Annotated in this window: 57 protein-coding genes and 2 pseudogenes (1 of these 59 cut by a window edge); 50 read left to right on the top strand and 9 right to left on the bottom strand. The window is 47.6% G+C overall.

Going from position 1 to position 57,671, the window contains the following annotated elements; translation table 11 throughout:
- From FEM44_RS12545 to FEM44_RS12610, 14 genes are all read left to right on the top strand, one after another.
- Positions 1 to 218, top strand: partial view of a PFL_4669 family integrating conjugative element protein gene (locus FEM44_RS12545; RefSeq protein ID WP_135523578.1) — the 3' portion only. 532 nt of this gene lie to the left of the window's left edge; only the last 218 of its 750 coding nucleotides appear in the window; the start codon falls outside the window, past its left edge; its stop codon occupies positions 216 to 218.
- On the top strand, positions 208 to 771 hold the full coding sequence (locus FEM44_RS12550; protein ID WP_135523579.1) for a hypothetical protein: 564 nt from the start codon (positions 208 to 210) through the stop codon (positions 769 to 771). The genes FEM44_RS12545 and FEM44_RS12550 overlap by 11 nt, the downstream gene beginning before the upstream one ends.
- Positions 768 to 2,771: a DNA topoisomerase III gene (locus FEM44_RS12555; RefSeq protein WP_135523580.1), complete on the top strand. Its 2,004-nt coding sequence runs from the start codon at positions 768 to 770 to the stop codon at positions 2,769 to 2,771. Before FEM44_RS12550 ends, FEM44_RS12555 begins: the two co-directional genes overlap by 4 nt.
- A 636-nt stretch (positions 2,772 to 3,407) precedes the next feature.
- The gene (locus FEM44_RS12560; RefSeq protein WP_138159010.1) at positions 3,408 to 3,944 is read left to right on the top strand and encodes a hypothetical protein; all 537 of its coding nucleotides are present in this window, start codon (positions 3,408 to 3,410) and stop codon (positions 3,942 to 3,944) included.
- Positions 3,945 to 3,975: 31 nt separating this feature from the next.
- Positions 3,976 to 4,830 carry a 3D domain-containing protein gene (locus FEM44_RS12565; RefSeq protein WP_135523582.1) on the top strand — a complete coding sequence of 285 codons (855 nt, stop codon included), beginning with the start codon at positions 3,976 to 3,978 and terminating at the stop codon, positions 4,828 to 4,830.
- Positions 4,831 to 5,382: 552 nt separating this feature from the next.
- Positions 5,383 to 5,913, top strand: coding sequence for an STY4534 family ICE replication protein (locus FEM44_RS12570; RefSeq protein ID WP_135523583.1), 531 nt, complete (start codon positions 5,383 to 5,385; stop codon positions 5,911 to 5,913).
- Positions 5,914 to 6,068: 155 nt separating this feature from the next.
- Complete coding sequence (gene pilL2, locus FEM44_RS12575; RefSeq protein WP_135523584.1) at positions 6,069 to 6,665, top strand: PFGI-1 class ICE element type IV pilus protein PilL2; 597 nt, start codon at positions 6,069 to 6,071, stop codon at positions 6,663 to 6,665.
- A complete protein-coding gene (locus FEM44_RS12580; protein ID WP_135523585.1) occupies positions 6,662 to 7,378 on the top strand; it encodes a hypothetical protein in 717 nt (238 codons plus the stop codon). The genes pilL2 and FEM44_RS12580 overlap by 4 nt, the downstream gene beginning before the upstream one ends.
- A gap of 163 nt (positions 7,379 to 7,541) precedes the next feature.
- On the top strand, positions 7,542 to 8,153 hold the full coding sequence (locus FEM44_RS12585; protein WP_420053867.1) for a TIGR03759 family integrating conjugative element protein: 612 nt from the start codon (positions 7,542 to 7,544) through the stop codon (positions 8,151 to 8,153).
- A gap of 11 nt (positions 8,154 to 8,164) precedes the next feature.
- Complete coding sequence (locus FEM44_RS12590) at positions 8,165 to 8,701, top strand: transglycosylase SLT domain-containing protein (protein ID WP_441316617.1); 537 nt, start codon at positions 8,165 to 8,167, stop codon at positions 8,699 to 8,701.
- Positions 8,698 to 9,198 (top strand): integrating conjugative element protein, encoded by a 501-nt coding sequence (locus FEM44_RS12595; RefSeq protein ID WP_135523588.1) that lies wholly within the window; start codon positions 8,698 to 8,700, stop codon positions 9,196 to 9,198. The genes FEM44_RS12590 and FEM44_RS12595 overlap by 4 nt, the downstream gene beginning before the upstream one ends.
- 103 nt (positions 9,199 to 9,301) lie before the next feature.
- On the top strand, positions 9,302 to 11,386 hold the full coding sequence (traD, locus tag FEM44_RS12600) for a type IV conjugative transfer system coupling protein TraD (RefSeq protein WP_135523589.1): 2,085 nt from the start codon (positions 9,302 to 9,304) through the stop codon (positions 11,384 to 11,386).
- A gap of 10 nt (positions 11,387 to 11,396) precedes the next feature.
- Positions 11,397 to 11,675, top strand: a complete 279-nt coding sequence (locus FEM44_RS12605; protein ID WP_240726897.1) for a hypothetical protein — start codon at positions 11,397 to 11,399, stop codon at positions 11,673 to 11,675.
- 9 nt (positions 11,676 to 11,684) lie between these two features.
- Positions 11,685 to 12,449, top strand: a complete 765-nt coding sequence (locus FEM44_RS12610; protein ID WP_135523590.1) for a TIGR03747 family integrating conjugative element membrane protein — start codon at positions 11,685 to 11,687, stop codon at positions 12,447 to 12,449.
- Positions 12,450 to 12,592: 143 nt separating this feature from the next.
- Here the strand turns inward: FEM44_RS12610 and FEM44_RS12615 are convergent, their stop codons facing one another.
- On the bottom strand, positions 12,593 to 13,141 hold the full coding sequence (locus tag FEM44_RS12615; RefSeq protein ID WP_138159012.1) for a hypothetical protein: 549 nt from the start codon (positions 13,139 to 13,141) through the stop codon (positions 12,593 to 12,595).
- 287 nt (positions 13,142 to 13,428) lie between these two features.
- Here FEM44_RS12615 and FEM44_RS12620 point away from each other — a divergent pair, with 287 nt between their 5' ends.
- From FEM44_RS12620 to FEM44_RS12690, 15 genes are all read left to right on the top strand, one after another.
- Positions 13,429 to 13,740, top strand: a complete 312-nt coding sequence (locus FEM44_RS12620; protein ID WP_135410412.1) for an integrative conjugative element protein, RAQPRD family — start codon at positions 13,429 to 13,431, stop codon at positions 13,738 to 13,740.
- The gene (locus tag FEM44_RS12625) at positions 13,737 to 13,973 is read left to right on the top strand and encodes a TIGR03758 family integrating conjugative element protein (RefSeq protein ID WP_135490041.1); all 237 of its coding nucleotides are present in this window, start codon (positions 13,737 to 13,739) and stop codon (positions 13,971 to 13,973) included. The genes FEM44_RS12620 and FEM44_RS12625 overlap by 4 nt, the downstream gene beginning before the upstream one ends.
- Before the next feature lie 27 nt (positions 13,974 to 14,000).
- Positions 14,001 to 14,372, top strand: a complete 372-nt coding sequence (locus tag FEM44_RS12630) for a TIGR03745 family integrating conjugative element membrane protein (protein WP_135523592.1) — start codon at positions 14,001 to 14,003, stop codon at positions 14,370 to 14,372.
- A 9-nt stretch (positions 14,373 to 14,381) separates the two neighbouring features.
- Complete coding sequence (locus FEM44_RS12635; protein WP_135410409.1) at positions 14,382 to 14,762, top strand: TIGR03750 family conjugal transfer protein; 381 nt, start codon at positions 14,382 to 14,384, stop codon at positions 14,760 to 14,762.
- Entirely contained in the window at positions 14,755 to 15,411 is a 657-nt protein-coding gene (locus FEM44_RS12640; RefSeq protein WP_135523593.1) for a PFL_4703 family integrating conjugative element protein, read from the top strand. Before FEM44_RS12635 ends, FEM44_RS12640 begins: the two co-directional genes overlap by 8 nt.
- On the top strand, positions 15,411 to 16,286 hold the full coding sequence (locus FEM44_RS12645) for a TIGR03749 family integrating conjugative element protein (protein ID WP_135523594.1): 876 nt from the start codon (positions 15,411 to 15,413) through the stop codon (positions 16,284 to 16,286). Before FEM44_RS12640 ends, FEM44_RS12645 begins: the two co-directional genes overlap by 1 nt.
- Positions 16,276 to 17,742 (top strand): TIGR03752 family integrating conjugative element protein, encoded by a 1,467-nt coding sequence (locus FEM44_RS12650; RefSeq protein WP_135523595.1) that lies wholly within the window; start codon positions 16,276 to 16,278, stop codon positions 17,740 to 17,742. The genes FEM44_RS12645 and FEM44_RS12650 overlap by 11 nt, the downstream gene beginning before the upstream one ends.
- A 9-nt stretch (positions 17,743 to 17,751) precedes the next feature.
- Positions 17,752 to 18,150 carry a TIGR03751 family conjugal transfer lipoprotein gene (locus FEM44_RS12655; RefSeq protein ID WP_135487862.1) on the top strand — a complete coding sequence of 133 codons (399 nt, stop codon included), beginning with the start codon at positions 17,752 to 17,754 and terminating at the stop codon, positions 18,148 to 18,150.
- Entirely contained in the window at positions 18,147 to 20,921 is a 2,775-nt protein-coding gene (locus tag FEM44_RS12660; protein WP_171022603.1) for a conjugative transfer ATPase, read from the top strand. The genes FEM44_RS12655 and FEM44_RS12660 overlap by 4 nt, the downstream gene beginning before the upstream one ends.
- Positions 20,918 to 21,301: a hypothetical protein gene (locus tag FEM44_RS12665; protein ID WP_135490035.1), complete on the top strand. Its 384-nt coding sequence runs from the start codon at positions 20,918 to 20,920 to the stop codon at positions 21,299 to 21,301. Before FEM44_RS12660 ends, FEM44_RS12665 begins: the two co-directional genes overlap by 4 nt.
- A gap of 784 nt (positions 21,302 to 22,085) precedes the next feature.
- Positions 22,086 to 22,493 carry a TIGR03757 family integrating conjugative element protein gene (locus FEM44_RS12670; RefSeq protein ID WP_135523596.1) on the top strand — a complete coding sequence of 136 codons (408 nt, stop codon included), beginning with the start codon at positions 22,086 to 22,088 and terminating at the stop codon, positions 22,491 to 22,493.
- Complete coding sequence (locus FEM44_RS12675; RefSeq protein WP_135487866.1) at positions 22,490 to 23,476, top strand: TIGR03756 family integrating conjugative element protein; 987 nt, start codon at positions 22,490 to 22,492, stop codon at positions 23,474 to 23,476. Before FEM44_RS12670 ends, FEM44_RS12675 begins: the two co-directional genes overlap by 4 nt.
- 17 nt (positions 23,477 to 23,493) lie before the next feature.
- Complete coding sequence (locus FEM44_RS12680; protein WP_138159016.1) at positions 23,494 to 24,906, top strand: integrating conjugative element protein; 1,413 nt, start codon at positions 23,494 to 23,496, stop codon at positions 24,904 to 24,906.
- 1 nt (position 24,907) lies between these two features.
- The gene (locus tag FEM44_RS12685; RefSeq protein WP_135523597.1) at positions 24,908 to 25,240 is read left to right on the top strand and encodes a hypothetical protein; all 333 of its coding nucleotides are present in this window, start codon (positions 24,908 to 24,910) and stop codon (positions 25,238 to 25,240) included.
- Positions 25,240 to 26,769 carry a conjugal transfer protein TraG N-terminal domain-containing protein gene (locus tag FEM44_RS12690; RefSeq protein ID WP_135523598.1) on the top strand — a complete coding sequence of 510 codons (1,530 nt, stop codon included), beginning with the start codon at positions 25,240 to 25,242 and terminating at the stop codon, positions 26,767 to 26,769. Before FEM44_RS12685 ends, FEM44_RS12690 begins: the two co-directional genes overlap by 1 nt.
- 43 nt (positions 26,770 to 26,812) lie before the next feature.
- Here FEM44_RS12690 and FEM44_RS12695 read toward each other — a convergent pair whose 3' ends face one another.
- The gene (locus tag FEM44_RS12695) at positions 26,813 to 27,058 is read right to left on the bottom strand and encodes a hypothetical protein (protein WP_135523599.1); all 246 of its coding nucleotides are present in this window, start codon (positions 27,056 to 27,058) and stop codon (positions 26,813 to 26,815) included.
- Positions 27,058 to 27,510: a cold shock domain-containing protein gene (locus FEM44_RS12700; RefSeq protein WP_138159018.1), complete on the bottom strand. Its 453-nt coding sequence runs from the start codon at positions 27,508 to 27,510 to the stop codon at positions 27,058 to 27,060. Before FEM44_RS12700 ends, FEM44_RS12695 begins: the two co-directional genes overlap by 1 nt.
- Positions 27,511 to 28,541: 1,031 nt before the next feature.
- Between FEM44_RS12700 and FEM44_RS12705 the strand changes: the two genes are divergently transcribed.
- The 15 genes from FEM44_RS12705 to FEM44_RS12780 all read left to right on the top strand — a co-directional run bounded on the left by FEM44_RS12705 (position 28,542) and on the right by FEM44_RS12780 (position 41,247).
- On the top strand, positions 28,542 to 29,432 hold the full coding sequence (locus FEM44_RS12705; protein ID WP_135523601.1) for an integrase domain-containing protein: 891 nt from the start codon (positions 28,542 to 28,544) through the stop codon (positions 29,430 to 29,432).
- A gap of 314 nt (positions 29,433 to 29,746) precedes the next feature.
- The gene (locus FEM44_RS12710) at positions 29,747 to 30,028 is read left to right on the top strand and encodes a hypothetical protein (RefSeq protein ID WP_135523602.1); all 282 of its coding nucleotides are present in this window, start codon (positions 29,747 to 29,749) and stop codon (positions 30,026 to 30,028) included.
- 274 nt (positions 30,029 to 30,302) lie between these two features.
- Positions 30,303 to 30,575 carry a hypothetical protein gene (locus FEM44_RS12720; RefSeq protein WP_135523603.1) on the top strand — a complete coding sequence of 91 codons (273 nt, stop codon included), beginning with the start codon at positions 30,303 to 30,305 and terminating at the stop codon, positions 30,573 to 30,575.
- Complete coding sequence (locus FEM44_RS12725) at positions 30,568 to 30,966, top strand: antirestriction protein (RefSeq protein WP_135523604.1); 399 nt, start codon at positions 30,568 to 30,570, stop codon at positions 30,964 to 30,966. Before FEM44_RS12720 ends, FEM44_RS12725 begins: the two co-directional genes overlap by 8 nt.
- Before the next feature lie 124 nt (positions 30,967 to 31,090).
- Positions 31,091 to 31,426, top strand: a complete 336-nt coding sequence (locus FEM44_RS12730; RefSeq protein ID WP_135523605.1) for a hypothetical protein — start codon at positions 31,091 to 31,093, stop codon at positions 31,424 to 31,426.
- Positions 31,427 to 31,501: 75 nt separating this feature from the next.
- The gene (locus tag FEM44_RS12735) at positions 31,502 to 32,437 is read left to right on the top strand and encodes an ArdC family protein (protein WP_135523606.1); all 936 of its coding nucleotides are present in this window, start codon (positions 31,502 to 31,504) and stop codon (positions 32,435 to 32,437) included.
- 458 nt (positions 32,438 to 32,895) lie between these two features.
- The gene (locus FEM44_RS25530; RefSeq protein WP_240726898.1) at positions 32,896 to 33,444 is read left to right on the top strand and encodes an adhesin biosynthesis transcription regulatory family protein; all 549 of its coding nucleotides are present in this window, start codon (positions 32,896 to 32,898) and stop codon (positions 33,442 to 33,444) included.
- A 112-nt stretch (positions 33,445 to 33,556) separates the two neighbouring features.
- The gene (locus FEM44_RS12745) at positions 33,557 to 34,075 is read left to right on the top strand and encodes a fimbrial protein (RefSeq protein ID WP_135410391.1); all 519 of its coding nucleotides are present in this window, start codon (positions 33,557 to 33,559) and stop codon (positions 34,073 to 34,075) included.
- An 84-nt stretch (positions 34,076 to 34,159) separates the two neighbouring features.
- Entirely contained in the window at positions 34,160 to 36,565 is a 2,406-nt protein-coding gene (gene pefC / locus FEM44_RS12750) for a PefC/AfrB family outer membrane usher protein (RefSeq protein ID WP_135523617.1), read from the top strand.
- Positions 36,558 to 37,250 (top strand): fimbrial chaperone, encoded by a 693-nt coding sequence (locus FEM44_RS12755; RefSeq protein ID WP_138159020.1) that lies wholly within the window; start codon positions 36,558 to 36,560, stop codon positions 37,248 to 37,250. The genes pefC and FEM44_RS12755 overlap by 8 nt, the downstream gene beginning before the upstream one ends.
- Positions 37,237 to 37,767, top strand: a complete 531-nt coding sequence (locus FEM44_RS12760) for a fimbrial protein (RefSeq protein ID WP_135523607.1) — start codon at positions 37,237 to 37,239, stop codon at positions 37,765 to 37,767. The genes FEM44_RS12755 and FEM44_RS12760 overlap by 14 nt, the downstream gene beginning before the upstream one ends.
- Positions 37,768 to 37,774: 7 nt before the next feature.
- Complete coding sequence (locus FEM44_RS12765; protein ID WP_135523608.1) at positions 37,775 to 38,344, top strand: hypothetical protein; 570 nt, start codon at positions 37,775 to 37,777, stop codon at positions 38,342 to 38,344.
- A 136-nt stretch (positions 38,345 to 38,480) separates the two neighbouring features.
- Positions 38,481 to 39,440, top strand: a complete 960-nt coding sequence (locus FEM44_RS12770; protein ID WP_138159022.1) for a hypothetical protein — start codon at positions 38,481 to 38,483, stop codon at positions 39,438 to 39,440.
- 163 nt (positions 39,441 to 39,603) lie between these two features.
- Positions 39,604 to 40,413 carry an EAL domain-containing protein gene (locus FEM44_RS12775; RefSeq protein ID WP_135523609.1) on the top strand — a complete coding sequence of 270 codons (810 nt, stop codon included), beginning with the start codon at positions 39,604 to 39,606 and terminating at the stop codon, positions 40,411 to 40,413.
- A 240-nt stretch (positions 40,414 to 40,653) separates the two neighbouring features.
- Positions 40,654 to 41,247 (top strand): lipopolysaccharide core heptose(II)-phosphate phosphatase, encoded by a 594-nt coding sequence (locus tag FEM44_RS12780; RefSeq protein WP_135523610.1) that lies wholly within the window; start codon positions 40,654 to 40,656, stop codon positions 41,245 to 41,247.
- A 177-nt stretch (positions 41,248 to 41,424) separates the two neighbouring features.
- On the opposite strand, the pseudogene FEM44_RS25535 reads toward FEM44_RS12780, so the two are convergent.
- Positions 41,425 to 41,708: pseudogene (locus FEM44_RS25535) on the bottom strand (hypothetical protein); the annotation flags it as partial.
- Between the two features lie 441 nt (positions 41,709 to 42,149).
- Between FEM44_RS25535 and asrA the strand changes: the two are divergent.
- From asrA to asrC, 3 genes are read left to right on the top strand one after another with little or no spacing between them, the layout of a single operon-like run.
- Positions 42,150 to 43,193, top strand: a complete 1,044-nt coding sequence (asrA, locus tag FEM44_RS12785) for an anaerobic sulfite reductase subunit AsrA (RefSeq protein ID WP_135523611.1) — start codon at positions 42,150 to 42,152, stop codon at positions 43,191 to 43,193.
- A 3-nt stretch (positions 43,194 to 43,196) separates the two neighbouring features.
- On the top strand, positions 43,197 to 44,015 hold the full coding sequence (asrB, locus tag FEM44_RS12790; protein WP_135523612.1) for an anaerobic sulfite reductase subunit AsrB: 819 nt from the start codon (positions 43,197 to 43,199) through the stop codon (positions 44,013 to 44,015).
- Between the two features lie 10 nt (positions 44,016 to 44,025).
- Positions 44,026 to 45,039 (top strand): sulfite reductase subunit C, encoded by a 1,014-nt coding sequence (gene asrC, locus FEM44_RS12795; protein ID WP_135523618.1) that lies wholly within the window; start codon positions 44,026 to 44,028, stop codon positions 45,037 to 45,039.
- A 159-nt stretch (positions 45,040 to 45,198) separates the two neighbouring features.
- On the opposite strand, the gene FEM44_RS12800 is transcribed toward asrC, so the two are convergent.
- Together FEM44_RS12800 and FEM44_RS12805 are read right to left on the bottom strand one after the other, a co-directional pair.
- Positions 45,199 to 49,614, bottom strand: coding sequence for an AIDA repeat-containing protein (locus FEM44_RS12800; protein ID WP_138158982.1), 4,416 nt, complete (start codon positions 49,612 to 49,614; stop codon positions 45,199 to 45,201).
- Positions 49,598 to 50,827 carry an autotransporter strand-loop-strand O-heptosyltransferase gene (locus FEM44_RS12805; RefSeq protein WP_135524087.1) on the bottom strand — a complete coding sequence of 410 codons (1,230 nt, stop codon included), beginning with the start codon at positions 50,825 to 50,827 and terminating at the stop codon, positions 49,598 to 49,600. The genes FEM44_RS12800 and FEM44_RS12805 overlap by 17 nt, the downstream gene beginning before the upstream one ends.
- A gap of 561 nt (positions 50,828 to 51,388) precedes the next feature.
- Here FEM44_RS12805 and FEM44_RS12810 point away from each other — a divergent pair.
- Together FEM44_RS12810 and FEM44_RS25540 are read left to right on the top strand one after the other, a co-directional pair.
- Entirely contained in the window at positions 51,389 to 52,273 is an 885-nt protein-coding gene (locus FEM44_RS12810; protein ID WP_138159024.1) for a helix-turn-helix domain-containing protein, read from the top strand.
- 485 nt (positions 52,274 to 52,758) lie between these two features.
- Positions 52,759 to 53,157 (top strand): adhesin biosynthesis transcription regulatory family protein, encoded by a 399-nt coding sequence (locus FEM44_RS25540; RefSeq protein WP_240731788.1) that lies wholly within the window; start codon positions 52,759 to 52,761, stop codon positions 53,155 to 53,157.
- Positions 53,158 to 53,590: 433 nt separating this feature from the next.
- Here the strand turns inward: FEM44_RS25540 and FEM44_RS12820 are convergent.
- The 3 genes and pseudogenes from FEM44_RS12820 to FEM44_RS12830 form a co-directional block, all read right to left on the bottom strand.
- Positions 53,591 to 53,875, bottom strand: a pseudogene (locus FEM44_RS12820) (PerC family transcriptional regulator).
- 39 nt (positions 53,876 to 53,914) lie between these two features.
- Complete coding sequence (locus tag FEM44_RS12825; protein ID WP_138159026.1) at positions 53,915 to 54,553, bottom strand: IbrB-like domain-containing protein; 639 nt, start codon at positions 54,551 to 54,553, stop codon at positions 53,915 to 53,917.
- Positions 54,538 to 55,731, bottom strand: a complete 1,194-nt coding sequence (locus FEM44_RS12830; RefSeq protein WP_138159028.1) for a phosphoadenosine phosphosulfate reductase — start codon at positions 55,729 to 55,731, stop codon at positions 54,538 to 54,540. Before FEM44_RS12830 ends, FEM44_RS12825 begins: the two co-directional genes overlap by 16 nt.
- 568 nt (positions 55,732 to 56,299) lie before the next feature.
- Between FEM44_RS12830 and FEM44_RS12835 the strand changes: the two genes are divergently transcribed.
- Entirely contained in the window at positions 56,300 to 57,427 is a 1,128-nt protein-coding gene (locus tag FEM44_RS12835; protein ID WP_240731805.1) for an MASE4 domain-containing protein, read from the top strand.
- Positions 57,428 to 57,671 lie beyond the last annotated feature (244 nt).

Genomic DNA, 57,671 nt, shown 5'->3' on the forward strand with positions numbered 1-57,671 from the left:
ATCCCGTTACCCGCCAGGATATAGCTTCAAATAATGATGCTGCCCGACAGGCTATCGAACAATTTGGGGAACTGGACAAGCCGATCCTGCTGGGAATCCGCCGTTCCCGCTTTTCTCCACCGGTAAGTACCGAAAGTATTAAAGCGTTGAAAGCTGCCTTCAAACGCCAGTCAAGCAAAGAGAAAGCGGCAAAGCAGGAGGTGCAGGATGATCAGTAATAAAACAGCTTGTACCGGATTGTTCCTCCTGAGTTCCTGCCTGAGTGGATGTGCGAGTGTTGACAGTGTCAACAGTGCGATAAACCAGATTGGCGGTGGGATCTTCTCAGTTGGCTCTGCACCGCCAGACAGTGGTCCGGTAGTGTTATCGAAAGGTGTACCGCAGGCCAGCCACAAAATTGCGCAGGAATATCGTGTTCCCGTTGATGTTGATACGGCAGCTGGGCGAGTAAAACGCTACTACGGTTTTATCTCGGCTGAAGAAGTGGCGCAACTACGTAATAACGGTACGCAAAGCGGAGGATGGACTGCTGCTTCAGTAGCCGATGGAGCTTGGGTATGGGATGGGCAATCCGGCAGCTATTACAAAATGGGGCGCGACTGGGGAAGCGAAAATACCGATGACAGCGTTCAGGTCGAACTGGAGAAAAATGGTTCTGGTTGTCGTATGTATATCACCTTTCGTTCCGGTTTGGCCTCCCATGCCACGGCGGCGTATACCGGCAAGCTGTTTGAGAATATGAAGAGCGTGGCGGAAGGGACGATTCGATGAAGCTCTTTCTCTGTGAAAAGCCCAGCCAGGGGCGCGATATTGCCGCCGTGCTGGGTGCGACAAAAAAAATGCCGGGTTATCAAACCGGAAACGGTGTGTGCGTAACCTGGGGTTTTGGTCACCTGCTGGAGCAGGCCAGCCCGGATGCCTACGGTGAACAGTTCGGTGTTCCCTGGCGTACCGATGTGCTACCGGTATTGCCGACAACGTGGCAAATGCAGGTTAAACCGGATGCTGCGGCTCAGTTTTCCGTCATCCAGAAACTGCTGAAACAGGCGGATACGGTAGTGATTGCCACTGATGCGGATCGGGAAGGAGAGGTGATTGCCCGTGAAATCCTTGATTATTGCCATTATCAGGGAAAAGTTGAGCGGTTGTGGCTCTCGGCACTTGATGAAGCCAGCGTTCGCGCCGCACTGGCGGCGATAAAGCCCGGAAATGCGACTTTACCCTACTATTTAGCCGGTCTGGGCCGTGCCCGGGCTGACTGGCAGATCGGCATGAATATGACGCGGCTATATTCAGTCAAGGCGCGGGAGAACGGCTACGGCAGCGTGTTATCCGTGGGGCGGGTGCAGACGCCGACGCTTAACCTGATTGTGGTGCGTGATTGTGAAACTGCGCAGTTTGTCCCGAAGCCCTACTGGAATGTTGTGGTGCAGCTGGCAGCGGGAGGGATCACATTTCAGGCGCAGTGGGTACCAGCAGCGGCGTATTGTGATGAGGAAAAACGCTGTATTAATCCGACTGCGGCGCAGCAGGTGGTTCAGCTTTGCAAGAAAACCGGGCAGGCGACGGTGGCGGAGGTTGAGACCAAAAGGGAGACTGAATCCGCTCCACTGGCATTTGATCTTGGTACGCTACAACAAGCCTGTTCCCGTCGTTTTGGCTATGGCGCTCAACAGGTGCTGGATATTGCGCAGGCTTTGTATGAAACTCACAAAGCAACCACGTACCCTCGTACTGATTGCGGCTACCTGCCAACATCCATGCGTGGCGAGATCGGACAGGTGATGGCTTCGATACAGCAAAGCGATCCCGCTTTATCTGCGACCATCTCGCGGCTTGATATGCAGCATGTTTCCCGAATCTGGAATGACAAAAAGATCACCGCGCACCACGGTATTATCCCTACGAAGCCGCGCTGTGATCTTGCAAAAATGAGTGAGCAGGAGCGCAACGTTTACCAGCTTATCCGGCAGCATTATATGGCCCAGTTCCTGCCAAACCATGAAGTGGATGCCACGCGGATTTCGCTGCATTCCAGTGGGCAGTTATTTAAGACCAGCGGTAAGGTTGTGGTCGTTGCTGGCTGGAAGAGCTTGTTTGGTAAGGACGCTGAAGAAGATACAGAAAGTTCCGGTGACAAAACCCGGTTACCTGCAATGGCTAAAGGGAGTGTATGCCAGGTCACTGGGGCAGAAGCGAAACAGCAGCAAACAAAACCACCGGAGCACTATACGGAAGGTACATTGATTGCCGCGATGAAGAACGCGGCGCAGTTTGTCACCGATCCGCGCCTTAAAAAGATCCTCAAGGAGAATGCGGGGTTGGGTACAGAAGCGACCCGGGCAGGCGTGATTGAAACGTTGCTGAAGCGTGGATTTGTGGTGAAGAAAGGCAAGCACCTGCTGGCGACGCCTATTGCCGCTGACCTGATGGCGGTGTTACCTGCACAGCTCAAAGATCCCGGCATGACGGCACTATGGGAGCAGTCGTTGGATGATATTGCTGAAGGCCGGATGACGCTGGATGATTTTATGGCGAAACAGTCTGCCTGGACCAGGCAACTGGTGGAAAAAGGGCGACAGCAGACCGTCAGGATTACGTTACCGCCGTCTCCGCCGTGCCCGGTTTGTGGCGGTGCAACGCGGCAGCGCACGGGGAAGTCCGGCTCATTCTGGGGATGCGTCAACTACCCTGACTGCAACGGGATTGTGAATATCGGAGCAAAGAAACCTGCTCGGCGGCGGAAAAGTCCTGCAAAGAACAATGGTTGATTAGATTTATGTTTTTGGTTGGAAGCGTAGCGTGAATTTGCTATTTTGCTCATGGCTTTGAAGTACCCCGCGACTGCGGTAATCCGGTTATTCGTTCATACAGGCGAACGACTGGACAGTATGGCAACCCATTTTGTTACCTGGATGAGGTTGTAAGGCGTGACCCTCCGTGAGACTACACGTCGGCCAATGAAAGGCTCTGGCCCGGAGAAGTGACATTGACGATGAACCCGTGGTACAGGTTCAGAGGCTCGATACTAGGATGGGATCGGGCCTTTTTTATATGAATCGCACCAATTCTGCTATGGGAAAGCTGTTTATCTTCATGATTACCTAATCTGGTAATAGGCCAACATATCCAGCCTCGTTGAGTTCTCAATGAGGAGGCGATATTTCTATTTTTCCATAAATATCAGAAGGTTGATTTAGTTGTATCTTCAATATAAGTAGGTCGTTTATTCTGTATTAAAAGCATTTTAGAGCTTAAAAAGTGATAAGTGTTTATAACTTTCGGATATTCCACTGATTTAAATGAAATGTACAATGTAAAAATAATGAAGTGAATGTCGCATTGAAATGTTTGCAAGTGAAAAAAAGACCTATACTTATCTGTAAAATACTACTGGGTTGTATCAAGTGAAAAAACAACTTGTTGTATTAGTTTTTATATATACGCTTAATGGCTGTTTTTATGAACGAACCAAAGTACCAGACCAAATTGAATTGGTTAATTATCCAAAGCAACTAAGTACGTCTAACGATAAAGAAAAAAAAGAGTTTGCGGCTGCATGGGAGGATTTTATCTTAGCAAGTAATAGATGTCGTATTATTCATAATAATTACGAAATTGGATATAAGAATGCAGAGCAGGCTAAGTTGATTGTTGGTGGTATAGGAGGTATTGCCGGTATTACTGGTGCGATTATTGTTACCGCAGGAAGCGGAGCTATAGTTGGAGGTATCGCTGCAGGTGTTTCTGGCATGTCTAGTATGATTCTTGGTAATTCAGAGAAAGGGCCATTGGGGACGAATTATTATTTATTACAAAAGGAAGGCATCGCTAGGCAAATACAGCGTGCTTCCGTCGAAGCTCAGAGGACAGATGACCCTAAGAAAATTTATAGCATAGCGTCAAAGTTAGCTGCAGCATGCCTATCTGCAGAATTAGAATAGGATAATTAACTTTTGTAATAATGGTGATGATATGATAGTTCATTATAGCAATAATGTAGCTGTTTCAGTATTAACTATCGTTATTTTATGTTCTTTATCGCAATCGTCATTAGCTGACAATAAGCTAAATTCTCGTATTGATATAGATGAGAAAGCTACCACATCTACGCCTGATATAAATATAGACGATCGTTATCTATTTAATCTACCAGAACCATCTGCATCGCAGATTATTAAAGAAATCCCCGTTGCAGCTTCACGATTTTACGTTAAAATTGTGGCTGCAGATTCATCAAAGGATAGCATTCCATATCGAGATATATCAGGGAGTCCTATTAGCGATAAAATACTTCCTCGAAACTGGTGTTTAGGAGCAATTGAAGGATCTATTTCAACCACTTTTAATGGTAAGCCTGTAATTCTTAACTATGTTCAAACTAAAAACAATCCCAAGTTTAACGTGGATTGTTTAAAGGAAGTTCCTATTGGAAGTAGTGAGCATGATGGGAAGTCAAGATATAAATTAACTAATGCTAAATTTGGTTTAGGTGTAAAAAACTGGTTTTTAGTTCCTTATAGAACGATAGCAGTTGACCCTTCATATATACGCTATGGTACCGTTATTTATATAGCTAAAGCTCGAGGTAAACTTATTACTCTGCCTTCTGGAGAAAAGATTCATCATGATGGGTATTTTTTCGCTGGAGACAGAGGTAACTCAGAGAAAATAAAACATGAGCGTATTGATATATTCTGTGCTTTTGATGAAAAATGCTTGAGTGATGTCACTAAAAGTAATGATAAAATCAAATATCCCATGGCTGCTAAAGTAATTAATAACGATAAAATTGAAGCAATGTTTTTAAGGTTTCATGAAAAAGAATAGTAAGGTATTAAATTAAGAAATAATATCGCAACTCACATGTTATTATTTTTGTTTTATGATCTTTTTTTATTTTGTCATTTTTATAATGGCTGTTTTTGTAGTGAACGTGTTTCGCCTTCTCAATTTTAATCGACATTAATATTTAAAAATATTTTTTTTGGGATGGTAATTACCGGTGATACTGTCAACTCTCCCCTACCTACATTAATCCAAATATGTTAATTTAATTGTGGCAGAAATAATTAATGTATTGATTTCTGCCTGAATTCGTTAACAATGCCCTCTCTTACTCCGTTGTCACCGACAACAGCCAATGTCCTAGTAATCTGAGAGGGACGCCTTCGGGTGATTGCCAGCCAAAATCGTCATGGCCTGAGAGACGATGCCTTCGGGCGGTAACCTTGCTTAACCTTTGAGAGCAGGGATCGCAATAGCGATAAAGGTACACTTCAACCACAGACCGTCAGCGTCACTTTGATGTCTGACACCCCAGCGGGAAAACACCCGGCTGGGATGTTTCTCCGTTTATCGAATTTTTCCAGGAGAAACGCCATGTCTACAGCATCTAAAACCACCACCGCTAAAGCTAAAAAAAGCAGTGCCAGCAAGAAAGCTCCGACTCCAGCCCCTGCTGAATTAGCAACTCCGGTTGTGTCAGAGGCACCGGCACAGCCGAAACCACAATCCAGCTACTTTAATTTGCATATTGATGGGCTGGGTTACCTGAGCAACATTCGCGAAATTAACACCGCTACGGTGTCGTTCCTGAGCTGTACGATAAACGCGTTACATGGCTCAACTGAAAAACCTGAGTACACGCGTTTTGATGTCACGGTATCGGGTAAACAAGCCAGTTCTTTAATCAGACGCTGCCAGAATGCAGTGAATGAAGAGAAGAAGGTCCTTATCGGTTTTAAACTCAGTAATCTGACTGCCGATGTGTTTACACTGACCAAAGGCAATCATGCAGGTGAATCAAGAGCAGCACTGCGAGCGAGACTGATTAAAATCAGTTTTATCAAAGTGGGGCAAAATATGGTTTATAAAGCTGAAAAAGCTGAGTCTAACGACTCAGCGTCCTGATAATAAAAAGAGAATTTATCTCCACATCATACCCTCCTTGTGATTAACGCCAGATTTTTCTGGCGTTTTTTTTGCCCTGCAATAACAGTTGTTCATTGTGAGCATACCTTCGGTTTCGCAAAGTTGGGCCTCTTTTGCTTAACTGAGGAACCCGCATGAATCATCTAATCACCCTTGCTATTTGCCTGACGGCCAGCATCATTACTGGCTGTGCGCAAAAGCTCCAGCAACCTGATACGCAGCCACATCCTGCTGCTCTGAACGGCAATATCCAGCCAGCGCAATCGGATGTATATGCGGCTACGCCTGAAGTGGTGCGCTACGACCGCTACCTGCTGGTTGATACTTCTCCGAGTGCTGCGCAACGTGTTCCGTTGGAGCAAACAATAGATATCCGTATCCCCGCGTCATTATCGCCGACCGTGGCGGATGCCATGCGCTACGCTCTGCGCCAGTCCGGGTACTCGTTGTGCAGTACGACACCAGCGAACCGGGTGCTGTACAACCAGAGGTTGCCTGCTGTGCATAATCAACTGGGGCCAATGCGCCTGAGCCAGGCATTACAAATCCTGGCCGGGGAGTCCTGGCAGCTTGAAGTTGATTCTGTTCAACGGATCGTCTGCCATTCATTACGTGATGGCTATCGTTTGCCGCCGGAAGCAGTGAAATCTCCAATCAACTCCCTTTCAGTTCCATTAACTGCTCACCCCGTCAATATCACCGCTCCGGCTCCGCAGAGGATGCTGAAATGAACGAATCCATTAGTGTCATGGAGATTCCTGAAATGAAAGCGTCCGCAAGAGCTGCCCGTAGCAAACTCTGGGCGATAATCCGTTATGGTTTGGGCGGGCTGGTTTTGTTTACGTTGGGTGGAACGACATTTATTAGCTTGAAGCAGGTTCAGCTTCTTTCTGGGGAGGTTAGCCAGCTTAAAACTGCGTTGCAGGGTAGCCCGGATATCGAGCCACTTCAGGAACAGATGACAATGCTGCAACAGCAGTTTGAAGTGTCACGAATGCAACTTGGAGAGATGGTTGGCAAACCGGCGCTTGCGGCTTTGCAGCAGAAGATTGATGTGCTCGATAAACAACAGCGTGAGCAGTCTGCCTCGTTTTCGGCCTTTAACACAGAGTTGTCCTCCCTTCAGGAACAGGTTCGAACGTTGAAACAACGTCCAGCCAATACCGCCGTTGTTCCTGCCGTAATGCCTGATGTTGTGACAGTAAAGAAGAAGCACAAGCCAAAATCGCATCGACCAGCTACCGCTCCCTTCGTCCTTACAGGTATTGAACGACGGGGCGGGGTTGCCTTTGCTGCGATAGCACCACAGTCGGTAACACAACTCATGGATATATCGCTGATGGAGCCGGGGGAAACCCGTCAGGGCTGGACGTTAACGGCGATTACAGGGCAGCAGGCGCAGTTTCGCGTGGCAGGGAAAACCAGAATATTGACGGTGCGATAAGGAGATCGGAATGCAAAAGCTTAACGTTGTGTTGTTGTCGGGAGTGTTGACAGTGTCAACAGTTACATTTGCTGCCACGACTTCGGAAAATGATCAGATCACTACACAACAGTCTCAAAAATCAGTGGTGACTGTATCTGATGCATTAGCTTCTGCTATCCAGATGGCGGATTCCCGGCTTCAGGAACTGGAACCTATACAAATGAAAAGAAACGCACTGGAGTGGGGGCTGACAACGGAAGAATGGCAGCGTTATGAGACGCTGAAAAAAGGACGACGCGGTGTGTTGTCTCCTGGATTAGATCCGCTGACGATGCTGGGTATCGAGGCGCGAAGTGATGAAGAACGCCGTCATTTTGCTGAGCTGGCGGTGAAACAGGAGTTTCAGCGGGTTGAAGCGGAACTGGCGTTTCAGCGAGAAGTGAATAGCGCGTGGATGCGTGTCTATCCCGGCGTTCTGCCCGTTCAGGATCTACGGAGTGAAGCCAGTAACGCCCGTCAGGCGCTGTTTGTGAAAGATAATTGCCCTGCTTGCGACCGTAAACTGTCGCAACTGATGAAATCGAACCAGCCGCTGGATATCTATCTGGTTGATAGCGGTGGTAAAGATGAGGCGGTTCGAAGCTGGGCGAAGAAACATAATATCCCTGCTGAAAAGGTGAAATCCCGCCAGGTAACGCTAAATCACGATAGCGGGATGTGGCTGAAATACGGCAACGGGCTGATGCCAGTGGTGTTACAGCAGGGGGCGCAGGGATGGCAGCGAGTAAACTGATCTGGCTGGTAATGTTCATTGTGCTACCAGAGTGTCTGGCTGCGCAGTCTGTTCCTGAAGGATACCATCGGGTCGCGCAGGCGGAGAATGTTCCTGCTGAGGCGTTGTACAGTTTGGCGTTAACGGAATCATCCCGCAAACTGGCGCATGGTGTTCGCCCGTGGCCCTGGACAATTAATGTCGCCGGGAAGGGATATCGCTACGCCTCCCGGAACGAAGCTTATCAGGCACTGCTGGACTTTATGCGGCGCTATCCGCTCAAACGTATCGATGTTGGTATCGCGCAGGTCAATCTGGGCTGGAATGGACATCATTTCGTATCTACCTGGGACGCATTTGATCCCTATATAAATCTTCACGCTGCGGCCCGTATTTTGCGAGCCTGTTACGAACGTAGCCCCGGGAGCTGGATATCGGCTGCGGGGTGCTATCACCATCCTGCGGGTGGCAAACCTGCTCAAATCTACAAGGCCATCGTGTCGCGTCATTTGGGCACATTGCAGCTGTCTGCACAGACGCTGGCATTCAATCAGGGAGGAACACAATGATGAGACGTTTTCCGCTGGTTCTCGCACTGCTGTTTTCGGGTATAAGTCAGGCAGAGCTGACCGTTGTCGCTGATCTGGGTGGTCAGTCAACGGCTGAATACTTTGTCGGTATTAACAATCAGGGAGAGGAATCATCCGCTCCACAAGTGTTGACACTGTCAACACCTGATAAAGCATCGGTATTACCCATTCGTACTCCTGAGCTTTCGCCAGGGGAGCTGGAAGCGCGTTCTCTCTCTATGCCCGGAATGCGATCAATTTTTCTGATTGGTGACGACGAGCTTTCCCGACGCTGGCTGGCATTGCGACGTGACCAACTTATTCAGCTTAATGCCGTGGGCTATGTGGTGAATGTCGCCAGTGAATCCGCCTGGAATGATTTACAGTCTCAGGCTAACGGGCTTGAGTTGCTACCGGTTTCTGGGAGCGATCTGGCCGTTCGGCTGGGTATTTCTCACTATCCGGTACTGATTAGCGAGAAGGGACTGGAACAATGAGGGTGGGATTACCACTGGATGAAATCAGTCTTTTGATTGGCTTGGCCGCAATGAATTTTCTCATCTGGTTAATTTTTCTTGCCGGACATGACGGGAGGAAAAAATGAGTGACCGCTATGTTATTGAAGCCATGCTACGACCTGCGGTGGAGCTGAACACCGCAGTTGTTGCCGCCTGCGCCAGCTATATATGCGTGACGGCTCCGTGGGCAGTAGCACTGGCACCGTCTGTCAGCTACGTTACGGCGGCAGGATTTGCAGTGTTATCGATAAAACGCATTCAGCAGGGGCTTAAGGTTTTACGTTACCGGCGCAATATCCGCCGTCTGCCGCGTTATATTGTTACCAGCGCAGAGGTGCCAGTGAGTAACCAGCGGCTATTTTTGGGTAAAGGGTTTATGTGGGAGCAAAAGCATACCCAGAGGTTGCTGGATACACTGCGCCCGGAGGTGGCGGGTTACGTTAATCCACCGGCGTTATACCAGGCAGCTCGTCGTTTTGAACAGCACTACGAACATCGCTTTCCCGCTTTGTGCAAACTGCTGGCGCGTGATTCGGCACTGAATCCCGTCCGGCCATTGCCTCCGGTTGGCGGTCATCCGGCGCTTCATGGCATTGAGCCGGATGAGGTCAATGTTTCTATGAGCTTGGGAGAGCGAGTCGGGCATATGCTGGTTCTGGGTACCACGCGCGTCGGCAAAACTCGCCTCGCCGAGCTGCTGATCACCCAGGATATTCGTCGCGGTAACGTCACCATTGTTTTCGACCCGAAAGGCGATGCCGATTTGCTTAAGCGCATGTATGCCGAAGCACACCGGGCGGGGCGTGCCGGTGAATTTCATGTCTTTCATCTGGGCTGGCCGGATATCAGTGCCCGTTACAACGCGGTCGGGCGCTTTGGTCGTATCTCGGAAGTGGCTTCGCGTGTTGCCGGTCAGCTCAGTAGTGAAGGCAATAGTGCCGCATTCAAAGAGTTCGCCTGGCGTTTCGTCAATATTATTGCCCGGGCGCTGGTTGCGCTGGGGCAACGCCCGGATTTTGGTCTGATTCAGCGTTATGTGAACAATATCGGCGATCTGTTTGAAACCTATGCGGAAACGTGGATGGTGAAGCACACTCCGGCGCTGTGGCAACAGATAGAAAATCTGGCGCAAATACTTGATGAGCGTGATATTCCCCGGCATATGGAAGGGCGTTCGCTGCGGGTGGTGGCGATAGAACAGGTGCTGAACAGCGATGAAGGGAAGAAGATTTACGACCCGGTGCTTGATGGTCTGCGTTCGTCGGTACGCTATGACCAGAAGTATTACGACAAGATTGTCGCCAGTTTGCTGCCGTTGCTGGAGAAACTGACTTCCGGTAAGACGGCGCAACTGATCTCACCGAATTACACCGATATGTCAGATCCGCGACCTATCTTCGACTGGCAGCAGGTGATCCGTAAAAAGGGCGTGGTGTATATCGGTCTTGATGCGTTGTCCGATCCGGAAGTCGCGGCAGCTGTGGGCAATTCGATGTTTGCCGATCTGGTTTCCGTGGCTGGGCATATCTACAAATTTGGTGTAAATGACGGTTTGCCCGGTAACGAAGGTAAGAAGACGCAGATCAGCATGCACTGTGACGAGTTCAATGAACTGATGGGGGATGAATTTATCCCGCTCATCAACAAGGGCGGCGGGGCGGGCATCGAGGTGACGGCATATACCCAGACTCTGCCGGATATCGAAGCGCGGCTGGGTAATGCTGCGAAAGCGGCGCAGGTGGTGGGGAACTTTAACAGCCTGGTTATGCTGCGGGTACGGCATACAGAAACGGCGGAACTAATGACTAAACAATTGCCGGAAGTGGAGGTCTATACCAAAACGCTGGTTTCCGGTGTCACCGATATTTCGAACCCCGAAATGTGCAGTGATTTTACTTCAAACACACAGGACAGGGTAAGTACGGTGCGTATGCCGCTGATCACTGCCGCGAATGTGATCAATCTGCCAAAAGGACAGGCGTTCGCCTTACTGGAAGGTGGCCGGTTGTGGAAGATCCGGATGCCGCTGCCAGCTGCTGGCGCGGATGCCCTGATGCCGGATAGTATTGGGCAAATTGCCGATTATATGCAGCGAAATTATCGGACAAGCGATGCCTGGTGGTCGGGGAGCGCGTTACCAGGAGATTATGATGCAGCCACTTTTTGAAAAGGAAATCATGATGAAACAACGATATCGGGTTGAAGCGGTGATGGCGTCTTCAAGATACAATAATCTGAAAGTCCCGCGTGATGTGATGGATGTCTTGTGCGAGCAGGATTGCTCGTCACTTCAGATCCCGGAAATTATTGAGCGTCTGACTTCTCTGGGCTATCGCCCGAGATATGAAGCCACAACTGATACGGATACGCTCACTGACATTGTCACACTGTGGATTTGGGTGGGGCAGGAAGAGATGTTACTGAACTGCCAGATGGAGTCGCTGGCTGTGCATTAAGGGGATGTTATGTCGCAGATGAACACCTCTTCTGCCCCGACACAACCATCCACGCCACCAAAGCCGCATGGTTTTTTTACCGTGCTGCTGTGGGATATGCCGTGGCGTATTATCGGGATGCTGATGGTTTCGCTGTTGTTCAGTCTGATTGTGGAGTACATCGGGATTGCGTTCTTCTGGCCGGATCAGGGGGCGGAACATAGCCGCGCTGTTATGCAGACAGAAAGCGGTTATTTTGCGGAAGGATTTACGCAAAGTTTGCTGCTGTCATCACCAGTGGTGACAGTACAGGAATGGATCGCACAGGGCTATCAGTGGCTATTTGTGAATAGCGGCTTTATGGGATGGTTACAGTCCATTCAGTCACCTGCTGCGGGAAGTGGTAATGGCGTTACGGATGAGCTTAATGCCTGGAGTGCCTGGGCAGTACGGAATGCGTATGAATACCTGATGGCAACGATGTATGTCTCGCTGGTCTTTCTGATGCGGGTGACCATTCTGGTGCTGTCGATACCGTTATTTGTGCTGGTCGCTATTATTGGAATTGCTGATGGGATGGTTCGACGTGATCTACGCCGCTACGGTGCAGCGTATGAGTCGAGTTTCCTCTACCATCATGCCAAGCGCGTGGTGAAACCAGCGGCGTATATTCCATGTGTGCTGTACCTGTCTGCGCCATTTGCTGTCTATCCCAATTTGTTGCTGTTACCGGCAGCATTGTTGATGGGATTAGCGATTTCGGTGACGATGGGGAGTTTTAAGAAGTATTTATAGCGGCTCAAAAATGTTAAAAGGCAGAGAGTGGTTGGCTCCCTGCCTTTAATTACGAGTGGAAAAGTAAAAAAGCCGATGCTAAGTCGGTTTTTTTACGTCTGGTAGGTTATGTGATTTTTATCTATCAGTTACTTTGTAAATGGCTAACCCATTGTTATATATAGGGAGATGAATGAAGAAATAGCGCCTGTTATAGCAAGGAAAAGACTGATACGGGCAATTCGTTTTTCTGAACGAAAACTTTTTTCTTTTGAAAGATATAATTCACTCAATGACTTTGAAAGCTGCAAAACGATCTCTTTATTTCCATCAGAAATATTTTGTAGCGTTGTAAGCTGTAGCTTTATATTTTCTGGCAATTCTGAAAAAGGATCCTGCTTTTTATGCCAGTCAATAATTTCTCTAATTTTTACTAGATTAAGGGTGTCTTGGTCTGGGGTATTGATATAATAATCAAAAACCCGGTTAAGAGAGTGTTGTATATTTATTTTCCCAATAGGCCACCGCTCAGCGAGTATATAGATATCATTATTTTGGATTTTATTTTTCTCTATCCCATTTTTGATGCCTGTCTCAAAACGTTTTTTCCACAAATCTGTGATGACATCATTTAATATATAAGTAAAAAAAATAATAGCGGCTATTGCTATTATCGCTGTTGATAGTATCAGTGCTAATGTGGTTTGTGCCATATTGTGACTCTCTTAATAATTTAAGACTGTTATCATTTTATGCATTTTATCAAGCTCTCCCCCACACTAGAATAGCAAGTTAGCGCGTCTTTCTGGTGTGGGGGAGAGCCTTGCCGGGAGCGCAAGCTTGCTTGCGTCGGGGTGGCAAAGAACCCCGATGGCGCATTATGCGCCACGCCTTACCCCTTCCGTAATTTTCAAAATTCCACTTCTGTTTTCTTACTGCCTGATATAGCGCTTTTCGCCACTCTCCCTTCGTACATGCAACCGCATTGAAGGAGGTTTACATGCGCATGACACAACCCCGGGCATGGTGCCTTTTGGGGATTCTGCTGGCATCGGGCGCTCAGGCCACTGAGTCTGACGAGCTGGCGCTGGTAATGAAACAGCTGGACCAGGTGCAGGCTGCTCTGGAACGCGCCCGTGTTGTCGCCGTTCAGGATGGGCAGAACGGACGCTTTTATTTCGATTATCTGCGAGCAACTCAGGACATCAAGTCCATTCGTCAGGGGATTAGCGTTTACCTGGAGCCTTCACGCGCACAACCAGTGCCTTCAGCATCTCTTACTGGTCAGTACCGGATGGAGCGCCGTCCGTGAACGATGCCCAACGCAACGCATTTAAAGTTGCTAGCGGTAACGCTGATCCCGCGATGCTGAGCAAATTGTTTATTGGTGCTTTACTGGCGCTGTTGATTTTGTGGGTGGGGTGGGGATTTGTGCATGTTTATCGTGGCTATGCCGCTCGTCATGTCACTGAGCAATCAATGATGCGTTTTGCCATTCGGGCAGTCCTTCTCATTATCATCAGTATTTATCTCTTTGCCAGCTAATCTGGCCGTTCTTATAAGGAAATAACTATGTATTGCTTTGCATTATCTTCTCTGCGTTTTTCTTTTCGACTCTGGTGTGCGCGGGTTCTGACGGTTTCCCTGACCGGAATTTCTGCGGCGCGGGCAGGTTTGCCAGCCATTGAGGGCCCCAAAAGCAGCACTGACAGCTCTTTCGTTGGTCAGTTCTACGGATATATCAATGATGGTGTCGTGTTGGCGGGGTTAGTTCTTGCAGCTTGTTCCATGCTGGCAGTGGGGAATGCAATTATCGCAACTTTTTCTGAAGTTCGTGATGGCAAAGCAACATGGGGCAAGTTTGGGATGCTGGTTGTTGTTGGGGTCATTCTGATTGTCACTGTTATCTGGCTGGCATCCAAAGCCGCGACAATCCTGCTTTGAGGATAGTGTATGGCGACTATCGAATTTATGCCTGACCGGCTTAATGCTGAGCCGGTGGTATTTCGTGGATTCACCACGCCGGAACTGGGATTTACTGCGCTGTTCAGCGTCTTGGGCGGCCTCGTGGTCGCCATACCGGTTCTACCCTTTCTCGGCTGGATAGCCTTTCCGACAGTGGCACTGCTGATGCCGTTGGTCACGGTTATTTTTGGTGGCCGATTAATGGCGCGCTTCAAACGGGGCAAACCGGAAAACTATCTCTATCGCAGGCTGGATCTGCTGTTTACTCAGTTTGGTCTGGGAACAAAAGGGCTGATTCTAAACAGTCAGGTACTGGCGTTACGCCGCCTGAGTCCTGTAGTTCGCCGTCAGGAGGCTACACATGAGTAAGTTTAAAAATGCCCTGAATGCTCGCGATAACCATATCCTGACGCTCCGCGCAGCATGTGGGGTTATGCTGGTACTGTTAGTGTTGTCCATGTTTGGCTGGATGATGTCTCCGCGCAATCTGACCATTCACAATCCTCCCGATCTCCGCTCCGGCAGCTCCCGTCCGTGGTGGGAAATTCCTCCCTCAACAGTCTATGCCTTCAGCTTTTATATTTTCCAGCAACTGAACAGCTGGCCGAAGGATGGCGACGTTGATTATCCGTACCGCATAGAGACGTTATCAGCCTATTTGACGCCGACCTGTAAGGAACTACTGCATAAGGATGCGAAGCAGCGTAAGGACCTGGGCGAATCACGGGACCGTGTGCGCGGCGTGTCGGAGATCCCTGAGCGGGGTTACCGGGATGACAGCGTCACCATTATTGACCGCGATAACTGGCAGGTTCGTCTGGATTTAGTCACCGATGAATATGTTAACTCCGAGCCGGTTAAACGCTCACTGGTGCGTTTTCCGCTGAAGGTGGTGCGCTGGGATAAAAATCCGGAAGCCAACCCATTTGGTCTGGCGCTGGATTGTCTCTCGGAAGCGCCGCAGCGTCTGGAAGCGGCCCCTGTCGTTAAGGAAGAGAATAAGGGAGTGTTTAACTGATGAGATTACGACGATTTTTGTTGTCACTGGTTTGCCTTGTCACATTACCAGTACAGGCGGTTGAATTGGTGAGGTGGGAACGTATTCCGTTGCCAGTGGCCCTGCATGTTGGTCAGGAGCGTATTGTGTTTGTGAACCGCAATGTGCGCGTGGGATTTCCACCTGAGCTGAAAGGAAAATTGCGCGTACAAAGTACAGGCGGAGCGGTATACCTGCAACCGGGTGCGCAATTTGCCCGTACGCGTCTGGTGCTTCAGGATGTAGAAAACGGTGAAATGATCCTGTTGGATATCAGTGCCGATGAGGGAAAAAACATTCTGGAACCGGTAAGCCTGGTCTATCAGGGGGACGTATCCAGTTCGACAGGAAACGGTGATGTTGCAGTGGTAGACAATAAAACCGCAACCACCCACGAACGACAGTCCGCATCGAAACCGAAAGAGAAAAAATCTACCACTCCGCTGCCGGTGGCCTTAACCCGCTATGCCGCACAAAGTCTCTACGCACCGTCACGGACGATTGAGCCGTTGCCCGGTGTGCATTCCATTTCGCTGGCACTACCGGAGAAGCTGACGTCATTACTTCCATCAGAGTCCGTTGAGGTAAAACCGCTGGCTGCATGGGCATTGCAGGGCTACAGCGTGGTGGCATTGACGCTGCGTAATCAACACCAGGAGAAAGTTGTTCTCGATCCACGTCGTCTTCAGGGAAATTTCTACAGTGCCACGTTCCAGCATCGCTGGCTGGGGGCAAGTGGAACGCCGGAAGATACCACAACGGTTTATCTTGTGACCAAAGGGCGCCCTGATACCGCGTTTCTTCCTGAGCCAGTGAAGGCGAAAGCAGGTAAAGGAGGGAAGGGCGATGCAGATTAAATCCAATACTCTGCTGAAGGTCATCGTGCCGGTGGTGTTGCTGTCGGCAGTCATGATCGGCGTGAAGTCCTGCGGTGGTTCAAAACACACTCAGGCTTCAGCAGATAACGCCACCGTAGCCGACCTGACTCAGGAAGAGTTGCGCATCCTCGGCATCGAGGGCGATACGCCGCAGGATACGCTACGTACGCTGGTTGGACGTATTAAAACAATTCAGACGAATCAGGAAAATCTGGAGAAACAGAATGCGGCACTGGCAGAAGAAAATGCCCGATTGCAAAACAAGGGCAACAACGTGGACGGGCGCATCAATGACGCGGTGAATGCTGCCAAACAGGAGAGTACCCAGGCGCAGCAAAAACTTCAGGCTGAACAGCAGCGGCTGGCTGGTCTGCTGGAATCACTGAAAAATACCGTTCCCGGCCCGGGAGCGGGCAGCAACATTTCCGCAGGCAGTGACTTACCTGTCGGACTGGGGCTGGAAGATGCAGGGCAGGACGAAACGGTGGCGCAGGGCACGGTCTGGATTGAACCGCAGGATGGTGTACAACTGGATCGTAACGGTAAACCGGTCACCGGCGCGGCAGCTGCAACCAATGGTACTGGCACATTCCAGTTTCCTACGGCGTTCGGTGGACTGAATGACAACGAGATCACCCGTCAGAAAGCCGAACTGGATCGTAATGCGAAAAATCAGCAGGCCATTGAGGAAACCGATTTGCCGGTTTATACCCTGCCGGAAAACTCAACGCTGGTTGGTAGCCAGGCCATGACCGCCCTGCTGGGGCGCGTGCCGATTGATGGCAAGGTTACCGATCCCTATCCCTTCAAGGTGCTTGTTGGTAAAGAGAACCTGACCGCCAACGGCATCGAGCTGCCGGATGTTGAAGGCGCGATTGTGTCCGGTACGGCCACCGGCGACTGGGTGTTGTCCTGTGTACGTGGTGAAGTCCACTCCATCACGTTTGTCTTCACTGATGGCACGGTACGCACGGTGCCGCAGTCGGCAAAATCCAGTGACGGCAGTAACGTCAAATCAAATGGTGGCAGTATCGGATGGCTGTCCGATGAACACGGCATTCCCTGTCTGTCCGGCGACCGTAAAAGCAACGCCTCAACCTACCTCCCCACATTATTTGCCCTTTCGGCAGCCGGTGCAGCGTCTGATGCGATGTCGGAAAGCCAGACCACAACCACTACTGATGGGGCGTCAATTACCAGTACGCTGACCGGCAGTGCGGGACAGGCTGCGCTGGGTAAGGCGTTATCAGGCGGTACGAACGAGCTGGCTGAATGGGTAAAAGCGCGATACGGTCAGATGTTTGATGCGATTTACGTTCCTCCCGGTGCGAATGTTGCTGTGCATATTACCCGCGAGATCCCGATTGATTACGAAGAGAAGGGCCGCAAGGTCAAATACGATTTTGATGTCAGCCGGTCACACGAGCTGGATTAAGGAGATGCCATGAAAGGATACTTGCTTGTGCTGGTCGCGTTATTACTGGTTGGATGCAGCACATCTAAAGATGAAATATTGCCGCCTGGTGACGGCACGATGCTGGATTTGTGGCAGAACAAAGCCAGTAGTGCCCGGACCACGACGGAGGCCCGGAGCGTACTACGGCGGGGGCTGACCGATGCGGAAATGGCGACCCGTCAGACACTGGAAGAGAGCTATACCCGCGATGCGCAAAATGAAATTCAGCAACTTTTCCCGCGACTGCCCAACCCGGATATGGTGATTTATATCTACCCGCATATGGCAGGCAATGAGCCTGCGCCGGTGCCGGGCTATAGCTCGGTCTTCTCTTTCTACAGCCGGGTGCAGTATGCATTGCCGGGTGAACGGCTGGAGGCGCTTTGATGTTCAGTTTGTTTACGAAAAAAAAGCAGCCGCAGCCCGCTACTGGTGAACCATCCGGTCCGGAGCTGAAAAAGAGCGGCAGACTGACGCAGGATGGTGTGCGTTCGCTGTATCCCAATAACGCATCGTTTATCGATTTCCTGCCATGGGTGGAATACCTGCCGGAAAGCCAGAGTTTGCTGCTCGATGATGGAGTTTCGGTGGGCGCCGTATTTGAAGTGGTGCCGGTCGGAACCGAAGGGCGCACCGGCGAACGCCTGGAAGAGATCCGCGACATCGTTGAGGATGCGCTTCAGGACAGCTTTGACGAGCGCGACAGTCACCCGTGGGTCATCCAGTTCTTCTGTCAGGACGAAACTGACGTGACAGAGTACATCGATAGGCTGCGTGGCTATGTCAAACCGTGGGCGCAGGGAACGGCATTCACCAACGCATATATGAATGAGATGGAATGCCATATGCGCGGTATTGCCGTACCTAAAGGGCTGTTTATCGACAAAGCGATTACAGGTGCGCCGTGGCGCGGCCAGCAGCGTCGTACCCGGATGGTCATTTATCGCTATGTGAACCCGGGAGCGAACGAACCATATTCGCCGGAAGAGCAACTGAATCAGGTTTGCGAGCGGCTATCTTCTGCGTTAGCGGGGGCGGGAATAGTGACTTCCCGGCAGAACGGCGAGCAGATCCACGCCTGGCTGCTGCGCTGGTTTAACCCTGAGCCGGACTGGGTGGATAAGGAGACTCTGTATCGCACGGCGGCACATGTTGACACCCGCAACGGCGAGCTGCCGGTACTTAACGATTTCAGCGAAACCCTGATGTTTACGCCACCTCGTTCTGACGTTGAGAATGGTGTGTGGTGGTTTGATGAGCGACCGCATAAAGCGGTGACAATTGACCGCATCCGTCGGGCGCCCTCGGTCGGCCATCTGACCGGCGAAACCCGCAAAGGGGAGAACATCAACGCGCTGATGGACTTGCTGCCGGAAGGAACGGTGATTTCCCTTACGATAGTCGTGCAACCGCAGGACGTGCTGGAAGAACGCTTCAACCATCTGGCGAAAAACGCGATTGGTGAAAACACTGAGTCCGAACGCGTCCGGGCCGATGCTGATACAGCAAAAAGTTATCTGGGTGAACGGCATAAACTATATCGCGCCAGCATGACGTTCTTTCTCTCCGGTGAATCTCTGAAAACGCTGAACAGTCGCCAGCGCAACCTGACGGCTATCCTCCTTAACGCTGGTTTGCAGCCGGTGAAACCAGAATATGATGTTGCGCCGCTGAATAGCTATCTCCGGGCGCTGCCGATGTGCTTTAACCCGACGCTAGACAAGAAGAATTGGTACACTCGCCTGACGTTTGTTCAGCATATGGCAAATATGCTGCCGGTGTTTGGTCGTGACACCGGCACCGGTCATCCGGGCTTCACCTTCTTTAACCGGGGCGGAGCGCCGCTGACCTTCGATCCGCTTAACAGTTCCGACCGTTCCAAAAATGCGCATCTGGTACTGTTTGGCCCGACAGGTTCTGGTAAGTCCGCGACGCTTAACAGCCTCTTTGCTCAACTGATGGCGATTCACCGGCCCCGTCTGTTTATTGCTGAAGCCGGTAACTCGTTTGGTCTGTTTGCAGACTATTGCGCGGAGCTGGAGTTATCGGTGAATAAGATCAGCATCAAACCGGGTTGCGGTATCTCGCTGGCCCCGTTCGCCGATGCGTACAAGCTAATTGAAGCGCCGGTGAAAAACGTTGACGAGAGCGAACTGAGTGAGCGTATCGAGGTGGAGGAAACGGATGACGGCGACGCAGAGGAAGAGCGCGATATCCTGGGCGAACTGGAGATTGTTGCCCGTCTGATGATCACCGGTGGTGAGGCGAAAGAAGAGGCGCGGCTGGAACGTGCCGACCGGGGCATGATGCGAGAGGCGATTCTGGCCGGTGCGCGTAAAGCCTGGAATGAAGACAGGCAGATGATCACCGCCGACCTTCAGGATGCGTTTTACGCCTTCGCGAAGGATGAATCACGTCCTGAAGTTCGCCGTGCCCGGGCGCAGAATATGGGCGAGTCATTGGGTGTATTTATGCAGGGCTTCCTGGGCGAGCTATTTAACCGACCGGGACAGAACTGGCCGGAAGCGGATGTTACGTTGATTGACCTGGGTACGCTGGCGCGTGAAGGCTATGAAGCACCACTGGCGGTGGCTTATACATCCCTGGTTAACACCATCAATAACATCGCCGAACGTGACCAGTTTTTGGACCGGGAAATCGTCTTCCCTACCGATGAGGCGCATATGATCACCACGAACTCGCTGCTGGCCCCGTATGTGGTTAAGGTGGTGAAGATGTGGCGTAAGCTCGGCGCGTGGTTATGGCTGGCAACGCAGAACCTGGAAGACTTCCCGGCCACGGCCAAGAAGATGCTCAATATGATTGAGTGGTGGCTCTGTCTGGTGATGCCCCCGGAAGAGGTGGAAGAGATCGCTCGTTTTAAAAAGCTCACCGCAGAGCAAAAAGCGATGCTGCTTTCTGCAACTAAAACGCCGCGCTGCTACACCGAAGGCGTAGTACTGGCAAGTCGTATCGAGGCGCTGTTCCGGGCTGTACCGCCAAGCCTGTATCTGGCTCTGGGGATGACAGAGAAAGATGAGAAGGCGGCACGTAGGGCGCTGATGGTTGAATACGGTATCAGCGAGCTGGATGCGGCGAAGCGTATTGCACAGCAACTGGATATCGCCCGTGGTATTACCACGAAGGAGGCAGCATGATGCGATTCAGATCCACCGTGCTGGACGTGGTGGACGGTAATATTTCCACTACCAGCGTGTTGTTTGATGCGCCGCCACAGGGTAATCCGCGAATCAGCCAGCACCATCATGCACAACTGGAGGAATTATGCCGCCAGATCCGTCAGCAGGTAGGGGAGAAGGCGACGTTTACTTATTCTCCTCATCGCGTGGCCGGGCATAACTGCCTGGCTGTTCAGGTGGTGGGGAAATCAGGCATGGTTAATCTGCTGCTGACGGTCACCGGCAGTCTGCGCTGGCCGGTGGCGGAGGATTATGAACATGCGCCACGCTGGTATATCAATGTGCCTGATGCGGTGGATGTGGTTTATCTGGTAATAGCGTTAGTGAGAGAATTATAGCAAATAAGCTCCAGTGAAACGAGAACTGGAGCTTATTAAACATATAGTTATATGAATTCACCATCAATATTTACTGATGCTGAACCATTGGTATCGTAAGGGACACTAGTAAGGGACACTAACAGTTACTCTTTTACCAGATTCTGTTTCTACATGGATGGAATAGGTTGTGTTAAAGAACCATTAACGTGAAGGAGCTCAATACTGAAATTGCCAGTCATTAAAGACCTACGTCGTAAGTATGAATGACTTTAGGGGCATCTTGGTATTCCTGATGAGTGCTGAGATATTCTCTAATTTGCACAGCAGCATTTCCCGAAGCCATTAGGGAGCCGCTTACAACGTATAGGCCACAGTGTGGGCAACGAAATGCCGAACCGTCCAGATTACCATGCACAAAAGCACCTTCTGGTTGCCCAGTTGTATTATTGGTTGAGATTGTATGTTTTAGGTCATTCGACCCAACCTCATAGAATATTCCGCTAGATACTGGAATATCAGCAGCATGACACACGAAGCAATTTGCTCTACGAGACCAGTCTAAGCGATCAAGATCTAATACCGAATTGGCTGTTTGAGTAGTCAAAATATATCCTTTGCAGTGAATAAATAACCATTTATTAACGGGCTGTTGCTACTAAGTTTAGAGTCTTAGACCCCTTGAAACTATCGGCCAATCGACCAGTATTGTTTTGAAAAATTTCAAAAAGCAGTAAAGAGTTGTTTGCTGCCTTTCATTTTGATCCCGCGCACCCTGTGATTTTCCCCCTCACAGGAGTGCGTTATGAGACCTTCTAAGTTCCTGATTTTGTTGCTGGCCGTTGCTGCTCAGGCACCGGCAGCAACCGTTGTTTACACCGACAGCCACCATCCCCCATTAAATACTGTAAATACTGCCAGCGACCAGGTGGTTTACCTGGATGCGCCGGATACCGTTCAGCGGCAGCTGTTTGGTGAGTTGCCTGCTGATCCAGTGCAGGCAGAACAGGTTGCAAAAACCATCATCCATTCACCAGACTGGCAGCAAAAACAACAGCAAATAACACTGGCATATCAGGGCGTTTTACAGGCGTACAGTCTTAAACTGGAGAAATACCCTGCCGTGGTATTTGACAACAGCTATGTAGTTTATGGAACGGCAGATGTGGCGGTAGCTCAGGCAAGTCTTACTAAGTTCAGGGAGGCACAATGAGTTTAAGTCGAATTCGTCAAAACCGGCTGGTTCTTGCACTGATTGTCGGATGGGCAACACAACCTTTTACTGTTGGAGCTGTGACTTCTGCAATCACCTCTGCGCAAATCATCGCCAGTGCACTATCACCTCAATGCATGGAGTATAAAGTCGTTGGCATTTGCTATTGGTTATTCTGTACTCCCGTAGGCTGTACGGTAAAAACATCGGTAAAAGTGCACCACTTTATTCCTAATGCGGTAGTTTCCAGCTACAACGAGGCCGGTGGAAATCCCTGGGTAGAAGTTGCATTTATGGGACCAGTGCTTCCTGGCATTGCCGACGGTGGTGGTGCGAATGAACAAAAACGCTCCAGACGCAAAGACAACTTGCATTTCAAGAATGCCGATGCGATCGGCCATCCTGCGTTAGCATCTCCAGCATTTAATAACTTCACGGGGCAAATGGGGTACACCTGCGCAAGTTCTGCCACACCGATGATGCCGTACCTCCTGAGTACTCTGGATGCTGTGGTATGGCGGTCCGGGCTTCCAGAATCATTTTTCCCGGAAGCTATTACACCGGGATTGCGTGAAATAGGTTCAACCGTTGCCGGGAGCATGTGGGGGAATGTTTATCCGCGTAGTGGGTTTGTGACACAGACAAATGACTATAAAGCGGCTGCGGTCGTAGCACAGCGGGCGGCAGATATTATTACCCGTGTTGGTCAGTTGCATGTATATCAACCGATGGTGGATATGCCTAAACCGGGTTACTGGCCTCCATTTCCGGTCCTGGAGAATACGGGGATGCGTAACCACAAATGGCAGCGTTTGACTCCGATGCCATCTATGACCTGCGCCGTATTTCCTGACATCACAGAGATTACCAATATAAATCCACTTTCACTGGACGGTAATTATGCTTGGGCGCTATGGCAACCTTACAGTTGTTGTAAGCAAATGGGGCAAACCTTTCTCTACAGCACCGGCGCAGCTATTTAATTACAAGGAAAGTTATTATGAACAAACATTTTATTTTGAGCGGTATTTTATTGGCAAATATTACCCTGAGTACTCCAGTACAGGCTGTATTTGATCTGGACAATGAATTTATTAATCAAGATAACAGTAAGGGAATAAAAGGAGCAGTTAATGATAATTTATTTTATACAATTGGTGGCGGGACGGTAATATCGCAGCCGCCCAGCAATAACAATATGGAAAAAATCAGTATGGGCATCAACTGGGACAGCGACTTTATGTGCGGTAATTTTGATGTAACGACCACAGTTAAAAATCAGCTGAATGGTGTGACGAATGGCTTCAAAGATATGATGGGAACGGTAATTACAGGTGCTACCGGAGCTGTTGCTAGTTTGCCCGCTATGGTTTTACAAAGAGCGAATCCAGGTTTATATGAATTACTGTCCAATGGTATTTTACAGGCAACCGTTGCTTTCGATAAAGCACAGTTGAATTGCCAAAACATGGCAACAAAAATGACTGACTTTGCTTACTCAAGCAAATGGACACAGGCGTCTATTGGTGAAGAATTCAAAAAAATAGTCTCTATAACTCCGGACGCGGTAGCGGCTGATAATCAATTAAAAACCACTACTGGTAAAGAAGGTGTGAAATGGATCGGGGGGCAGAAACGTGGTGGCAGTGGGCAAAAAGCGATAAGGCCGACGCATGACATGGCAAAAGCTGGATTCAATATTCTAAATAAGCAACCAGTAACCAGTAGTGGGGGGGTAAGTGGATCTGCTTGTAATGGATCTCTGTGCAAAAAATATAAAACCAGTGATGAGGCGGCAGAAGCAGTCGTGAAAGTGCTGGGTGACCGGGCTATTCGAACATGTACAGAAGCCAGTGAGTGCAGTAGTGGTGGTGTAGAAAACGAAGCGGGAGCATCAACTGCTGGCGTTGGTTTTTCTCCGATGCTGGAGGAAACCACAAAAGAAAATACGGAAACGCTAGCGAAGCTGGTAAACGGGAACTTGGCTCCAAATGCCTCCAACCTAGCAAAACTTAAATCAGGTGATTTGACCGTTACCCGAGGTGTGATTCAGGCACTGAAAGATGACCCGGATAACGCTGCATTAGTACAACGACTTGCCAGCGAACTGGCTATGGCCGATACGATTTCTACTGCTCTGGGAATGCGCCGTATGTTGATGGCAGGCCAGGCTGAACCAAACGCGGCGGATCAAACAATGGCACTCACCGAGTCTGATCGTCGCCTTGAGTTTCTGGATCGCGAAGTTCAGGCGCTGAAGAATGAGATGGAGATACGAAAGGCAATCAGCAATAACACATTGCTTGTTGCCCTAAGCCGCCAGGAAAGTCGCGAGGCGGACAATGGGTTACGCCAGTCTGCACATCAGAATGACGATGCCATACAGAATCTTAATAAAAAGGTGGAGGAATGATATGGACATCATTCGTAAACCACTCTGGCAACGAATCGTGCGGATTATGCTGCTCTGCGTTACTGCCATTCTGGTGCTGGGAGGCTTAAGTTTCATCCTTCTGCATTTTGTTGGCAGTGAGGCAGAACTCCGGGCATGGCTACGCCAGATAAAAACGCCGCTCCTGCTCTGGAGGCTGGTGCTGTATACGGTTATCGCGTTTTTCTGGCTGCACCGTGTCCGGGGCTATCTGCTAAGTCACTGTACCCGCCGCTTTCAGGTATACCGGCTGGAAATCATGACGGTGTACCTGTTTGTGATGATTGAAATCACCTGCTCGCGTTGGGGAATGTGATGACAGCTGATAGCTACCTTGAAATGGTGCTGGTTCTGATGGGCTGGCTGATCAATAACGCGCTGTGGACGATTATTACCACCACCGGGATTTTTGCCATCCCGTTGGCATTCAAAATAGCGGGCGTCTGGCTGAAGGTTAGGGAAGAGGGGGACGACGAAGGTAACAAAGGGGCGCTGGCATTACCGCGTATGGAGCATGTCATTTATGTCGCCTTTGTGGTGATCATGTTTTGTGCGATGCCGATACAGGACGTTGATATCTCGACGATGAAGTTTGATCGCACTCGTTCTTCACAGTGCGGCGTGAACGTGCCTAAACCGGATGAGTCCGGCTATGGGCCATTAATTGCTGAGCTTAACGGCCAGACTGCGAAAATCCCGGCATGGTGGTATCTGGTACATTCGCTATCGAAAGGGATTACACACGCCGCGATAGCCTCTATTCCCTGTGGTAATGACTTCCGGACACTGCGTTTTGAAGTGCAGCATACGAAATTAATTGATCCTGTAATCAGGCAGGAAGTTCAGGATTTTGCCAGACAGTGTTATGCAAAAGCATATTACAAACTCAAAAACAGTAATCCAAAACTGACAGCGGTAACAGTTGATTCGGTTGGTTGGATTGGATCGAGTTATTTTCTTAATACTGGAGGATATTACGACTATTACACGTCAACAGTACCATTATCTGCATGGCCTTATAATGAAGGGCGTGACAGTGGTTACCCTGATGTTGGCCGAGGGGGGTATCCGACGTGCAAAGATTGGTGGAGCGCGTCAGGGAAGGGGCTGAAAAGTCGTTTATTGGACAGTTTTGATAAACGTACAGTCAATATGATGAAGGCGAAATCTCCGAATAATTGGGAGGAAAGCCTTCTTCGCTGGTTGGTAAGTCCACAGAATATACATATGTCCGGAAGTGGTGATACTTATATGATAGGGAATCAACAAGGACATGGAACGGGTATTGACACCGGTATTAAAGAATTCCTAAGCGGCCTGGGTGCTTTTAGTGCGCAAGCGACGCAGTTACCGGCGTTTGATGCACTTCGACAGGCGTTGCCGATGGTTCATGCTATTTTACTGATGGCTATAGTGATATGCATTCCGCTGGTGATGTTGTTTGGCGCGTATGATCCAAAGGTAGTAGTCACTATTACTTTTGCGATGTTTGCGATAATTTTTGTTCCGTTCTGGTGGGAACTGGGGGGCTGGTTGGACGATAAGCTTATCCAGTTGCTGTACGCTAGCTATAAGGGGTATACCAACAACTTCAATAACTGGATTGCCAGCATCGGCTCGGATGGGTGGATTATGAATCTGGTGCTGGGAGCTATGTATGTGGTACTACCGATGTTCTGGTTTGGTGCTGTGAGTTGGAGTGGTGTGAATATAGGACAGGCGTTGTCTTCAGCAGTCGATAAAGCTAGTCAAGGATCGCAGCAAGCGGGAGCTAAGGGACCCGGTGTGGCTGGTGAGGTCGTTAAAACTGTAGCTACAAAAGGGGCTTCCAAAGCGAAAAAATAACCCCAAAAAGCAGGCAACGGAAAAGAAATCTTGTTGCCTGCTTCTATAAATCGTCATCAGAATAGATTCGTTGGTTGTTTTCACCATAGTTACCGTAGCCACTATGTCCATTTCTGTAACCTGCATGCAGTTCTTCGTCATCGGTTGAAGTAACAGCTTTGCTTCCGGCGACAGCAACAATAATCGAAAGGACCATCTTTATGGCTTCGGTTAGCCCATTGAAAAGTACAGACCAGATATCTGATTGGTGTGATGTTTTATTATTGTATTTCATTCGGTTATTATCCATTATTTATTCTTGCCTATAAATAAATTGAAAATCCATGCAATGACTTCAAATAACATAGCAATAGTAGAAAGGATAAAATCGAACAACTCTATGAATAAATCAAAGATGCTGCTTTTTTTTAAAACTTTTATTGTTCTCGCACAATATGGACATACTGTTTTTTGTGGTTCCCCCTGGTAAGTAATCATCCGTGGGAAAACTTTTTTATTACAACAGCGACAAAAATCTAATCTATCATCAGATGATGTATTCTTAGCCTTTTGGGTAATGATTACCTTCCTTGCTCGCTCGCCTTTTAGTGATATTTCAATTTCAAAGCTAACATTATTTCCTTTTTCAGGGAGCAAGGCACCGTTTATATCACTGACATGAGAATAATAGTCTTTGTTATTCTTGTCAGTGATGAATCCGTACCCTTTCTCTTCACTGAACCATTTTATTACACCATCCATTAATATGTCCCTATCAATGTCGCTATAAATCGAGATTAATAGATGCTGAAAATTAAAGCAATATATTGAAAGATCTCATCGAAAGATTTATTCTCCGGGTGTTACATTGTTGTCTCCGACAACAGCCAATGCTTCAACGCAAGCGGAACTGTGCCAGCGATTTGAGAGAAGCGCCTTCGGGTGATCGCAAGCCAATATCATAGGGAAAGAAGTGCGGCCTGAGACTGATGCCTTCGGGTGGCCGCAGCCAAAATCGTCGTAATCTGAGAGACGAAGCCTTCGGGCGATAACACCGTTTAACCTTTGAGAACGGCGATCGCGCAAGCGATAAAGGTACACTTCAACGCAGGGCAACGACGTCTGCCCGATATCCTTAAAGCTGTTTTTCCTTTGGGCTTACGTCCAGCTTATCCCGGCAACATTTGCGGCTCGTTGCTATGCCAATTGGAACATTTGGCATCTGCAAGAGCGGCATTTGGCGATGGGATATGTGCAGCGTCACTTGTGTAAGAGCGGTAGCGATACCAAGTGACGCTGCGCGAAAGGGCACCGTCTTAGCAGACGGAATGCGGTCTTTCAGCACCCTGTACAGTCTGACGCACACGTAGTCACGGTGTTCAGACTGGGGAAATAGCATCTTTAAGCACACTTTTTAACCATAACGCCTTATCACGGAACAAATCCATTCACGGAGAAACCATGAGAGCAGGCGTATCAACTTCAGGAGAAAATTCGACTCGGTATCGATGGCAATGTCAGTGAAAGCTGACGTATGGAGGTAGTCTGACTAACGTCAGGACGGCATACGCCGCGAACAGCTCTGCGAGCTGGGGAACCTCGTAAAAACTCAACATGTTGTCACCCCGATGCACAGATACCAGTCGAGTCGCAGGAAGCGCAAAACCTAACCGTGCCGTCGGGACCAGATGTATCACTCATATTCTGTGTGAATATTCAGAATATAGATCGCGCTCGTTTCCTTATTTTGGGAGAAGAGCTTGATCTGTATTTCTTAGTAAAGGAGGACAGGTATGTCTAAATTAAGTAAGCAGCTCGTCACGCTGGCAAGGCAGGGCGGCGGTGGGTTTAAAACTATTGCGGATCGTTCAAAGATTGCCACCCGTATAGCGGAAAGGATAGCTAAGTTAAATATTCAGATTCGGGACGTAAAGCATATAAAAACCCATCATATAGAGCTGTATGTGAAGAGTCGCCAGGCTGAAGGGATATCCAAAAGAACAATGCAGAATGAGATGGCCGCAATCAGAAATATTCTGACCGTTGCTGGTCGGGCAAAACTTGCCGATCCTGGTCACGAGAAATTAAGTAATTCAGCTCTCGGATTATCTGATGCCAGTCGTGACGGTACTAAAGTCGCAATTAATAGCGAACGCTATCTCGCAGCGTTCGCTTATTCAGAGAAGCAAGACGTTGGCGTAGCAGCTGCAATGCAGGTTGCTCGTTGTTTTGGTCTGAGGACCGAAGAAGCGGTGCAATCTGTTAAATCACTAAAAACCTGGCAACACGCATTATCGCGTGGTGATGATCGTGTCAGGATCGTATTTGGTACAAAAGGAGGACGCCCAAGAGACACGACAGTTATAGATCGCGATAAAATGCTAAACGCCGTCAATTATGCTTTGAAAATTGCTGCCGGAAATGATGGTAAGTTGGTTGATAAACCGGATCTGAAATCAGCGATTGATCGCTATCGAAATATTGTCAGAGATGCGGGATTAGTGGGGAAATATGCGCCTCATAGTCTGCGATATGCCTGGGCAGGTGAAGCAATGGGATATCATAAAAGTAAAGGTATGAGTGACGATGAGGCAAAAGCAATGGTGTCTATGGATCTGGGACACGGTGATGGTCGCGGACGTTATATTGAGCGTGTCTATAATAAGCCTGATATCGAGGAATAATTAAACCTGCTTGTCTCTGTGGAATATAAACGATAGCATTTAAATGTTAACCCGTTGTCTTCGACAACAGCCAATGTCCCGGTAATCTGAGAGGGACGCCTTCGGGTGATTACCAGCCAAAATCGTCATGACCTGAGAGACGATGCCTTCGGGCGGTAACGCTGTTTAGCCTTTGAAAACAGTGGTCGCTTTCGCGATGAAGGTACACTTCTGACTACAGCGGATTTTCCGCTATCAATATTGTTACTCACCCTAAGGGAACACGCTTCCCGCAGGGGATCGGTGTTCCCTTTTTTTACGTAAGGAATACACCGATGACTAATCGCTTATCTCTGGCATTTACGCCTGTTTCTATCACGCTTCCGGCCTGGGAACACTCCGTTGAAGTATTCGATTTCTCCCAGTGGGAACGTCGGCAGTTTGCGCTGATTAAAGCTGCGCAGGATGCCTGGAACCGCCGTTCTGATCCCGATACACAACAGGTGACATTTTCGCTGACGCTGTTTATTCGTCTGGGAGGCGAAACCGCCGAACGGACTCAAAACTTTGTTGCCAGATATGTTGACGATGCACTGGTTGTAACCTTGGGAGAATGAGAGATGAAACTACAGCTTGAACTGACCGATGAAGACGCGCTGGCATTGTCGCATCTGACTCAAAGTCTGACATGAAACACGATGCGTGACTTTGTCATGACTAACCGTGAATGCGACGAAATGATTGATGCGATCCGGAAATTAGAAAAAACGTTGACGGAACACGGCTTCAGGCACCAATAAGGCTGTTTTGCTTAAAATCTTAACTTGACCCTTGCGGGGATTGATTTCCCGTCAGGGAGCAATCCCTGCTTTTATTAACAGGGATATCAGTATGACAACGAAATACACTTATCTTCCGGTTGCGGATTATCGTAATACGACTGAGCGATTATTCCGTCAGGCAGTTGTTCATTACAGTACCTGCGTGGGGAATGATGAACGGGCGTCCTGGCGTAGTCAGTCCATTATGGCGCTGGAAATAACAGCGGATATTAACTGCAAGCGTGCAACTGAACGTGACCAGCGGAATTTTCTTTCTGCCAGGAAGCGTTTGCAGGACCAGGTTGACCGCGTACTGGAATCAGGGGAATTGTGTAATGGATAACGTCACGATGATCAGTATGCAGCCCGTTCCCTTTGGTCTGGTCCTTCTGAAATATCTGCATACTCCACGTCGCGTGGCTCCGTTTTTAGCGTGGGCCAGGCGTCTGGGTGATGATTATGAAGAAACCAGCAGGTGGGAAGCTCGGGTGTTATCAAACGACGGATTCTATCTTGTCCCCAACTCCCGTCTGGCTTATGGCGTAAGCGTGGCCGGAAATGGCTATGAAGGCACCATGACAGCAGAGGCCTTTGGCATCACGTTGTCGTTGTTTGCCCTCGGACAGATTGCCAATACGACTGAAAATGACAGCGATATCCTGCTCTATCACGCTTTGCGTGATTACGCGTTGGATCACTCAGAAGCGGTCGAGATTATGGCCGCGATAGACTGATTTTTTACTTCAACCTGGGCAGAGATTTTGCAACCTGGTTACACAAAACCATATCACCCCTACAGGGAACTCGTTTCCCGGTGGGGAGGATGGTTCCTTTTTAATTTTTGAGGAACTTACCAGGATGACAGAACAGACAAATAACCTGTTTTCGGCTGAAGATTTATTTGAGCTGGCAAAACTTGAAGGGGAATTGTTAGTTGTAGCCGCATTCGAACGTCTGGATATCGGAACACAACCGGATGAGGATAACTTCACGGATAATCAGTGGTCGATTGCCAGTCTGGCCCGAAATTTTGCTCGGGGATGTGCTGGCGAACTGCCGCGTTATTCACACCCTTCATGCAAGCCTCTTTTCGATGAGGTTATTGAACTTGCCAGAACAGTGTGTCTGGGAACCTGGGATCATTTTTTCAAGGTTGGCATGGATGAATCGTTAGCTATGGCTACGATGGACTGACTTTTTACTTTAACCCAGACGGGGATTGTTCCCCGTTTGGGAGCCATCCCCGTTTTTTATTGATGGGAATGGCATATGACGAAGAAAACTACCAACCGCAAATCTGCCCCACGGCAGGATTTGTTCCAGACCGTAACCGACAAGATTATTACGGCGCTGGAGAACGGTACAGCACCCTGGCGTAAAGCATGGCAAACCGGAAAGGAGGGTTTGCCTGCTAATGCCATAACTGGCCGGAACTACAGCGGTATAAACGTGATGCTGTTATGGATCGATGCTGCCAATAAGGGATTTCATTCAAATCGCTGGCTGACGTTCAAACAGGCACTTGATGCCGGTGGGAGTGTCCGGAAAGGCGAAAAATCGACGCTGGTGACGCTGTTTAAACCGTTCCAGAAAGAGGCTACGGATAACAGCGGCCAGCCGATGTTTGATGAGAACGGCGAGATGGTTATGCAGGATCGCTGCTTTATGGCCAGCTTTCACCTTTTCAACGTTGAGCAGTGTGAAAACCTGCCTGACAACCTTTACCCGGAAATACCGGTTTTGCCCGACGTGAAACGCATTGCCCGGGCAGAGCAGATTGTAGCTTGTAGTGGTGTGCCAGTGAAGCATCGCTATCAGGATCGTGCGTATTACCGCCCGGGAGTTGACCACATTATGATGCCGGAAGCCGCTCAGTTTGATTCGGTGGAAGACTACTACAGTACGCTGTTGCATGAACTGGTGCATTCTACTGGGCATGTTTCTCGGCTGGCGAGAGACGGTATTGTTTCCACTTCGCGGAAGTTTGGCGATCCGGTTTATGGATTTGAAGAGCTGATAGCGGAGATGGGATCGGCCTTTCTGTGTGCTGAGCTTGGCATTCATGGTGACTTGCAACATGAGAGCTATATTGCCTCGTGGCTGCAAATGCTAAAAGAAGATAACCGGGCTGTATTTCGTGCCGCTCGTTTTTCGCGGGAAGCATTTGAATACCTGGTGTTGCGTGAGCAGGCGCTGGTGGCGTAGCCCACTTTACCAACGTTGATTTAATCAACCAGTCACTTCTCAGGGGAAACATTCCCCTGAGGGATGTTTCCCCTTTATTGACGAAAACATCCTTATGGAAAACCACATTTCCCATATCGCGTAATTTCACTCTTTGCTTAACCAGGCGGGCGCTATTACCGACGATATAAGGTAAACATAAAAAGTTCAGAAAACATACAATGCGTCATCGGGGAAGGAAGATTTCTTTAATTATGAGCCTACGACTTGTATCAGATGTTTAAAACGAAAGACTGGTTTAGTAGTTATCTAACCTGATAATAATTCTTATACTTACTAATCGACTACCTAATAATAGGTAGTTTAGTGTGGAGGAGATAATTTCCCATCAGGGTTAATCGGAATTTTAGATAAGCTTTATATAAAATTTAGGTTATGTAAATGATAAAAATAGACAATTTATTGCCATATAAAAGACATTGTCAACTAATAAAACGAACAATGGCACTATAAAATTTGAAAAAAATAGATTTTTAATCTATTTTTTTGGTTTTTTTTGGTTTTTTATTCTGTTTTGTTTTATGTCTTTGGTCTTAGTAACCAAAGTTGATTGTTTTTTCAGCCGCTTTGGTTTGTTATTATTTAAAAAGAGGTCGGGTGGTACTTATTTTTTTGTTGCTTCTTTTTTTAATGAAAAGAAAGGAGGGAGGGTGGAAGATCTTTCAGGTGGTTATTGTCGACATCGCTTCAGTTCAATTTTATCAAAGAAAAACACAGTCATACCAACAACAGAAATAAGTGAAGATAAATTCTGGTGTATTGTTGAGTTGTGTTCTATTCGTAGCGATAAAGTTATAAAGGCTTTGTATGATTATCTGGTTTTAAAACATCCAAGGAGCGTTAGTTGCAATAATAATGGAGTCAGCAATGGATATTTCGGAAGTTGTCTGGCAAGAGTGGAACATGTTATTCAGGTAGTTAATGAGTTATTCTCTCTCTGCAAAACGCCTGAAAATGAAGTAAATTAAGTGGTTTTATAAAATAAAGAAAACATACTTTCACAAATGTTTTATATGTGCGTGTTTTTGTAACACACATATAAAATCACCCAAGTAATGTCAACAATGGTAGTTTTAAGTTATGAATAAATTATATCTTGGTTCTCTTATCGCTCTGGTATTCGCGACTGCTACTGTTAACGCAGCACAGCAAAGCGAAGTTCATTTTTTTGGTAACGTTACATCCGTAACCTGCGATGTTGCTGTAAATAATGGCGGTAGCATGACGGATGTTATTCAGCTGGGCACTGTGGCTCCAAATGCAGAAAGCCAGACACCGACGGAATTCTCATTTAAACCCGTTAATCCAACACAGTGTGGTAACCTGGCAGGTAAGACTGCAACCATAACATGGTATGGCAACTTTGATGCCGAAGGCTTGAAAAATAGTACCGGTAAGGCTACCGACGCTGTCGTAAAACTGACAGCAATGAATGCACAAAACACAGCAAACACTCAGGTAACATCTTCTAATACCAGTATTGAATTTGATGCAAATAATGCTAATACGGATGGTTTTAAATTCCAGGCAAAATTGAAAGGTGGAACTACCCCTGGCGATTATCAGGGCGTTGCTGCCTACGCAATAACTTATAACTAATCTCACCGATACCGCTGATGCTATTCATTAGCGGTATTAAGAATACCTTAAACAGATAACAAATATAAGCCGATGGAGGATGATATGAGCTTATCGCGACTACCAAAGATTTCTTTGTTAGCGATGAGTATTTATACGCATCTCGGATATGCTACGGACTTAAATCTGGATTTTATCCAGGGGACCAGCATAATTCCTTCGATTCTAAAATCTGATTATGCTTATCCTCAGGGACAATACAGTGTGGATGTATTTGTTAACAATGAAAAAACCGGTACGGCTGAGTTAAACATTACACCGGCAGATGAAAAAAACAATATGCTCTGTTTCTCTCCGGAATGGATAAACAGTGCAGGTGTAATGCTGGATGCCAGTAAATATGATGATGTTTATAACAGAGAAAAAAACTGTTATGAGCTGGCTAAAAAAAATCATACACAGGTAGTTTTTGATTACAGTGCGCAGAAACTGCTGCTTGATATTCCCCAGGCTTATCTGCTCAGTAAAAGTGACCCGTCACGATGGGATTACGGTGTTACCGGAGGACGGCTGAAGTATTATGCTAACTTCAATAAAACAACAAATGACAAATTAAATGCCTTCGGAAATTTTGACCTTGGTTTCAATGTCGGGCGATGGGTATTATCCAGTAATATTAACGTATCCCGCTCAGGAGGAGAAACAGAATTCACCTCCAGTGATATGACATTGTCCACGGCAATCAGTCAAATCCAGGGGGATTTATTACTGGGAAAATCGCAAACTCAGACAGAGTTATTTTCTGATTTTAATTTTTATGGCGTATCAGTTCGCTCTAACAGTAACATGCGCCCGTGGGAGGCACGCGGATATGCACCGGATATTTCGGGGATCGCTTCAGGCCCGTCACGGGTAACTGTGACCCAGAACGGCTATACGATTTATTCCCGCATGGTTCCGGCAGGCCCTTATCGTCTTGATGACCTTCGGCCAACCGGAAATGGCGATCTGGTTGTAACGTTAGAGGATGATAACGGGCATAAGACGGTTCAGGTTTATCCGGTCACTACTCTGCCGACGTTGTTAAGGCCAGGTGATTTCCAGTACGACTTTGCCATGGGTAAGAAAAATCAAAGTAATGAACTGAATAAGGCGTTCTCGTCGGATACCGGACTCTTCTGGCTGGGCAGTGTTGACTATGGTTTTTCCAGCGCAACGCTGAATTCGGCAATACTGTTAAACAATCGCTATCAGTCGGCAGGGATTGGCGTAACGAAACCGTTTGGTGAGCTGGGGGCGTTATCCCTGAGTGCCCAGACAGCTAAAGCCCGCTATAACAATGGGGATGAAAAGAAAGGCCAGAACGTCAGTGTCAAGTATGCCAAAAACTTTACAGACAGAACAGACCTGCAGCTTCTGACATATCGTTATCAGGACAAAGGGTATGTGGATTATGCAGAATTTGATCCCCATCGCACTTTTATTCACGGTAATCAGAAATCACGGTATGAGGCGCGTCTGTCTCATCGGTTTGATACGACTTATCTGAGTGGAGCGTGGTGGCACCAGAATTACTGGGACAGAGACGGGAGTGATACCGGGGCGACCTTGTCGCTGAGCACTTCAGCTTTTGATTCGGTATCTGTGTTCCTGAACGGTTCATATAACCGTTACGCAAATACTGATAAAGCGGATTATTCAGCGTCGGTGAGTGTCAGCATACCTTTTGACTTCAGAGGGATACAGCATTACGCCAGTAACAGTGTGGGATATAACCGGAGCAATGGTTCAACGTTCAATACAAGCATTTCAGCTTCAGTGAATGATCGCGTTAACTATAACCTCAATGCGGATATCAGTTCCCGTGGTCAGCGGGGCACATCGGCATCGGCCAGCTATGCGTTTGACGCTGTTCAGACAAATATTGGAGTATCGCAGACACATTCGCGCCAGGGTGACGGACAGACCAGCTTCTCCGGGGGCATCTCCGGCTCTGTGTTAGGGACCCGCGAAACCGGACCTCTCTTTACAAAAGAGTCTTCCGATACTGTCGCTATTGTCAGCGTACCGGGTGTCAGTGGAATCAAGTTCAACAACTCCATGCCCACTGACCGAAATGGTAACACTGTAGTGTGGTTGTCCGGGTATGCAGAAAACAGCATTAACATTAACATGGAAAACGTCCCTGACGACATGGATTTCAGCACGACATCCTACAAAGTGGTTCCGACTGAAAAGGCGATGGTTTACCGAAAATTTGGTTTTGAGAACGTACTTCGTTACATCCTGCGTGTGAAGGATAAGCAGGGTAAATACCTTACAGGTGGTGAAGCCACCACAGAACAGGGACTGAATGCCGGGTTTATATCCACAAACGGTGTTCTGCTAATGAATATGCTGACTGAACCAGAAAAGATCCGCATTGATATGGGAAATGGAATGCAGTGTCATTTTTCCATGAAAGGTTTACAGGCTAACACCAATAAAGTTCAGGAGATTCGTTGTGAATAAAGTAGCTAAAACGGCGATTGCAGCTGTGCTCTCATTCGCATTCTGTAGCCAGGCTATGGCTGCGTTTGTACTGAATGGGACGCGCTTCATTTATGATGAAAATAAAAAAAATATTACCTTTGAAGTCACCAATAATGCCGGTCAGATGTATGGGGGGCAGGTATGGGTGGATAATACCAGTGAGGGAAACGGTATCTACATGGTTCCTCAGCCTCCTTTTTTTAAAGTCGGCGCAAAACAAAAACAGATTATCCGAATCATGAAAACAGATTCCTCATTACCCACAGACCGTGAATCGTTATTCTGGTTGAATGTACAGGAAGTACCGCCAAAACCAGATGTTAAAGAAAGCCATGGCAGTGTTCTGGCGATTGCGATGAACTCCAGAGTGAAGCTGATTTATCGTCCATCCGTTCTTAAGAACGGGAGGGAAAATGCTGAGAAGAAACTGACCATGGAGCAAAGGGGAGATAAAACCTGGATTAAAAACCCGACCCCCTACTATATGGCAATTGTCGGTGTGCAAACCAATGGCAGGGAGCTGAAACTCAGCGATAAGGTTACAAAAGAATTAACGCTGCTGGCACCCTTTAGCAGTGTATCTCTGGGGGTTAGTGTCCGTGGGAACCTTAACATTGCCGCGATAAATGACTGGGGGGGAGTACAGAATTATGAAATTCATTAATCCTGTGCTGATAGCGGCATTATCTGTAAGTTTTGCCGGGTTTTCTGCGAATGTCCGGAGTGCGGATACCAAAACGGCCACATTTACCATTAATGCAACATTCACTGCCCCCAGTTGTGATATATCCATCCCAACGCAATTTTATAGCCTGGGAACATTAACACCGGGAGCAGCGAAAAAACACTCACCGCTTGAAATAAAGTGGACATGCGCAGGGAATATACCAGTAAAGACGGCAATTAAAGGTTCTGTTTCACAGGGGCAACTGGAATCGTCGAATGATAAGCTGCAAATGTTGCTAACAAAGGACAGTCAGCCTAATGGAACATATTTATGGCTGGAAAACAATAATACGCCTGTAAAACTGACAGGGCAGGATTCTGATGCATTCTGCAGTGACAGTACAGCCACAACCGGTGAGCGCCAGTGTGTCATTACACCGGTAACGGAAGTCCATAACACAGATCAGTTTGGTCCGGTTAAGGCTGCAGTGACATTTGAAGTTATATATCCATAATGTATTTATGATACAACAACGAATCATTATAGATGGTTTCTGTGAGTATGAGATGCTGGGGTTAAGCGCACTGCTGAAAGCAGAAAATTATGATGTCAGACTCAGGAAAGAAACCGAACCGACCAAAGGAGATATTCTGATAATAGCGCTGAGTGCAGTGCCACTTTTGAACTGGTTGTCTTTATTCTCAATGTTCAGAGCATCTGATGATGTGCGCTACTGCAGGACAATATTTCTGGTTCCCGGACAGGTGAAAGAGATGCAACGATTATTTTCAACAATAAATATTGTCGACGGTTCCCTGCCGCTGGCAGTGTTGAAAGACAGTATTATAAAAACAGCAGGAGGGGGGCGGTATGAAACGCCCACGCCCTTTTACATATATAAGAAAGAGTGTATGGACAGAATAAGTTTTCTTCAGAAACTATCCCGAAAACCATCAGCAAACAAAGACCGGAAGCATTATTACTGGCGCTCTCGCCTGTGTTCTCTTATGGGAGTTCCGAATGTTCATATATTATCCGTCATAGCACCGACCTGCACGACGTCATTTTTGATGAATATTCATGAAATGTGAGAGTTTCCGTCATGAATGATAAAAATGCATATCAGAGATATCCATGAATACGCAAGATTCGTGACTGTTGCTTTGATACAGAATAGTCAGGCATTACACCAGTCGATTGGATTGCTATTCAGAACGGGAGATTTTAATGAAACTCATTTCAGCAAAAGAGTCCATTATAATGTTAAAAAGATGCTTTGTTATTTTTGCGCAAATCGCGGTAAAAGTGCGGAACTTTAACTTTACGTTTAAGCCCTGTTTTTTGAATGTATTCACATTCCTTTTTTTATGTGTGGGGATCATCTCTTCATTACCGGTTTTTGCGACTGTTATATACGAAAAAAATCTTATAACACAATCATCTTACAGAAAAACCAGTAAAATATATAAGCTACAGTTTAATAACCAGGATAACAATTATGAGGTCAGTAGTGTTACTGGTGACTGTGCATTCAGCAGTGGTGTTATTACTTCAGCACAAAATAATGTCGACTGGAATGTGCAAATGGGGTTAACATCTCATTTTAATGGAAATCAGACATACCTCGAAAACGTGCCTGTGACAGATTTTAATGGGATTGCATCACAGGTTGGTAGGAAGAGTGACTGGGGGGGGAAATTTGGTCAATGGCTTCCCTCAGGACAGAGCTGGCGTAAAACAGGAATTGGGACGGGATGGTATGGTTCACAAGCCGTGAGCTTTCCTACTCCGGTGACCGTGGATGGGGGACCTGAAAGATTTGATATAACTATTCGTATGTGTCGTGGTGATGATGGTTCTTATATTAATGCAACGGGACATTACGTAACCAGTGCTGTCAATTCGATGTCAGTAACGCCGACATCTGCAACGCTACAATCCCCGATGGGAACTATCGCTGTCGATCATGCCGAGCTCACACTCAATGGGTTTATGCCATCGAAAATAGAGTTCACATCAAGTGTTGCGAATACCACAACGGACTATACCCTCACATTACCGGAACCTGTGGCTCCGAACTATGCAGGGCAAAGTTACGATGCGACATTTCAGTTTGAATACCGAGTAAATGCGACTAAACCCGGGAATTTTGTTATACCAGTGAATATTTCTGCCACATATCCGTAATAAAATGAGCAGAGTGCCAATCAGATACAACAGGGACTCTGCCATAAAGAGATTACTGAACACAGGTCCTGAATGAGAAAAAGTAATCTCTTTATTTATGTACCGAATAACAATATGGTATACAATTACTTTAGTCTGCAGCTATCCTTTAGCAGGGGTGGACATGTACAGTAACTCTGACTGTTATAATATATTTTCCAGTAAGCTACATATGGCTGAGGAATGTTTGCCATTTTTTCAGCCCGTAGTGGATGCTGACTCTAATTTATGTGGTGTTGAAGTTCTGGCACGCTGGAATATGCCAGATGGCAGGGTGTTATCTCCCGACCTGTTTATTTCTCAGGTGGTTCATGCCGGGCTATCCGGATTTATGACAAATATACTATTAAGAAAGACCGCCGATATTTTACTGTCTTTAAAACCATTTTTACCGGTTGGTATGTTAATCACTTTTAATGCGGGGGCGCCAGACAATAATTCAGCGGAAATGATTTGTGCATGTAAACTGCTCCAGAATCGTCTTATTCAACTCTGCCCTGTGCTGGTTTGTGAATTGACGGAGCACAGAGAATGGGGTAACTCTTCAGAAGATAATATATTTCTTGATAATCTGGACAGAGGAAATATATCTGTGGCACTGGACGATTTTGGAACAAAATATTCAAATCTTGATATGTTATCCAGGGTTAATGCAGAATTTATGAAAATAGGGAGTTCATTCATTTATCGTGTGGATGAAGATCTATCTTCACACCGTCTGGCTGAATGTGTTATGTTTGCTGCAAACAAGTTTTCTTTGCGAGTGATTGCAGAAGGTGTTGAAAATAAATGGCAGTATGAGTGGTTAAAGAAACAGGGGGTAAAATTATTTCAGGGGTATTATTTCTCCCCCCCATTATCAGCTGACCAGTTCGCTTCATTTGTAAAGAGTAAAAAAACTAGATGTGATAAATACGGTTTGCGTTCTGAATGATTCAATATTGTATGATATTTCCCATAAAATAGCTTCCCGTAAAAATTTATGGATTTCTTTTTGGTTTGATGTTGATTTTGTTATCATATTGAATTTTTATTTGAGTGCTTCCCTTAGATGAACGAAGATGTTTATTTCTGGTAGACAGTTTCTCCGTAATTCGGAAGCGACGCAACTTCTGCCCTGTAAAGATAACTTCGTCTATCAACTTCTATTCTGTTATTACAAAGGTTAATATAGATGTTTTCATTTGAGAAATTATCATCAGTTAAACTAAAGACAGTATTTGCAATATTAGTAACACTTTTAGTGCTTGCGGTAGTTGTTGTCTCAGTGTTAAAAAGACCAAGATATTTGGATATAAAGCAGGCATGTGAAATTAGTAAGAGATACCCTACCATTCTTATGATAAGACACGGAGAAAGGTGTGATCGTTCAAAAAATCAATGTTTTTCTGAACCAGATGGAATAACTGTCAATGGCACGCAAAAAGCGATTCTGCTGGGTAAGGATTTGAGTGATATAACCGGGAACTATAATCTCTATTCAACAAACACAACCAGAACCAAACAAACAGCTTGTTTTTTCTCAAATGGAGTCAGCCCCACCATAGTAAGTTTATCAAATAATGGTGAATCACCTGTGAGGAAAATTTTAGACTTATCGTATCAGAGTAAAAACGCTGTTGTGTTTACTCATAATCATTGCCTCTCTCGCATTGCAAAAGATATGAGATGGTGGAAGTTAAAACCAGGATATCTCGAGACATTAGTTTTGCATCGGGAGGCGAACAATCTTATTTTAGATGGTGTTTTAAAGTATCAACAAAAGTAAAAATTGCGTATTTGCACCTCTCATCCATTCTGACAACCTGGAACTTAGTATTTAACCATTTTTTTAGCTTTCCCTGTCAGGGGATTTGTCCTCATTGACGTCCTCTGAAGGTCCGATCTGTCCAAAATGGTAGCTATAGCAAAACCAAACGGTACATCTGCCGTGTTTTAAGCCTTTTTATTGGCAGTCCGTTTCTTTGCGACTGCAGGCAGCATAACAAATGTGGAAATTCGTAGTCACCACCGGCACTCCGGCTCTTCTCAACTCCGGGATATCAGCCGCAATACACTGATTGCCAAATCAGAATAGGCTGTCTGGCTCGGTCACCCGTAAACCTGCCTCCGGCATATATTTCAGCCGTTCACGGGGCGTTTTCACTTCCCGGGCAATCTGCTGATATGGCAATGATGTGTTTTTTATTCCCCCCCCCGGCGAAGACGGTGCGATTCATCTGTTCTGTAAAACAGTTTTTATCCGTCAGACAGTCAATTCGTGTACTCATACTGAAGTAAAATTCGTATAAAAAATCAGTAGGCGAAACTTTATCAATCGCTGATAAATAGGGAAAGCATAAATCGCCCGGTCAGATACTCTCGTCGGCTTCTCCACTACAATATATCTTCGTTAATCACTCACTGTTGTCATCTTGTTTTCGGCATATTTCATGCAGCCAGATCTTTCCGCCGCCGTACAGTATACGTGAACGGAAACAGTATTTGTTGTTCCGGTGGACATCGTCCCGCAGTGTTATCCAGTATGGGTAATTAAAGTGCCACTTATTCATTATAGTGATAACAAAAATCTGTTTTTTCCGTTGTTACTGTTAACGCTTTAGCGTTAGCGTAAAAAAACATCGTTATTTTCTCAAATATAACCTTCACTGACAGGTAATGGAGTATGTGATGGCTGTTAAAATCACGCCTGAAGAGTTCAGTCTGTTAATCCGGCGATTGAGCACGCAATGGCGCGTCATGGCGCCTTCTGCCGAGTTTCGCGGCGGGCGTTTTGCTGATACGGATAACATTATTTATCAGCAAATCCGGGGATGGGATGACCTGGTCTGGCAGGAGAAATCTCACATGTCACCCAATACGGTTATTTCACCGATAACAGAAACGCTCTTTTATTTTAATAAAGACACTATCCAGATTGCGGAGACAGATACCAAGCCAGTACTGATATTTGCCCGCGCCTGTGACATTAATGCCATGTCGCGGCTGGATTATATGTATTTATCAAACGGAAATAATTCTGATTACAGTTATCAGCGACTGCGCGACCATATTCGTTTTGTTCTGATTGAGTGCCCGCAAAGTTTTGAAAACTGTTTCTGTGTCTCCATGGGGAGCAATAAAACCGATCATTACAGCGCGGCAATGCGATTCAGTGACGACGGCGCCAGTGTTTTTATTAAGGATGCTTTTTTTGAAGAAGCCTTACAGGGAATGGGACAGCGCATAGAATATGAGCCTGTCTTCGTCAGCGAAAACCCGGAACAGGTTACCCTCCCTGAAAAAATCTGTCAGTCCCCCCAAAGAATTCGCGACATTATTATCAATCATCCGCTCTGGGATGAGTTCAACAGCCGCTGTATTGGATGTGGGCGCTGCACAACCGGGTGTCCGACCTGTACCTGCTACAGCGTTTTTGATGTGGCTTATGACGAAAATCCTCAGCGCGGTGAACGCCGTCGCCAGTGGGCCAGCTGTATGGTGCTAGGCTTCAGCGATATGGCCGGCGGACACAGTTTTCGCCAGTCTGCGGGAGAACGTTTACGTTACCGTGCACTTCATAAAATCAATGATTACAAAGCCCGCAATGGTGCTGAGCATATGTGCGTGGGCTGCGGACGCTGCGATGACCGTTGTCCTCAGTACATTAAATTCTCACGTGTTATCAATAAAATGACTGCCGCTGTCCGGCAGGCACTCTCCGGGGAGGTATAACCTGTGTCAACGTGTTCCTGTCACGATAAAGAAAAGCACAGCCTGTTGCCTGCTGCATACCGCATTATTTCCATCACCCGTCATACGCCACAGGAGTGGAATTTCCGTGTGGAAGTCGATTTCCCGGCTCGCTGGGGACAGTTTGTCCAAGTCTCCCTGCCATGTGTCGGAGAGGCGCCCATTTCTGTTTCTGACTGCGGAGAGGGCTGGATAGACCTGCTTATCCGCAATGTCGGCCAAGTGACCGGCGCGCTTTTTACCCTCCGTGAAGGCGACAGGGTATGGCTGCGTGGCTGCTATGGTAACGGCTACCCTGTCGATGCCTTCCGCTACAAATCTCTGGTGGTCATTGCCGGCGGTACCGGCGTTGCGCCGGTCAAGGGACTGATGCGCTATTTCGTCGAAAATCCGCAGGAAATCAACCGGCTTGACATGATTTTCGGTTACAGAAACCGGGACTGTGTGCTGTATAAACAAGAGATGGCGAACTGGCATCGGCACCACAATCTCATTCTGACCCTGGATGAAGGCGTGGCGGATGAACGTTACCGTACCGGGCGGGTCACTGACCATCTGGCAGCGCTGACATTTGAAGATATCAGCACCATGCAGGCGATTGTTGTTGGTCCTCCCGTGATGATTAAATTCACCGTACAGATGTTGCTGGAAAAAGGGCTGCAGCCGGAACAAATCTGGGTGGATTATGAACGCCGGATGGCCTGTGCAGTGGGGAAATGTGGTCACTGCCGCATGGGGGATGTCTACGTCTGCGTCGATGGTCCGGTTTTCAACTATGCCGTGGCCCGTCAGTTTACAGACTGAGGAAAAAATGATGAGTGTGGATATTGATATCATTAAGACCCGGGCAAACAATGAATATCGCCTGTCCAAAGTCCGTGGCGAAGCCATGATAAGTGTTCGTATACCAGGCGGCATTCTGCCCGCTCACCTGCTGACGGTGGCACGCGAGATTGCGGAAACATGGGGAAATGGTCAGATCCATCTGACTACCCGCCAGAAACTGGCCATGCCGGGGATCCGTTATGAAGATATCGACAAAGTGAATGCCGCGCTGGAACCTTTCATTCGGGAAATTGAAATGGAGCTGTGTGATGTTCAGGTTGATGATCCGAAAGCCGGATACCTGGCGATTGGCGGACGCAACATTGTCGCCTGCCAGGGTAACCGGATTTGCCAGAAAGCCAATACCGACACCACAGGTTTATCCCGGCGACTGGAAAAGCTGATTTATCCCAGCGCCTATCACCTGAAAACCATCATTGCCGGGTGTCCGAATGACTGTGCCAAAGCGTCTATATCAGACTTTGGTATTATTGGTGTGGCCAGAATGCGTTTTACTGCGGAACGTTGCATTGGATGCGGCGCCTGTGTGAAAGCCTGTGCTCACCACGCCGTGGGGTGCCTGTCATTAAAGAACGGGAAAGCCACAAAGGAAGAATCGTTCTGTATCGGATGCGGCGAATGTGTTCTGGCATGTCCCACCCTCGCCTGGCAGCGTCAGCCGCAGGAGTTCTGGCAGGTTCGTCTGGGCGGGAGAACCGGTAAAAAAACGCCCCGGATGGGTAAGTTATTCCTTAACTGGGTTACAGAGGATGTCATCAGACAGGTCATCACCAATCTGTTTGAGTTTGAAAAAGAAATGCTGGGGGGTAAACCGGTTTACCTCCATATGGGCCATCTTATCGATAAAGGCGGTTATCTGCGTTTCAGGGAACGGGTATTGCGTGATGCGAAGCTGAATCCCGAAGCCATGGTCGCTGAACGGATTTACTGGGTGGAAGATGAATCAGTGGCCCGTATTCATCTCAGAAGCGTCGGATATTAATTTCTGTCTGGCCACAGCACTGAGGATGTTGTGGCCCTGTTCATTTAAAATAACAAGTGTAAAGGTGGTGAATGCGGGCGTTTTTCCGCGCGTTGTTTCCTTTTGCCGATAGGGGCAGTAACAGGTATAAGAGCGCCCGTTACTGCCCCTTTTTCCGTATCAGAAATTAATCCGGAAACCGACGCTCCCTGTTACCGGCGATTCTGTATTCTCGCCATTCTGGTAACTCGCTTCTGCCCACACCCCGGCATTCGCTGTCAGCTGAGCACTCACCCCGGCACCGTATTTCCCTGTGGTGCCTGAGATATCGTTAGTAAAGTTATAGCTGTCATTTATCCGGACCCTGTTGTTATCCGAAAACTCATGGCTCACTGCCGTCGTCAGATACGGTCTGACAACAGTTCCGGCAACATCAAGATTCATCCCGAGGTTCACACCCACTTCACCCTGAAGTGATTTGGTTGTCCCTGCTTTCGCCTTCATACCATTATCCAGACTGATATCCTTTGATTCTGCCCGGAATGCCGTACTACGGAGATAAGGCTGAATCCAGGTGTTTTCATTCAGACTGAAGGTTCTGCCTGCTTCCAGGCTGCCACCAAAGCCATTCTGATGATAATCGCCTTTCACTGCCGTGCCGTCACTCATCCAGGTGCGCAGTTCGTTCCTGAAACGGTTAACTTTGATAACGCCATCCACATAGTAACCATCATTGTTAAACCAGGTTGCATACAGACCACCACCGGTACTTCCGACAGTACTGCTGCCACCACGGTTATGGCTGATGCTGTTATCGGTATAGGATACAAAAGCCCCCACAGCCAGCCTGCTGTCATTCAGGTCAAATACGGTGTCGCCGCCGGTTTCCATTCCGCTCTGGGTCAGTGAATAACCTGAGCCGGCACCACCGCTGATACGGGTATCTGACCCGGTGTACCGTCCCCAGACACCACCCGGTGAACGGGTATTCTGCATGACATCGCCGTGACGAAAACGCAGACTCTGAAGCTCACTGTTGAACACATAGACCGGTGCCGTTGCCATATTCAGCACAGCATCAGCCGATTTTGTTGTATGGCGTACCGGAGGTACCGGGTTATCTGTTCCTGGATTATCTGTTCCCGGATTATCTGTTCCCGGGTTATCTGTTCCTGGCTGACTACTGTCAGCTTTCAGGTACCAGTCAGTATTTTCCTTGTTCAGATAGTATTCCCAGGTACCGGCATCCACTTTCCCGCCGTTCAGGCTGAACGCAGCATCGCCACTGCCGGTATGAACGACCTGAAGTGGTGTGCCTGCGGAAACAGGTTCAAGACCGGTATTTCTGATGTCCAGCACAAAATTGCCACTGGCATTCCCCGTCACATTCAGCATGTCTCCGGTATGAGATGCGATATCCGTGTTCATCCGGAATGTCCCGTTACCTGAAAGACTTTCAGACACCAGTGAAACCGGCCGGAAAGCCTGCGTCAGGCGCGTGGTGGCTGACGGACGGAAATCGACAGTCCCGTTATCCAGCGTTAATGCACTGACAGTGGAGTCACCATCGAGATGCCAGACAGAGGCTCCCTTAACCGTCATGTCACCTGCACCAGTGTTGTCTCCCGTAACGCTCCCCGTCAGGATGCTTCCGTTATCCAGCGTCAGGATGGTGCCTGACTGTGTCGTCACATTAGCGTTCGCCTGAAGGGTAACCATCGTCATTGCAGCGCCACTCTGAAGAGCAATCCCGCCATCCTGAGACAACAGTCCGCTGAAGCGGGTATTTCCGCCTTCCTGGGTCAGGGTACCGCTCCCCGTCAGGGTACCCGCAAAGGTCGCCGCACTGTTGTTGAGGAAATACAGGTTTCCTTCATTTGTGACATTTGTGAACGTACCACCGGCGAGCGTCCCTTTATCTGTCAGGGTGGTGGTACCACGAAGTACACCGCCGCTCCGGACATCCAGCATACCGCCACTGCCAACAGTTGTGTCGCTGGCGTCATGACCACTATTAACACTCAGGTATCCACCATTCTCCAGCAGCATATTGACGGCACTGCCACCGGCAATGCTGAAGCTGCCGTTAATGTTGGTACCACTCAGAGTGGCAGAGGTGTCCGTAGAAATAGCCCCGCCGCTGTTCTGAGTAATGTCAACTGCACTGCCACCGTTGACAGACAGGAAACCACCACTGTTAATGGTGGTGCTCGTTGTACTGCCGCCACGGTAGACATACTGCTTACCACCACTGTTAATAGTGGTGTTCGTTGCGCTACCACCTTCAACATTCATTCTGCCGCTATTGTTAATAATGGTGTTCGTGGCCTGATGACCACTATTAACACTCAGGCCTCCACCATTCTCCAGCAGCATATTGACGGCACTGCCACCGGCAATACTGAAGCTGCCGTTAATGTTGGTACCACTCAGAGTGGCAGAGGTGTCCGTAGAAATAGCCCCGCCGCTGTTCTGAGTAATGTCTACTGCACTGGTGCCCCTTTCGACAGACAGGAAACCACCACTGTTAATAGTGGTGTTCGTTGTACTGCCGCCCCCGTAGACGGACAGGCCACCACCACTGTTAATGGTGGTGTTCGTTGCACTACCTTCGACATTCATTCTGCCGCTATTGTTAATAATGGTGTTCGTGGCCTGATGACCACTATTAACACTCAGGTATCCACCATTCTCCAGCAACATATTGACGGCACTGCCACCGGCAATGCTGAAGCTGCCGTTAATGTTGGTACCACTCAGAGTGGCAGAGGTGTTTGCAGAAATAGCCCCGCCGCTGTTCTGGGTAATGTCAACTGCACTGGCGCCGTTGTAGACATCCAGTCTTCCCCCGCTGTTAATGGTGGTGCTCGTTGTACTGCCGCCATCGAAGATATTCTGCTTACCACCACTGTTAATGGTGGTGCTTGTGGCACTACCGCCCTCGACCTCCATCCAGCCGTTGTTAATAATGGTGTTCGTGGCCAGGTGACCACTATAAACTCTCAGAGAACCACCGTTCTCCAGCAGCATATTACTGGCACTGCCACCGGCAATACTGAAGCTGCCGTTAATGTTGGTACCACTCAGAGTGGCAGAAGTGTCTGTAGAAATAGCCCCGCCGCTGTTCTGAGTAATGTCAGCTGCACTGGCGCCCCTGAAGACGGACAGGTAACCACCACTGTTAATGGTGGTGTTCGTTGCACTACCGCCGAATTCGACAGCCATACCACCGCTATTGTTAATAATAGTGTTCGTGGCCTGATGACCACTATTAACACTCAGGTATCCACCATTCTCCAGCAACATATTGACGGCACTGCCACCGGCAATGCTGAAGCTGCCGTTAGTGTTGGTGCCATTCAGGGTGGCAGAAGTGTCTGTAGAAATAGACCCGCCGCTGTTCTGAGTAATGTCAACTGCACTGGCGCCCCCGTCGACAGACAGCCCACCGCCACTGTTAATAGTGGTGTTCGTTGTACTGCCGCCCCCGGAGACGGACAGGCCACCACCACTGTTAATGGTGGTGTTCGTTGCACTACCGTCGGGGCCGACAGCCATGCTGCCGCTATTGTTAATAATGGTGTTCGTGGCCTGATGACCACTATTAACTCTCAGGTATCCGCCATTCTCCAGCAGCATATTGACGGCACTGCCACCGGCAATACTGAAGCTGCCGTTAGTGTTGGTGCCACTCAGGGTGGCAGAAGTGTCTGCAGAAATAGACCCGCCGCTGTTCTGAGTAATGTCAACAGCACTGGCGCCCCCGTAGACAGATAGCCCACCGCCACTGTTAATGGTGGTGCTTGTGGCCTGATGACCACTATTAACACTCAGGTATCCACCATTCTCCAGCAGCATATTGACGGCACTGCCACCGGCAATACTGAAGCTGCCGTTAGAGTTGGTGCCACTCAGGGTGGTAGAAGTGTCTGCAGAAATAGCTCCGCCGCTGTTCTGGGTAATGTCTACTGCACTGGCGCCCCCGGAGACGGACAGGAAACCACCACTGTTAATGGTGGTGCTCGTGGCACTACCGCCGACTTCGACAGCCATACTGCCTCTATTGTTAATAATAGTGTTTGTGGCACTAACGCCGTCCCTGACACTCATGCTGCCGTTATTGTTAATAATGGTGTTCGTAGCAGTGGCTCCGTCGTCAAGCCATTGCCTGCCGCCATCGTTAATGGTGGTATCCGTGACACGGCCACCAACGACATGCTGAGTGCCTCCATTATTAATGGTTGTATTTGTGGCACTACCGCCATAAACACTTTGGGAACCACCGTTTATAGTGGTATTTGTGGCGCTGCCTCCACTGGAGACAGACTGGGCTCCATCATAGTTAATGGTGGTATCTGTCGCCGTATCACCGGCATTCAGCAACATTGTGAAGGGCGTTCCTTCGTTCCCCAGGATATTATTGTTATAATCCACCGCCAGAGCAGGAGCAGATGGCAGAAGCAGGCCAGCAATCAGCCCCGCCAGTGCGGTACGCCTGATTTGCCGGGGGCGACGACCGCCTTTACGGGTCAGTTCTGAGGTAACGACCCACATCCCGGTGGATTCATTCCATACAGTGTTATAAACCTTGTTCATTATTCGTTCCTTTTGTAAGACAGGTTTTATCTCCCTGCTTCATCAGGGAGGCATGGAGTCTGCTGATAACGCCATTAACCTGTGTGCCTGTTATCAGTCGGGTGCATTCAAATTGCCGGTCCGTGTTTTTATGTCTCGGACACCACAGAAAATCCTTGTGGTCAAAATTCAGTGATGTATCGTCCCAGCATCCGTTACAACCATGGGAGTTGAACACCCGCCACGGGGTATAAAACTCACTGTTCGGCAGGCTGAAGCCACTTATCAGCACCACCGGAATACCGGTTGCCCATGCCAGCCATGACAGCCCACTGGCCAGACCAATAAAGAAGCTGGCATGACGCAGCAGATTAACCCGCTCCTGTAGCGGAAAACTGCCGGTAAAGTCTTCCGCTCCCCAGGGAATGTGATTCCAGACAAACCCCTGACCGTAATGAGCCTCCCGGTCAATACACAGCACCCGGTAGCCCAGCGATTTCAGGTGAGCAACGACCTCACTCCAGCCGGTGCCGTTATTCCAGTATTTTGCCTGGCAGGTGGATTGTGTGGCGATGCACACATAAGGCTCCCGGACAGTCCGGGAGGCGGACAGGTCAAGCCGGACCGGTGCTTCTCGTGGGTCAACGCCCAGAATGTAACCGGCTGAACGATGAAAACCGACCTGACGAAAATCCACCGGCTGGTTATTTGTGTCACCACCAAAATAGAGCCCCACCCGGTATGTTGCATAAGGTTCAGTTGTGCGTGGTTTCTCCGGCGTGGAGAAACATATCTGCGGATATTGTGGTGCCAGCAGGTCAATGATGTCCTGCGCCATTGTGCACTCCAGCCGGCACTGATGCAGGGACTGAAAACGTTCGGCATAAGGGAACCAGCCCAGCAGGTCACCCAGAGTACCGGTGGGGAATGAAATCAGAACATCACGGTCCGTCAGGTTCAGCGTTTCATCCAGCAGGGGAGTATCTTCGCCCTGACGGAATACCTGAATACGGAAGCGCACAAAATATTTCTTGCTGCTGGTCACCCAGCCATTATTGATGTCACAGCAGAAAAGAATATTTCCGGAATCTGCATCCAGCAGCCGCACATGCCATTTACCTTCAGGAAGGAGCACCCGTGCTCCATCATTAAAGTCATACAGGATGTTGTCGGGGCCGTGCTGAGTGGGTATTTCCGGAGGGGAAATAAAAAATGTTTTTAACGGTGCCTGCATGCTTTTATCACCAGAATTAATATTCACAACGAGTATAGGATAATAGTTCAGCTATGCATCATTTAATATTACATGCCACCGGGAACATAACAAAAACCGTAATAACCTGGTTTTTGTGGTAAACAGCCTGATACTGACAGAACCGGAAATAGTTGAGTGCCGTTATATTATCGCTCAGAAACATATCTTTATCCTGCCCATATCACTTTGAGTGCCGGACAGGGAGAACAGTGAATTTATGACGCCACAACGTAACAATACATCGCCAGTATGTACCGGTGCCCGCTAACACTCCGGTCACCGTGCAGGAACCGGACAACAGTAAGACCGGAACTGTTTTATCATGAGTCTGTGTCAGTGGTTGCTGCAGGCCTGTTCAGTTACCTCCCGGAATATATAGTTATATTACTATATAAATCAGGGGGTATATATCCAGAGAAAAATCACGGCATTCATGTAATTCCAGGAATAAGTTATTTCCGGCAAACATGATTATCATGTAAAACAGAGCATACAGGATAGCAAAATTCTGTATCACACTCCCCTGACAGGAGAAAGGAAATGGCAAATCAGTTCCACAGAATGACGGCAGAAAAAATTCTTGAATATGTTGATGCAGAAGTGGAGAGTGGACGTCGTACAGATATCGGTACGCTTGCTGCTTATTCGGGGTACAGTCGACGACATCTGCAGCGTCTGTTTCTTTCCGTGACGGGGATGGGACTGGGAGAGTATATCCGACGCAGACGACTGAATCGTGCTGCGTTGCTGCTGCGTTTCTCTCAACGGAGATATCAGGATATTGCTCTCAGTGTGGGGTTTGACTCCCAGCAGTCGTTTAACCGGGAATTCAGGAAAAATACCGGAATGACCCCGGCACAGTATCGTGAAAAACCAGAGTGGGTGTTTTTTCCCCTGTCAGGTTCGATACGTAAAAAGTATGAGATTTCCCGGCCGGAGGAAGTATTCCTGTCGGGTGGAACGGTTGTGGGAGAGGAAGTGGTCTTTTATGGAACAGTGGATAATTATCTGGACAATGCAACAGTACGTGCGTATCTGGAGCGGATATTTGGTGAAAAATCACAACGCCAGGGAGAGTTGTGGGTTGTGACCCGGGCAACGCCCGTATCGGATAAAAAGTATCACTATCGGGCTGTTAATGGTATAGGCCTTCCCGGAGGGCAGGAAGGTAAGGTGTTTCCGTACAGTGAAGGAAAATATCTGAAGGTTCGGTTTGAGACTGAACGGGAGACACATATTGAACAGATGTATTATCTGTATCTGAATATATTGCCGGAAATGCGGGCTGTCAGAAGGGCAGAGCCTGAAGTGATGGTGCTGGAATATGAACAGGGTAAGGTGATGTGTACACTGTATATTCCTGTGGTTGTCGAAGAACAACAGGCTGATGCCGTGTCTGTAAATCATTATCAATTAAATCGTTAAAACAACGACAACAGGCAATTTCGAACTGAAAACACCACAGACCATAATGATGCGTTTGTCCTCTGTTTTTTAAAGATACAACGGACAGCGTTCTTTAATAAAGTATTGTTCATTTGTCTGCTCCGGAGGCAGCGTCTGCCGTGATGCAGGATTTCCTCAGTAATTACCAGGTGATGGCATCCCTGCCTGAAAGGTTGGGCGACACTCGCTAAAAAAAGGTTTGTATTTTCATCTGTACCGTCATTTTTACCCAAGCTCGGGTGATGACTGCGACTACCGGAGCAAAGTTGTTTATACCGCACGGCGCAGACCATGGAATAAGCGCAAACAGTACAGTGTAAAACATATGCAATGTCACAATTAGCAAATACACGAAATGCTGTATACATATACTAAAACAGTGCATGTAAGAGCATTCGCATATTTATCTCTTAATAACCATCCTTCTGTTGTGTTTTTAAATGAGATCAGGAGCACCATTAAAAATGAATACATTATTCAGAGGCGAATCAGACAGAGGATTAACGGAGGAAAATTCAGACAGTCGTTTCCGACACAACATATATTCGGTTTTATCGAAGAAAAATACAGTTATATCAATGGAAGAAGTAAGTGAGGATGAGTTCTGGTGTATTATTGAACTAAGCTCAATACGCAGCAATAAAATAATAAAGGCCCTGTATGAATATATGGTGTTAAAACATTCAAGAGCCGTCAGTTGTAGTAATAACGGGGTCAGTAATGGTTATTTTGGTAGTTGCCTGGCAAGAATTGAATACGTCATCCAGGTGGTGAGTGAGTTATTTTTTTATTATAACAATGCAACTAATAAAAAACATCAGGTAACAACACGTTCTGAACAAGAAGACAATATGGCTGTGTAAGACTAACGCTGATTAAACCTTCCCTGTATCCGGTGATGATTATATTCAGTTTCTGCAACGCCATTCCTGAGGGGGCAGTTTAAGTTGTATATCCCGTACGAAAGGTTTTCTGATGATTCAAGGCATTGAAAACTTTCACTTACCACATCAACAATCATATCTCTCTGACTAAAGCAGTAAACAGAGTGATTGAGTTAATTAATTCTTTCTGTGGATCATTCGCCGTGCACAGAGCAAAAATATACACATCATATAAAACAGCCAGAATATTCGGCGGCTTGGCTGTTTTTTTATCAGGAATTATGCATAAAAGCAAATGCTTGCCTGAAACGTAAACATCACTAACAGAAACCGGGGTTACAGGAATACACGTATTCACTCGTCCCCGCATTTTTCTTTAATAAAACCACGGCAACAATGCAAACGTATCCACTCAGAATACGGCTCCGGGCGGGGTAATAACCCCCATTCGTTTTAGTGTTGCATCCGCAGCTTTTGATACTTCACTGATGTCCAGCTTATCTGGTGGCGGTGGGGGAAGCTGTGCCAGACAATGCTCCCGGCGCAACAACAACCACTCCCGTTGTGCTTCTGTACATTCAACATTTCCCATGACAAAAAGCCAGCAGGCGGAGGCTCTGCACTAGTAACCAGCGGCATCCCGTTTCTGTGCAACCGCGTCTTCTACAACTTCCGGGGTATTCTTTTTCCTGCTCAAAACATCAACTCACTGAAATAATGCACATATCTGATGGTTTCAGCGAACCGTCCATGCCGGGCTGAAGCCCTCTTCCTGAAACAATTCCGTCAGCCCGCTAATCTGTTTCAGCCTTAGTACTTCGTCTTGGTCCATACCCAACTCGGTACCAATGCGTTCATCCGTCCAGCCCAGACGTGACAGATCCCTGACAATATCAGACATTGACGTTATCTGATGTTTACCCCTGGCCCGGTTATGACGTATGGTTGCGGCAATACGTGCGGCTTGTCCCTTTCTCTCCGGATTAATACAGGCTACAGGCAGCCAGCCCTTCAGACGTTTTCCTGTATCTGCCCCTCTGCCCAATAGCTGTCGATGAAAACCATCCACCACCAGGTAATGGCTCTTCTCCTCTGACACTACCACCGGTTGTGTGAAACCATCTTTTTCCAGTGACTGCTTCAGCAGTTTCTTCTCACCCGGCGCCATGACATTGGGATTGTAATCGTTGGCCACCACCTCATCCGCTTTTACCCACAGCACACAGTCCACAGGCTCCTGCGCAAAAGGGCTGACCTCATGAAGCACCCTGCGCAGGTGATTCAGGGCCTGTATAGTCTCTTCTTCTGGTCGTTCCTGGCTGAAGTACTGACTAATCATGTTGCCAAGCATCTTCGGTGTCACAGAATCCCCCATTCCTTCCTCCTTTCCTTCATACGCTGCAGGTAACGTTCATAGTGCCGGGGTTTGTTCGGACTGAAGGAGAGGGTCCGGCACCAGAAATCATTCTTTATGAGAGTCTTACAGATACGTCGCCAGGACGGGATATCCCGGCAGCCCAGGTCATTCTCCTGTTCATCGGGAATGTCATCCGGAAAGCCCCGCGTCTGATACCAGCGGAGATAGACAGCTATCTTGTTGCGGTAATGTTCTGCCGTTTTTTCCGGCATCACATCCAGTAGGAACATCGCGTAACTGCGCCAGGTATGATGGGCTGGTTTTGAAATAGGCTTACGCAGGGCAAAATAGGCACCGCTTTCATTGGCATAAAGCGCCCCGCTGGCAGCACCTGACACCCGCTCACACATCCTGGCCCAGGTTTCCGGCTCCAGAACATGATAAAGCCACAGCCCCTTACGCTGTTCAGGACCAAAAGGCTCACAGACACGCATGTTGCGTAACGGCACACCGGCACGGTGCATCAGGTCATACAGGGGATTGTAGATAGCTCGGGTTCTGGTGTGATATATCCAGATATCACGAGTTTTCCAGTCATACAGCGGATACATGGTGTAGTAAAACCCTTCAGGCGATGCCGTGGTCCAGGGCTTATCATCGGCATATCTCAGTTTGCGCTGGGACACCAGGCCCATAAACCGGTTAAGGGACTCATCCGCACGTACACCGGTCAGCACTGCCACTCCACCCCGGTTACCGGCAAACCAGGAAGAAAATGCCGGAACAAATTCTTCAAAAGTCATGGCATACCGGTAAAAGGGAAAATACGCCATATCCGTAATGGCCTCTTCCGGTGGCTGGCGAACCCAGGTCACACCAGACTCCCAGCATATCCACTCCGGTTGAAACTGCGAGACACCGTTTACCGTGGCCAGGGGAAGTGCCACCCAGTAAAAGGTCTCCGTTACATCCCGGTACATCTCCTGCATCTTCTGAATGTGCTCAATAGTGCACTGATACTGAGCCTCCCAGTCAATGAACAATACAGAGAAACGACGTTTTTTCCTGCGGGCCACATCGGCGACAAGATGGAAGAGTACCGTGGAATCCTTTCCACCTGAAAAAGACAGGCACACCGATGGGAATGTTGAGAAAACCCATTCAATACGAGCTGTCGCTGCGCGCAGAACATCCATTCCGAGTAATATTTTATTTATTATAATACCTCTTTTTATTTATTACATGATGCGAGGTTAACTGTTTATCGCATATCAGAGGTATTTTCCGTTAGCGAAAAAAACAAGGCAAATCATTTATTAATATAATTTATTGATATCGGTTACCAGATTTGTTGTTCTGTGTGACATCTCATGTCTGGTCTGGTACAACCTGTTACTTAAAGCGTGAATATGATTTCAAATATCATAAACAACATCAGGCGGTTGCTATTCAATCGGTTTGTGTGTCGTTTTTCTGAGGTGTCTTACCCATATTCTCACCCCTTCCTAAAAATCTGCTATACAGATTATTTATACCACTTAAAACTATAAAGCTATTTGTTTTTATCTACTATGATAACGGCATGTTCAGTCTGTGTATAAAAAATACACGCATGGCAAAGTGACTTTGAAAAATATACTAATGACTCTGGTAAAATTAAAAAATCATAAAATAACACCCGTGATTTTTATTGTTGTAAGCATGATAATAATTTGTGAATACGTTCTTGAATATAGTTACACAGGACATTACTTCTCCGTGTCAATGATTAAATGGTTGTTATTTGCAATACCAGAAATTACCCTTGATGTTATTCTCTGTTTTATTTTGTGTTTCGCATACAAATTAGAGGAAGGGATGACCGTTATCCTCATTCTTTCTGTTGCTTTTGGAATTGATGCCTTGTTTTTATCCTCTAATATTATTAGTGTGCTTTCGTCTATACAAATAAAGGAGAATGAAGCAATAATAATAAAGAATGCTTGCAATATATCGTTCGTATACTTTTTAAGACATTTTTCGTTTATTGTTTTGATTTATGTTGCAGGTTTGAATTACACGCCAAAAATAAACAAGAAAAACAACCTTTCATTGTTTGTGATGGTGGCCGCTTTTACTTTGATTATATGTATTCTGGCATCTCATAGTGATAACGTTAATGAGTACAGGGATATTCTTTTATCTTCGCGCTCATTATTTTTCTTGTCCGCGCTTTGGTTATCTTTGTTATATATATATATTCCCAAAAATCATTCTGATGAAAAATATAGTGAAATAATTAATTTTTTTATAATTTCAAACATTACATGTAATTTTCTTCTTATCGCGACAGAGGATGCTGGCATCATCACCTGGTATATAGGCAGGGGTGTTGAAAATCTCTGCAAGTTAGTAACGCTGGTAATTATATGTATCCGCACTCAGATGGCGCTGCACAACGTTATTGAATGTTCACGCCGGGATTATCTAACTGGTTTTTTTCAATACTCACTTTTTTCAAAAAATATGCCGCGCAGTTTTTCAGTTTATGAAAAAAGAAACACGAATATTACAATGATTAGTTGTAAAATATGTAATCTAGATGCGCTTTATGTAAATAAAGGGGTTGCAGTAGGGGATAATGCTGTAAAAAATATAGCAAATGTTTTGATCAGCAATGCAAGCCAGATGGATACTATTATTCGCATAAGGGAAAATACCTTTGTTATGTTAATGCCATTCTCATCAACAACAGCATTACAGATACAACACCGCCAGATAAAAAGCAGTATTGTTCATACCATAAAAGCGATGGATATGATTCTGGATGTTGATGTCAGTTATCAGGTCATTAATCTGTCAAAAATTACGCTGGAGCAGGCGATTTCTAATTTAATATCTAAATACCATTAATAACGCTAGTCCTCATGTCGACATAGTCTGATTTGTCTCCATGAACCGCAGTTTTCTGCATCAGTCGTCGTTCGCTGCGAGGAATGGGACCATGATCGGCATTGCTCAGTCTGACTAGTGATATGTTTCTTTTTGGCGATTGATCAGATCGCTCAATACGGACTAAGTTTCCTATAGTGATCTACTATTCCGCGCGGATGTTTAGGTTGGAAAAGTTGATTTTATTGGTATTTCTTTTAAGTTT

Source organism: Escherichia sp. E4742 (assembly GCF_005843885.1).
Lineage (GTDB): Bacteria > Pseudomonadota > Gammaproteobacteria > Enterobacterales > Enterobacteriaceae > Escherichia.

Bases quoted from the DNA above. Each gene is read 5' to 3' on its own strand.
- FEM44_RS25540 (WP_240731788.1), top strand. From the start codon at position 52,759: ATGAATACATTATTCAGAGGCGAATCAGACAGAGGATTAACGGAGGAA.
- FEM44_RS12700 (WP_138159018.1), bottom strand. From the start codon at position 27,510: ATGGATGGTGTAATAAAATGGTTCAGTGAAGAGAAAGGGTACGGATTC.
- FEM44_RS12640 (WP_135523593.1), top strand. From the start codon at position 14,755: ATGAGTAAGTTTAAAAATGCCCTGAATGCTCGCGATAACCATATCCTG.
- FEM44_RS12565 (WP_135523582.1), top strand. From the start codon at position 3,976: ATGATAGTTCATTATAGCAATAATGTAGCTGTTTCAGTATTAACTATC.
- FEM44_RS12685 (WP_135523597.1), top strand. From the start codon at position 24,908: ATGGACATCATTCGTAAACCACTCTGGCAACGAATCGTGCGGATTATG.
- FEM44_RS12690 (WP_135523598.1), top strand. From the start codon at position 25,240: ATGACAGCTGATAGCTACCTTGAAATGGTGCTGGTTCTGATGGGCTGG.
- FEM44_RS12725 (WP_135523604.1), top strand. From the start codon at position 30,568: ATGGATAACGTCACGATGATCAGTATGCAGCCCGTTCCCTTTGGTCTG.
- FEM44_RS12710 (WP_135523602.1), top strand. From the start codon at position 29,747: ATGACTAATCGCTTATCTCTGGCATTTACGCCTGTTTCTATCACGCTT.
- asrA (WP_135523611.1), top strand. From the start codon at position 42,150: ATGGCTGTTAAAATCACGCCTGAAGAGTTCAGTCTGTTAATCCGGCGA.
- FEM44_RS12550 (WP_135523579.1), top strand. From the start codon at position 208: ATGATCAGTAATAAAACAGCTTGTACCGGATTGTTCCTCCTGAGTTCC.
- FEM44_RS12670 (WP_135523596.1), top strand. From the start codon at position 22,086: ATGAGACCTTCTAAGTTCCTGATTTTGTTGCTGGCCGTTGCTGCTCAG.
- FEM44_RS12555 (WP_135523580.1), top strand. From the start codon at position 768: ATGAAGCTCTTTCTCTGTGAAAAGCCCAGCCAGGGGCGCGATATTGCC.
- pilL2 (WP_135523584.1), top strand. From the start codon at position 6,069: ATGAATCATCTAATCACCCTTGCTATTTGCCTGACGGCCAGCATCATT.
- FEM44_RS12730 (WP_135523605.1), top strand. From the start codon at position 31,091: ATGACAGAACAGACAAATAACCTGTTTTCGGCTGAAGATTTATTTGAG.
- FEM44_RS12770 (WP_138159022.1), top strand. From the start codon at position 38,481: ATGAAACTCATTTCAGCAAAAGAGTCCATTATAATGTTAAAAAGATGC.
- FEM44_RS12620 (WP_135410412.1), top strand. From the start codon at position 13,429: ATGCGCATGACACAACCCCGGGCATGGTGCCTTTTGGGGATTCTGCTG.
- FEM44_RS12775 (WP_135523609.1), top strand. From the start codon at position 39,604: ATGTACAGTAACTCTGACTGTTATAATATATTTTCCAGTAAGCTACAT.
- FEM44_RS12760 (WP_135523607.1), top strand. From the start codon at position 37,237: ATGAAATTCATTAATCCTGTGCTGATAGCGGCATTATCTGTAAGTTTT.
- FEM44_RS12680 (WP_138159016.1), top strand. From the start codon at position 23,494: ATGAACAAACATTTTATTTTGAGCGGTATTTTATTGGCAAATATTACC.
- FEM44_RS12630 (WP_135523592.1), top strand. From the start codon at position 14,001: ATGTATTGCTTTGCATTATCTTCTCTGCGTTTTTCTTTTCGACTCTGG.
- FEM44_RS12605 (WP_240726897.1), top strand. From the start codon at position 11,397: ATGATGAAACAACGATATCGGGTTGAAGCGGTGATGGCGTCTTCAAGA.
- FEM44_RS12830 (WP_138159028.1), bottom strand. From the start codon at position 55,731: ATGGATGTTCTGCGCGCAGCGACAGCTCGTATTGAATGGGTTTTCTCA.
- FEM44_RS12645 (WP_135523594.1), top strand. From the start codon at position 15,411: ATGAGATTACGACGATTTTTGTTGTCACTGGTTTGCCTTGTCACATTA.
- FEM44_RS12695 (WP_135523599.1), bottom strand. From the start codon at position 27,058: ATGGATAATAACCGAATGAAATACAATAATAAAACATCACACCAATCA.
- FEM44_RS12665 (WP_135490035.1), top strand. From the start codon at position 20,918: ATGATGCGATTCAGATCCACCGTGCTGGACGTGGTGGACGGTAATATT.
- FEM44_RS12590 (WP_441316617.1), top strand. From the start codon at position 8,165: ATGTTCATTGTGCTACCAGAGTGTCTGGCTGCGCAGTCTGTTCCTGAA.
- FEM44_RS12720 (WP_135523603.1), top strand. From the start codon at position 30,303: ATGACAACGAAATACACTTATCTTCCGGTTGCGGATTATCGTAATACG.
- traD (WP_135523589.1), top strand. From the start codon at position 9,302: ATGAGTGACCGCTATGTTATTGAAGCCATGCTACGACCTGCGGTGGAG.
- pefC (WP_135523617.1), top strand. From the start codon at position 34,160: ATGAGCTTATCGCGACTACCAAAGATTTCTTTGTTAGCGATGAGTATT.
- FEM44_RS12570 (WP_135523583.1), top strand. From the start codon at position 5,383: ATGTCTACAGCATCTAAAACCACCACCGCTAAAGCTAAAAAAAGCAGT.
- FEM44_RS12650 (WP_135523595.1), top strand. From the start codon at position 16,276: ATGCAGATTAAATCCAATACTCTGCTGAAGGTCATCGTGCCGGTGGTG.
- FEM44_RS12595 (WP_135523588.1), top strand. From the start codon at position 8,698: ATGATGAGACGTTTTCCGCTGGTTCTCGCACTGCTGTTTTCGGGTATA.
- FEM44_RS12835 (WP_240731805.1), top strand. From the start codon at position 56,300: ATGATTAAATGGTTGTTATTTGCAATACCAGAAATTACCCTTGATGTT.
- FEM44_RS12810 (WP_138159024.1), top strand. From the start codon at position 51,389: ATGGCAAATCAGTTCCACAGAATGACGGCAGAAAAAATTCTTGAATAT.
- FEM44_RS12825 (WP_138159026.1), bottom strand. From the start codon at position 54,553: ATGGGGGATTCTGTGACACCGAAGATGCTTGGCAACATGATTAGTCAG.
- FEM44_RS12745 (WP_135410391.1), top strand. From the start codon at position 33,557: ATGAATAAATTATATCTTGGTTCTCTTATCGCTCTGGTATTCGCGACT.
- FEM44_RS12735 (WP_135523606.1), top strand. From the start codon at position 31,502: ATGACGAAGAAAACTACCAACCGCAAATCTGCCCCACGGCAGGATTTG.
- FEM44_RS12580 (WP_135523585.1), top strand. From the start codon at position 6,662: ATGAACGAATCCATTAGTGTCATGGAGATTCCTGAAATGAAAGCGTCC.
- FEM44_RS12610 (WP_135523590.1), top strand. From the start codon at position 11,685: ATGTCGCAGATGAACACCTCTTCTGCCCCGACACAACCATCCACGCCA.
- FEM44_RS12675 (WP_135487866.1), top strand. From the start codon at position 22,490: ATGAGTTTAAGTCGAATTCGTCAAAACCGGCTGGTTCTTGCACTGATT.
- asrC (WP_135523618.1), top strand. From the start codon at position 44,026: ATGAGTGTGGATATTGATATCATTAAGACCCGGGCAAACAATGAATAT.
- FEM44_RS12780 (WP_135523610.1), top strand. From the start codon at position 40,654: ATGTTTTCATTTGAGAAATTATCATCAGTTAAACTAAAGACAGTATTT.
- FEM44_RS12585 (WP_420053867.1), top strand. From the start codon at position 7,542: ATGGCGGATTCCCGGCTTCAGGAACTGGAACCTATACAAATGAAAAGA.
- FEM44_RS12655 (WP_135487862.1), top strand. From the start codon at position 17,752: ATGAAAGGATACTTGCTTGTGCTGGTCGCGTTATTACTGGTTGGATGC.
- FEM44_RS12615 (WP_138159012.1), bottom strand. From the start codon at position 13,141: ATGGCACAAACCACATTAGCACTGATACTATCAACAGCGATAATAGCA.
- FEM44_RS12705 (WP_135523601.1), top strand. From the start codon at position 28,542: ATGTCTAAATTAAGTAAGCAGCTCGTCACGCTGGCAAGGCAGGGCGGC.
- FEM44_RS12765 (WP_135523608.1), top strand. From the start codon at position 37,775: ATGATACAACAACGAATCATTATAGATGGTTTCTGTGAGTATGAGATG.
- FEM44_RS12635 (WP_135410409.1), top strand. From the start codon at position 14,382: ATGGCGACTATCGAATTTATGCCTGACCGGCTTAATGCTGAGCCGGTG.
- FEM44_RS12800 (WP_138158982.1), bottom strand. From the start codon at position 49,614: ATGAACAAGGTTTATAACACTGTATGGAATGAATCCACCGGGATGTGG.
- FEM44_RS12805 (WP_135524087.1), bottom strand. From the start codon at position 50,827: ATGCAGGCACCGTTAAAAACATTTTTTATTTCCCCTCCGGAAATACCC.